The organism is Streptomyces sp. NPDC104814, assembly GCF_055583185.1.
Window position 1 is genome coordinate 56,713 of record NZ_JBVJOL010000013.1, and the last position, 55,005, is coordinate 111,717.

Sequence of the window (55,005 nt, forward strand, 5' to 3'; positions counted from 1 at the left end):
GTCCGGGAGCACCGCGAGGGAGTGCGTGGGTACGGCGGCGTACTCGGCCCAGCCGCCCTGCGGCGGATGCCCGACGACGCGGGTGCCGATGCCGGGGCCCGAGCCGTCGGCCGCCGCCTGGACGACGAGCCCCGCGATGTCCTTGCCGGGCAGCAGCCCCGGCCGTGGGTGTTCGAGCAGGAACGTCTCACCCCGGTTCGGCGCGAACGCCTCCACCTTGACCAAAGCCTCACCGGGCTCCGGAACGGGCTGGGGGACCTCGGCGAGGACGACCGGACGCGCCGCGTCCCCCGTGGGAATCAGTCTTCGCATGCCGGGAATCCAACCGCCGCGGCCGCGGCGCCCTCCAACAACGCCCGGGCACGGCCGACAACTTCCGGTTGTCGCCTAAGGTGAGGGCGATGGATCTCGACATGGCGCAGGTGCGTGCCTTTGTGCGCACCGCCGAGGAACTGCATTTCGGGCGGGCGGCGGCAACGCTCGCCATCTCCCAGCAGGCGCTGTCCAAGAGGGTCGCGCGGCTGGAAGCCCTGCTCGGTACCGAGCTGTTCCGGCGCGACGGCAGCGGGGTGCGGCTCACCGACGCCGGCCGGCGTTTCCTGTCGCCGGCCCGGCAGGCCCTGGCGGCTTCGGACGCCGCGGTCGCCGCGGCCGTGGGGCAGGACCGTCCCCTGCGGGTGGACGTCTTCGGCCATCTCTACGCGCCGATGCGGACGCTGGCCCAGGTCGCCGGGCGGGCCGGGGAAATGGTGCTGGGGCACGGGCGCGACTTGGCGTCGGTGACCGCGGCCCTGCTGGACGGCGACATCGACGCGGGCTTCGGGCGGGTCCACCCCCCGCTGCCGACGGGCCTCGCCCACCGGCTCATCCGCCTGGAGCCGGTGGACGCCGTACTCGGCGCCGACCATCCCCTCGCGGCCGAACCGGCGTTGCGCCCGCAGCAGTTGAGCGGCAGCCTGCTGTGGGCGCCCGGCCCGCTCGACCGGCTCGACTTCCTCCACCAGTTCGCCGAGCGGTTCGCCGTCCGGACCCGGGGCACGAGCATCAACCTGGGCCTCGCCCACTTCCTCGCCGAGGTGGCGGAGGACCCTCACCGCTTCTCGCTGCTGCCCGCCGACGTGCCCCTGCCGGACGTCCCCGGGGTGCGCTGCGTGCCGCTGGTCCACCCGACGCCGCTGTACGCCTGGTCGCTGCTGTGGCGCGCCGGCGACGGCCATCCCGGACTGGCCGACCTCATGGCCGCCTGTGCCGGGCAGGCGGGGAAGAGCCGGTGGCTGGAGTACGACCCGGCCCGCGACTGGCTGCCCGAACCGCCCGCGAACGCCCCCGGCACCTCGGCGGCCCCGGTCACCGGGTGATACCGGCGCCGCGGTCCGGGGCGCGGCGGGGCCGGCCAGGGAACACCGTGAAGACGACCTCCCAGGGCCGACCCCGCGACGCCGGGATGATCCAAACGACAGCCCCTAGATCACCCACACCCCGTCGCGCATGAGATGCCGCCCCGGCAGCTCGTGAACGCCTCGCCATGCCTGGACCGCGACCGGCCGTACCCGGAAGAAGGCGTACGACGCGCTGTCACGCCGGGGATCCCAGCCCGTCCGCTCCGTGAACATCCCGCCCGCCGCCGACGGCACCTCGGCCGCGCCGTAGCTCTCCACCTCCCCGTCGATGAGCACCACGTCCCGGGTGTCGCCGAACGCCAGCCGGGCGCGCCTGCCGTCGCGGAGATTGCGGCCGGTCGGATGGGTGAGCCGGGTCGACATCCACGCGGACTCGCCGTCCCAGACGAACCACAGCGCCACCAGGCACGGCAGACCCTGGGCGTCCGCCGTCGCCACCCACACGTCCCGCTCCCGGCCCAGCCGCTCCAGCACGTCCCGCTTGCGGTGCCCGGCGTCGCGGGGCTCCTCGGTGATCTTCATGTGCGGGACGGTAGTCACGGTCCTCGGGCCGGCGCCTCGGGCCGGGGTCCCGGCCGGGATACGGCCGTCGTCCTAGGTCCGCCGAGCGGGACTGGCGTCCGGGAGGTTTTACGTATAACCTCTCCCGCTAACCACCCGCACGGAAGGTTCCGATGAGACGCATCGCCCTGGTCACCCTCGTCGTCGACGACTACGACGAGGCGATCCGCTTCTACACCGAGGCCCTCGGCTTCCGTCTCGCCGAGGACGCCCCGCGCCCCGACGGCTCCCGATGGGTCGTCGTCGAGCCCGGCGACGGCAGCCACGGCACCGGCCTGCTGCTGGCCCGGGCCAAGGGCGAGGCGCAGGCGGCCCGTGTCGGCGACCAGACCGGCGGGCGTGTCGGCTTCTTCCTGCACACCGACGACTTCGCCCGCGACCACGCCCGCATGGCGGCCGCCGGAGTGACCTTCCTGGAGGAGCCGCGGCACGAGCCGTACGGCACCGTCGCCGTCTTCCAGGACCTGTACGGCAACCGCTGGGACCTGCTCCAGCCCGCCGGCTGACGTCCGTGGCCCCGCCGGCCGGACTCTGAGTCCCCGCTGACTCCCCTCCGGGGCCCCGCCGTCCGATCCAGCCCCCGCATCTTCCGAACCACCCCCGCTCGAGGAAAGATCCACCATGACCGCTACGCGCGTAGATGCCGATGTGATCCGCCGCCTCCCCAAGGCCGTCCTCCACGACCACCTGGACGGCGGTCTGCGCCCCGCCACCGTCGTGGAGCTGGCCGCCGAGGTCGGGCACACCCTGCCCACCACCGACCCCGACGAGCTGGCCGCCTGGTACTACGAGGCCGCCAACTCCGGTGACCTCGTCCGCTACATCGCCACCTTCGAGCACACCCTCGCCGTGATGCAGACCCGCGAGGGCCTGCTGCGCACCGCCGAGGAGTACGTCCTCGACCTCGCCGCGGACGGCGTCGTCTACGCCGAGGTGCGCTACGCGCCCGAGCTGAACACGCAGGGCGGTCTCGCCATGAGCGAGGTCGTGGAGACGGTCCAGGAGGGCCTCGCCGCCGGCATGGCCAAGGCGGCCGCCGCCGGCACGCCCGTCCGCGTCGGCACCCTGCTGTGCGGCATGCGCATGTTCGACCGGGTCCGCGAGGCCGCCGACCTGGCCGTCGCCTACCGTGACGCCGGCGTGGTCGGTTTCGACATCGCGGGCGCCGAGGACGGGTTCCCGCCCGCCGACCACCTCGCCGCGTTCGAGCACCTGCGCCGCGAGAGCGTGCCGTTCACCATCCACGCGGGCGAGGCGCACGGCCTGCCCAGCATCCACCAGGCTCTCCAGGTGTGCGGCGCCCAGCGCATCGGGCACGGCGTGCGGATCACCGAGGACATCGTGGACGGCAAGCTCGGCCGCCTCGCCTCCTGGATCCGTGACCGCCGTATCGCGCTGGAGATGTGCCCGACGTCGAACCTGCAGACGGGCTGCGCCACCTCCATAGCCGAGCACCCGATCACCGAACTGAAGAACCTCGGCTTCCGCGTCACCCTCAACACCGACAACCGTCTGGTGTCCGGCACGACGATGACCCGCGAGATGTCCCTGCTGGTGGAGCAGGCCGACTGGAGCGTCGAGGACCTGCGCACGGTCACGGTGAACGCCGTCAAGAGCGCGTTCATCCCGTTCGACGAGCGCAAGGCCCTCATCGAGGACGTGATCCTGCCGGGCTACGCGCTCTGAGCCCTGCCGTCCGGATCAGCCGGACAGCAGTCCGCGGACGTAGGCGGCCTGTCCGACGTGCTGGAGATCGTCGGACAGGACGCTGACCAGACGCACGCCGAGGGTGACCGGCGGGTCCCAGCGCTCGTCCACCACGCGCTCCAGGTCCTTGGCGGCGAGGGTGCGCAGGGCCGACATCGTCTGTTCGTGCACGGCGTCGTAGTAGCCGGTGAGCAGGTCGGGGGAGTCGACCCGCACCTTGGCGACCTTGGCGGAGGTGTGCCCGTACCCGGTGTCCCCGCGCGGCAGGTCCAGGCCGAACCGCTTCTCCCAGTCCTGGGTCAGCCACACCTGGTCGAGGCCGAAGGCGTCGGCGACGTGGTCGTCCTGGACCCGGGTGAGATGCCAGACCAGCCAGGCGATCGAGTTGGCGCCGGCGGAGGGGCGGGAGGCGAGCTGGTCCGCTCCCAGCCCCTCGACGGCGGCATGGACTTCTTCCTGGATACGGCCGTAGCCGTCGATGAGGATGTCCTTCGCATGCATACGACCACCATCGCGCACCGCGCGCCGGGGCGCTCCCTCATTGCGGATCCGGCTCCGGGCCGGCGCCTCACGCGCAGTCGCCGCCGCTCTCCCGGAGCGTCATCAGGGCCCGGGCCGCCGGGCTGGTGGACTGCGGGGGCGGCAGCAGGGCCACGGTCTCGTACGCCGGGTCCCGCGCGTCCTTGACCGGCAGGGCGGTCAGCGACGGCCGCTTGTGGCGGAAGTGGCGCGGCACCACGGCGATGCCGAGGTTCTCGTCGACCAGGTCCAGCAGGCTGTGCACGTCGTTCACCTCCAGGGCGACCGTGCGCCGCACACCCGCCGCGGCGAAGGCGGCGTCGGTGGCGCCGCGCGGGCCCCAGTCGGGGTGGAAGTCGACGAAGACCTCGCCGGCGAGGCCGTCGAGCGTGACGGCGGCGGCGCCGGCCTCGGCCAGCCGGTGCGTGGGATGGCACAGCACCGTCATCGGCTCACCGGCCAGCGCGACCGAGCGCAGCTGCTCGGTGTCGGCCTGGGTGCGGTAGACGAAGGCGCAGTCCAGGCGCCCGGCGGCGACCTCCTCGGCGAGCGCGCCGGAGCCGGTCTGCCGCAGCCGGATCTCGACGTCCGGATGGCGCCGCCGGAAGGCGGCGAGCAGCCCGGCCACATCGACCCCGGCGATGCACTGCTCGGTACCCAGTGACAACGTGCCGCGCAGTACGCCCTGCACGGCGGCGACCGCCTCGTGCGCCGCGCGCACCCCGGCCAGGATCCGTTCCGCCTCCCGCAGCAGGGCCCGCCCCGCCTCGGTGAGCGTGACCCGGCGGGTGGTGCGCACGAACAGCGGGGTCTGCAACTCCCGCTCCAGCGCCCGGATCGAGGCCGAAAGACCGGACTGGGAGACCATCAGCCGCTCGGCCGCCCGGGTGAAGTGCTGGTCCTCGGCGACGGCGACGAAGTGCTGGAGATGGCGCAGTTCCATGATTGTGCAGCCTAATCGCACAATCCCATCGGATTCTCCTGTTGGACCACTGCCCCCAGGTCAGGCCAGAGTGGGTACCGGTTCCACGCACCGGATCACGTGCCTTACCCCTCATGGAGTCGCGTTGTACACCGCACACCCCGACCGCTACGCGGACATGCCCTACCGGCGCACCGGACGCAGCGGCCTGAAGCTGCCGGCGCTGTCGCTCGGACTGTGGCACAACTTCGGCCCGGACCGCCCGGTCGAGACCCAGCGGGCCATCCTGCGCACCGCCTTCGACCTGGGCGTCACCCACTTCGACCTGGCCAACAACTACGGCCCGCCGCCCGGCGCCGCCGAGCTGGCCCTCGGTGAGGCGCTGAAGGACGACTTCGCCGCCTACCGCGACGAGCTGGTGATCTCCACCAAGGCGGGCTATCTGATGTGGCCCGGCCCGTACGGCGAGTGGGGCTCGCGCAAGTACCTGCTGTCCTCGCTCGACGCGAGCCTGAAGCGGATGGGCCTGGAGTACGTCGACGTCTTCTACTCGCACCGCCCGGACCCGGACACTCCGCTCGAGGAGACGATGGGCGCGCTGCACTCGGCGGTCCAGCAGGGCAAGGCGCTGTACGTCGGCGTCTCCAACTACTCCCCGGAGCAGACCCGGGAGGCGGCCCGCATCCTCGCCGACCTCGGCACCCCGCTGCTGATCCACCAGCCGCGCTACTCGATGCTGGACCGCCGGCCCGAGGAGAGCGGCCTGCTGGACACGCTGGACGAGCTGCAGGTCGGGTCCATCGCCTACTCGCCGCTGGACCAGGGCCTGCTCACCGCCCGGTACCTGGACGGCATCCCGGAGGGCTCCCGCGCGGCGAGCGACAGCCCCTTCCTGCAGCGCGACGCGGTGACCGCCGATCTGGTCGCGACGCTGCGGGAGCTGGACGGCATCGCGAAGTCCCGTGGTCAGTCCCTGGCCCAGATGGCCCTGGCCTGGGTGCTGCGCGGCGGCCGGGTCACCTCCGCGCTGGTCGGCGCGAGCAGCCCGGAGCAGCTGCGCGACAGCGTGGCGGCCATCGGCAACCTCGACTTCGACGCCGGGGAACTGGCCCGTATCGACGCGGCGATCAAAGGCTGAGCCGCGGGGGAGACGGCTGCGCGGGCGGCTGAGGCGACTGTTCAGCGGCCGAGCCGTTCGGTGAGCCGTACGGTCACCTCGTCGCCCTCCTCCTTGCCGATGGCCCGGCGGACCTCCGCCTTGACGGGGAGCTTGTGGGTGCCGTCGCCGAGCGCCATGAAGGAGCTCTCGAAGGGGTGGCCGTCGACGGTGCCGCGGACCTTGACCAGTCCGCGGGTGCCGAAGAAGCCGACGGATTCGGGCCAGACCACATAGGTCCAGCCGCCTCGGGCGGGGCTCTTGCGCAGGACGGCGGTGAACTCGGCGTCCAGCTCGGTGTGCGTGGTCATGATGTCCTCCGGCGGTCGGCGGTCCCGCTGTGCGGTCGGTGGCCCACACGCGTGGTCGGCGTTCCCCCGCGCGGTCGGCGGCCCCCGCTGTGCGGTCGGTGGTCCTGCGGTGCAGACCCCCGGCCGCCGGAGAACTCATCGCTGCTGCCGCTCAGACCCCGTCCGGCACCCGGTCCAGGAAGCCGAGCACGGTGCGGATGCGTCCCTCGCCGTCCAGCGTCACCACGTCGGAGCCGGCCACCGGGGCGGAGCCGTCCGTCTCGCTCACCAGCTCCCAGGAGAAGCGGGCCGTGTCGTGGTGCCCGTCCACGGCACCGGTGAGCCGGAAGGCGAACCCCGGGAACTGCTCGCGGGCACCGGCGATGAGCGCGGCGATCGCGTCGTGGCCGCGGACGTCGGCGAGGGGGTCGGTGTAGCTGCCGTCGGCCGTCCAGGCGGCGGCGACCGCCTTGGCGCGTGCCTCGGCGTCGGAGGCGTTCCAGGCCTCGAAGTAGCGGGCGACGGCGGCGTCGTAACGGTCGGTGGTGTGCTGGGACATGGTGAATCACCCTCCACGAGGTCGTGCGTCGATGTCTCGGACCCGGATCGGGGACCTCCGTGATCCGGTGACACCACCCTGCCCTGGCGCGCGGACCTGGTCGATTACCCGTGAGGTAAGGCGCCTGCCGCGACGGCCCGCCGGATTTCGGCCAAGAAAGGCCGTGAATATGCCAGGAGACTGGCCGGAAAGTCATGGTGACAGTGATTCAGCCGTGAACATACTCGAACACGGGCGGTAGTGCACCGCCTACGAGCCGCACCGAAAGCGAGGCCCGGCGCGCGAGCGACCGACGGGGGAGTGGGACGGTGCACGACGAATTCCTGTGCCATGTCACGGCGTACGGCGTCTGCGACGGCCGGCGCGTCGGGGTACCGCTCGGCACCTACCGGGCGCCCACGCTGGCGCTCGCCCTGTGGTGGCTGCGCGACCGGGCCTCCTGGATCGCCGAGCGGCTGGACCCGCGTCCGGAGAGCGAGGCGTTCCCGCCGAGCGCCCTGGTGCCGGTCTCCGACACCGTGCCGGACGTCCCCTCCGTGCTGCGCGCCTGGTGCGCGGACGTGACCCGGCAGGAGCAGGTGGCCGACGCGCTGTCGACCGGACGGCTGGTGCGCATCGCCGCCAGCGACGACACCACCGAGTACGAGCTGCTCGCCGAGTCGGTCGACGCGCTGCGCATGCAGCGGGCAGCTCCGGTCCTGGTCGCCCCGGTCGCCTGACCCGGCCGCCGCCAGGGCCTTCTCACTCGGACGGCGCACAAGGGGATCAATCGGTAGAATCCTGGCATGGCGGAGCGCCCTGCCGCATCGACCGCACCCGAACTCGTGCTGGAGACCGACTCGGGTACCACGGTGATGACCCCCGGCCGCGACTACCACGTCGGCCGCGACCCCCTGTGCGACATCGTCCTCGACGACGCCCGCGTCTCCTGGCACCACGCGGTGCTGCACCCCGACGCCGACCACTGGACGCTCCAGGACGACCACAGCACCAACGGCACCTGGGCCGACGGGCGGCGCGTCCATCAGTGGGGCGTCGGCCCCGGCAGCGTCATCCGGTTCGGCAACCCCGCCGACGGCCCGTGCGTCGTCCTCGTCAGCCCGCCCGGCGCCACCCCGGCGCGCCCCTCCGGGGTGTCGATGCCCGCCCTCACCGGCACCTTCCGCCGGCCCACCACCGTACGGCCGCTGCCCCTGCGCACCGTGCGCATCGGCCGCGCCGCCGACAACGACCTCGTCCTCGACGACCTGGTCGTCTCCCGCCGCCACGCCGAACTGCGCCATCTGCCGGACGGCAGCTACGAGATCGCCGACCTCGGCAGCCACAACGGCACGTTCCTCAACGGCCGCCCGATCGACGCCGCCCCGATCGGGCAGGGCGACATCGTCGGCATCGGCCACTTCGCGTTCAGCCTGGTCGGCGACCAGTTGCAGGAGTACGTCGACACCGGCGAGGTCTCCCTCGACGTGCAGGACCTCACGGTCGCCGTCGACCGGGGCCGCAAGACGCTGCTGGACCACGTCTCCTTCCCGGTCGGCCAGAAGTGCCTGCTCGCCGTCGTCGGCCCGAGCGGCGCCGGCAAGTCCACCCTGCTGGGCGCCCTGACCGGCCAACGCCCCGCCGGCCACGGCACCGTCCTCTACGACGGCCGCGACCTCTACCGCGACTACGCCGAACTGCGCCAGCGCATCGGCCTCGTGCCGCAGGACGACATCCTGCACCCCCAGCTCACCGTCCGCGCCGCCCTGTCCTACGCCGCCGAACTGCGTTTCCCGCAGGACACCGCCAAGGCCGAGCGGCGCGAGCGCGTCGAGGAGGTCATCCGTGAACTGGGCCTCGAACAGCGCGCCGGACAACCCGTGCACAGCCTCTCCGGCGGCCAGCGCAAACGGGTCAGCGTGGCGCTGGAGCTGCTGACCAAGCCGTCGCTGCTCTTCCTCGACGAGCCGACCTCGGGACTCGACCCCGGCATGGACCGCTCGGTGATGCACATGCTGCGCGGCCTCGCCGACGACGGCCGCACCGTCATCGTCGTCACCCACAGCGTGCTGAGCCTCGACGTGTGCGACCGGCTGCTCGTCCTCGCCCCCGGTGGCCGGGTCGCCTGGTACGGGCCGCCCGAGGAGGCCCTCGCGTTCTTCGGCTACGAACAGTGGCCGGAGGCGTTCGAGGCCTTCGAACGCGACCAGGACCGCGACTGGGCGGCCCAGTACCGCACCTCGCCGCAGCACCGCCGCTACGCCGACGCCGGAGCGCAGCCACGCGTGCCCCGCGACGGCCCGGTGATCATGGAGCGGCCGTCCGCGCCGCGCAGCTGGGGCGCGCAGCTCGGCACCCTGATCCGCCGCTACACGGCCGCCCTCGGTGCGGACCGGACCTTCCTCGCCATCATGATCGCGCTGCCGTTCGTCATGGGAGCGATGGCCCGCGCCCTCGCCGGCAGCCACCTGACCCGGGACACCGCGATGAACGCGCTGCTCATCCTGTGTGTCGGCGGGGTCCTGACCGGGGCGGCCAACGCCGTGCGCGAACTGGTCAAGGAACGGGTGATCTACCAGCGGGAGAGAGCCGTCGGCCTGTCCAGATCGGCGTATCTGATGTCCAAGGTCGTCGTCCTCGGCACGGTGACGATCCTCCAGGCGGTCGTGCTGACCCTGGTGGCGCTGCTCGGCGTCGACCTGAACGCCCCCGGCGGCAAGGGCGTCCTGATGCCGCCGCTGGTGGAGATCATCATCGCCGTCGCGCTGCTGGCGTTCACCGCGATGATGCTCGGGCTGCTGGTGTCGGCACTGGTGCGCAAGGAAGAGGTCACCATGCCGCTGCTGGTGCTGCTCGCCATCGTGCAGGTGGTGTTCTGCGGCGCCCTGCTCAAGCTGCACGGCGTGCCCGGTCTGGAGCAGCTGTCCTGGCTGGTGCCCTCGCGGTGGGCGCTCGGCGCGATGGCGGGCACGGTCGGGCTCGGCCGGATCGTGCCCGGCGAGCTGACCTCCGACCCGCTGTTCAAGCACGCGGCGGGCGTGTGGCTGCTCAACATCGCCATGCTGCTCGTGCTGTCGGCGCTCTTCGGCTGGGTCGTGGCCCGGCTGCTGCGCCGCCACGAACCCGTCGTGATGCGGAAGTAGGCACCCGGACGTGACCCGGACGCAGGCCCCCGAACCGTCGTGCGGAAGCAGGCGCCCATGACCGCGCCGGTACCCGGCTTCGCGCCGACCCACGTCGTCCCCCAGGGCGGCATGCCCGCCTGGGAGGCTCCCGACCCGGACCGGCCGACGGTCCCGCTGGACGCGCTGCTGCCGCTGCAGCTGGCGGAGCGGCGCGGCGACTGGGCCCACGTGCTGTGCTCCAACGGCTGGTCCGCCTGGGTCGACGGCCGTCTCCTCGTGGCCGTCCCCCAGGACCCGCCGCGATCCGGCGGACCCGCCGCCGTGACGGCCGACCCGCGCCCGCTGCTGGCCGGCGCCGAGGCGGCCCTCGCCCGCTACCGCGGCGCCGTCGAGGACCTGTCGGCCGGCACCCTGGACGGTGAGACCTTCCGCCGGCGCACGCACGGCACCCGGATCGGTGTCGTCGTCGACGGCGAGGACGTCTGGCTCTTCGACGCCGCGCACGAGCGATGGGTGTACGCCGACGGGACCCGGCTGAGCACCTACGCCGTCGAGGACGCCCCCCGGGCGGAACGCCCGCCCGCGCACGCCGGCGAGGGCGCACCCCGGCCGGACCGCACGCCCGACCACGCCCCGACCCGCGTGGTGAGACCCGATGAGCCGTGACACCAGCCTGTTCTCCGGCCGCCCCGCCGACCTGATCGGCCGCCAGGTCGCGGGCTACCGCATCGAGCAGGAGATCGGCCGCGGCGGCATGGCCGTCGTCTACCGCGCCCACGACCTGCGCCTGGATCGCACGGTCGCGTTGAAGCTGCTCGCGCCGGAGCTCGCCCGCAACGACACCTTCCGGGGGCGCTTCGTGCACGAGTCGCGGGTAGCCGCCGCGATCGACCATCCGCACATCGTGCCGGTCTTCGAGGCCGGCGAGACCGACGGCGTGCTGTACATCGCCATGCGCTACGTCGCCGGCAGCGACCTGCGCCATCTCCTGGACCGCCGGGGCCCGCTGCCGCTCGACACGGCCGTGCGCATCGCCGCCCAGGTGGCCTCCGCGCTCGACGCCGCGCACGAACACGGTCTCGTCCACCGCGACGTCAAACCCGGCAACATCCTCGTCGCCCGCGGCACCGACAGCGACCATCCCGAGCACGTGTACCTCACCGACTTCGGGCTGACGAAGAAGTCGCTGTCGCTGACCGGGTTCACCACGGTCGGCCAGTTCGTCGGCACCCTGGACTACGTCGCCCCGGAGCAGATCTCGGGCCGCCCGGTCGACGGCCGCTGCGATGTGTACGGCTTCGCCTGCGTCGTCCACGAGTCCCTCGCCGGCCGCCCGCCGTTCCGCCGGGACGACGACATGGCCCTGCTGTGGGCCCACCAGTACGACGATCCGCCTCCGCTCACCGAGGCCCGGCCCGATCTGCCGGCGGCCGTCGACGCCGTCTTCGCCCGGGCCCTGGCCAAGAGCCCCGACGAGCGCCACCCGACCTGCCTCGCCTTCGTCGCCGACCTGCGCGCGGCGGCGGCCGGAGGCGCGGCCGGCGGCCACCCGCCGACGGAGGTGGACCTCAGCGTGGTACCGCCCGGTCAGGGCGGCCCGAAGGCCCCGCCGCGCTGGGCACGGCCGGTCTTCGAGCGTTGAATTCCGAACGTCGGGGACGGGCCGTCCTCGCACCCTGCGTCGGGGCGGGCTCAGTCTTGTGGAGGTCTGCGTCAGGGGCGGGGTCCGCGTCGGCGGACCCGGACGGCGGCGAGCGCGCCGAGGAAGCCGCCCACCAGACCCCACAGCAGGGCCCAGCCCACCGCCGTCCCCACCTCGGGCGTCAGGAACAGCTTGCCGGACAGGCCCCCGCCCAGGTCGCCGATGCCCATCAAGGACAGACCGTAGTGGGCGGAGATCCGGCCGACCAGGCAGATCATCAGGACGGTGAGGGCGAGCGCGATCGCCAGGTGCACCGCGTGCTGCCACAGCCGGACCCGGGCCGGGGAGCGCACCGCCATCACGAACGCCGCCCCGAGCACCAGCACGGCGGCCGCGACCAGCAGCCACCAGGCCTTCGCGTCGCGCTCGGTCAGGGTGTGCAGGTTCAGCGTGGAGACGTCGGGCGTGCGCAGCACCTCGTCCAGCAGATGCGGCATCGGCAGTCCGAACGGCCCGTCGACCCGGCCGTGCCAGCTGGCGCCGAGGCCGAGGGTGAACGCCAGCCAGACCACGTTCGGCAGGCCCAGCAAAATCACCGCGAACGTCTCCGCCGCGTGGCCGCGGGACGCGGCGACGATCAGCCCGACGACCACGCCCGCCGCGACGCAGGTCAGCAGCAGCACGACCATCGCGTACGCCGCCGGGCGCACCGAGTCCGCGAACCGCACGACGCGCGGCGGCAGCGGCGCCCCGCGGGCGACCAGCAGCGCGAGGGCCAGCACCCCGGCCAGCCACAGCAGACCGAACAGCACGGTCAGCGGCACGTCCGTGGTGAAGCCGACCTCGGGTCTGATGCCGAAGATCTCGCCCAGATCGCTGAGCGTCTCGTTGCCGAGAGAGATCGCGAAGGTGTGCCGGGCGGCGAAGGCCAGTCCGATCAGCCCGATCAGCCACAGCAGCGCGATGCGTCCCGCCCAGCCCGCCAGCTCGGTGCCGCCCGCCACCGCGCGGTGGCGCAGCGGCCGCAGGAACCCCCAGGCCACGACGAGTGCGCCGGCCAGGGTCACCGACAGCGGCATCACGGTCACACCCGCTCCGGTGTCGGCGAGCGCGCCGGCGCTTCCGGTCACCTCCACCGAACCGCCGACGGCCGTGACGACGGTCGCCGCCACCACCCGCCAGAAGCCGCCGTCCGGCAGGTCGGCGGCACCGGCCGCCCACAGCCCGAGCGCCGCCGTCACCCCCATGACGACAAGACCGGACAGCACCGTGGCCAGGGCCTGGATCCAGCCGTGCCGTGCGACGGCAGGGGCGGATGTGGTTCGCGGGCTCACACCGACACGCTATGCAGGGCACGCCCCGCCCGCGCGCCGGGAGAGCCGTCCGCGTCCGCTCGCGGCCCCACCGCAATCCGGATCACAATGGGGACGGTGTGGAGAAAAGCGGCATGCAGCAGAGGAAATGCCGCGAAAGACCCACGCGGGAAGAGGAGCCTGTGAGCGCCGAACCACCCTCCTCGGGCCGACCGACCGGACCGCCGGGTTCCTCCGGGCGCCCCACCGGACCCCCCTCCGGCCCGCTGTCGGGGCCCGGAGGTCACGGCGGGCCGCCCTCCGGTCCTCCCTCCCCGCCCACCGGCGGCTCGTCCCGACCGCCCGAGCCGCGCCGCCCCTGGTGGAAATCCGCGCCCCGCATCGCCGTGCTCACCGCGGTGATCGTCGCAGCGGTGGTCGTGGCCGTGGTCCTCGGGCGCTCCGGCGGCTCCGGCGGCTCCGGCAGCTCGGCCGGCGGCGGCGAGGTGTTCCTGCAGGCGGCCGGGAAGACCGGCCCGGACCCGTTCACGCCCTCGACCGCCACCGACAGCTCGGCGCCGCCCGTCTCCGCCGCCCCCACCACACCGTCGGCCCCCGTGAACGCGGTCCGCGCCGTCGACGGCTCGGCGCCCGGCCTCTACGGCGGCACCCGCAAGGTCTCCAGCTGTGACGTCGAACGCCAGATCCGCTATCTGACGGCGGCGCCCGAGAAGAACCAGGCCTTCGCCGCCGTCGCCGGAGTCCGAGCCGACCAGGTGCCCGCCTACCTGCGTTCCCTCACCCCCGTCCAGCTGCGCATGGACACCCGTGTCACCAACCACGGCTACCGCGACGGCGCGGCCACCAGCTACCAGGCCGTCCTCCAGGCAGGCACCGCCGTCCTCGTCGACGGCCACGGCACACCGAGCGTGCGCTGCGCCTGCGGCAACCCGCTCACTCCGCCGGTCGCCCAGCAGGGCACCGTCACCCGCAAGGGCGACTCCTGGCCGTCGTACCGCTCCTCCGACGTGGTCGCCGTCGCCCCCAGCACCCGGGTCATCACCGTCTTCGTCCTCTACGACCCCGATCACCACACCTGGATCGCCCGGCCTCGCGGCGACACCGGCGGCCACGACCGCAAGACCCACCCGCCCGCCTCGCCGACCCCGTCGTCCAGCGTGTCCACCTCCGTCGCCCCCACCACCCACCCGGTGCCCGAGACGTCCACCGCGTCCTCGTCGGCCCCGGTGCCGCCGTCCTCCGAGCCGCCTTCCTCGCAGTCGTCCGGCTCCGAGCCGCCCAGCTCCTCGCCGCCCACCTCCGCTTCCTCCGCACCCGAGCCGCCCTCGCCCGGATCACCGTCCGGCGAGTCACCGGGGTCCTCGGGCTGAACCGCGTGTGACCGAAACCGCTCGGTGCGGCGGCCCGGGCGGGGAGTGCGCGGCGAGACTCGGGGTACGAGCACAGGTGCAGCAACGTCCGGCCGTACCGGCTTCCTAGAGAGACACGCATGACCGAGCACTTGGGCGGGGAAGTGATACCGACGGGTTTCGACGTACCCGTGGAGCCCCTGAGAAGGGCCACCCACTACACCGGCGAGCCCGGCAGCATCGCCGAGGCGCGCGGCTTCACCGCGCAGTTCGTGGAGCAGTTGCGCACCGAGTGGTGCGCAGAGATCGGCGGACGCGCCGAGGAAGCCCTGCTGCTCGTCGTCAGCGAACTGGTCACCAACGCCGAACGGCACAGCAACGGCCCGTACATCCTGGAGCTGGAGGGAACGGACGCCACGGTCACGGTGTCCGTCTACGACAGCAGCGCCGCTCTGCCGATGCGTTTCCCGCGCGATCCCGAGCGGGTCGGCCGGCACGGCCTGGAGATCGTCCACGCACTGGCGGCGCAGGTCAGCGCCGAACGGGTCCCCGTCGGCAAGCGGGTGAGCGCCCTGCTGCGCCTGCACCCGCAGTGAGCGGGCCGAGCACCCTTTGCGAAGGTGCCGCCGGCCCGCTCCCGCAGTTCTCCGCAGTGCTCAGGCGCAGCCCAGTTCGCCGAGCATGCCCTCACGCAGCCGCAGGATGATCCGCTTGATCAGGCGGGAGACGTGCATCTGCGAGCAGCCGAGCCGTTCGCCGATCTCCGCCTGCGTGGCCTCCTCGACGAACCGCATGTGCAGGATCTGCCGGTCGCGCTCACCCAGTTCGGCCATCAGCGGGGCCAGCGACTGGAAGTCCTCCACGAGCCGCAGCCCTTCCTCCTCCACGCCGATGAAGTCGGCGAGCACGGCCTCGCCGTGCTCGGGGCCGTCGCCGGTGAGGGCGGCGTCCAGCGAGGAGGAGTTGTAGCCGTTCGCGGCGATCTGCGCCTCGACCACCTCCTTCTCGGAGATGTTCATCAGCGTCGCAAGCTCGGCGACCGTCGGCTCCCGGTCGAGCCGGCTGGCCAGCTCGTCGCGGGCCTTGGCGAGTTCGACGCGCAGCTCCTGCAGCCGCCGCGGCACGTGCACGGCCCAGGTCGTGTCACGGAAGAACCGCTTGATCTCACCGACGATGTAGGGCAGCGCGAACGACGTGAACTCCACCTCGCGCGCCAGCTCGAACCGGTCGATCGCCTTGATCAGGCCGATCATGCCGGTCTGGACGATGTCCTCCATGTCGTCGCCGCGCCCGCGGAAACGGCCGGCCGCGAAGCGGACGAGGGACATGTTCATCTCGATGAGGGTGTTGCGCGCGTACTGGTATTCGTGCGTGCCCTCCTCGAGTTCCGCCAGGCGTCGGAAGAACTGGCGGGACAGCTGCCGCGCGTCCCGCGGGGCGATCGTCCGCGGGTCCTCGACTCCCGGCAGCGGGCTCTCGCCCGTGCTGGTTCCGGCAGCCTTCGCGGCGACCTGTGCCTCCGACCGGATCACGGCGGTGGACATCGGCTTTCCCTCCCACGGATGTACGGTGCGACGTGTTGCGCTGCCCCTCCGCCTACCCGGAGTCGTCCAGAGCATGCCCCCCATTTCGCGGAAGCGGCCGAAAACCGTTCCTCGCGCAGTGAGGGGGGACTTCACCCAGGGCGGAACGGCGAAGCCTTGTCCTCGCCAACACGCCTTCTAGGCTGGGCGGATGAGCACTCAGACACCGAACGAAGCCCGTGTGGACGCATCGCCCGCGAACCAGCCCCGGGTGAACGATTCCCGCGCGAACGTACCCGGGGTGGGCCAGGCGCGCATGCCGGGGGTGGGCCAAGCACGCGTACCCGGGATGGGCCGGGCGCAGGTCATCCCGCTGCGCCCCCCGGCCGCCGGTCCGCAGCGCCGCCCCGCGGCGAAGGAGCCGCTGTGGCGGGACCTGGTCGGCGATGTGCTGCGCCGTGAACGGCAGGCCCAGGAACGCACCCTCAAGGACGTCGCCGAGGCCGCCCGGATCTCCATGCCGTATCTGTCCGAGGTGGAGCGGGGCCGCAAGGAGGCCTCCTCGGAGGTCCTCGCGGCCGCCGCCCACGCCCTCGGGCTCAGCCTCGGCGACCTGCTGGCGCGCGCCCAGACGGAACTCGTCCGCGTCACCGCCCGGACCACTCACCCGAACCGCAGGGCGACCACGAACAGCGCGTCGCTCAACGGGCTGTGCCTGGCCGCCTGAGCGCGCCGCGTCTCACAGTCCCGACTGGCGCCTGGTCAGCACCCGGTCCGCCAGCCCGTAGGCGACCGCCTCGTGCGCGGTGAACACCTTGTCCCGGTCCATGTCCGCGCGGAGCGTGGCGATGTCGTGCCGGGTGTGCCGGGACAGCACCTCCTCCACCTGGGAGCGGATCCGCACCATCTCCTGGGCCTGCAGGGCCAGGTCGGACACCGTGCCCTGGCGGCCGCCGGACGCGGGCTGGCCGAGCAGCACCCGCGCGTGCTCCAGCACGAACCGCCGTCCCGCGTCCCCGCCCGCCAGCAGCACGGCCGCCGTGGAGGCCGCCTGGCCGACGCAGAACGTGGAGATGGGCGCCTGGACGAACGTCATCGTGTCGTAGATCGCCATCAGGGAAGTGAACGAGCCACCGGGGGAGTTGAGGTAGATCGCGATCTCCTGCTCGGGCGCCGCCGACTCCAGATGGAGCAGCTGCGCGATGACGACGTTGGCCACGCCGTCGTCGATCTCGGTGCCGAGGAAGATGATCCGCTCGTTCAGCAGCCGGCTGAAGACGTCGAAGGACCGCTCGCCCTGCGGGGTGCGCTCGATGACGTTCGGAATCGTGTACGTGCCCATGCTCACAGTCCCATCCGTCGCCGGGAGGCAGCCGGGCGCACGTCCGCGAAGGAATCCACGACCCGGTCGACCATGCCGTACTCCTTGGCCTCCTCGGCCGTGAACCAGCGGTCCCGGTCGCCGTCCCGGGAGATGGTCTCCGGGCTCTGGCCGGTGTGCTCGGCGGTGATCCGCTCGATGGTCCGCTTGGTGAACTCCAGGTTCTCCGCCTGGATCTCGATGTCCGCGGTGGTGCCGCCGATGCCGGCGGACGGCTGGTGCATCATGATCCGCGCGTTGGGCAGGGCGTACCGCTTGCCGGGCGCGCCGACGCTGAGCAGGAACTGGCCCATGCTCGCGGCGAATCCCATGGCCAGCGTCGAGACGTCGTTCGGGATGAGCCGCATGGTGTCGTAGATCGCCAGGCCGGCGTGCACCGAGCCGCCGGGGGAGTTGACGAACAGGCTGATGTCGGTGCGCGGGTCCTCCGCGGACAGGATCAGCAGCTGGGCGCAGACCCGGTTGGCGGAGACCTCGTCGACCTGGGTGCCGAGCAGCACGATCCGCTGCCCGAGCAGATGGGCCGCGAGCTGGTCGTCGAAGCGGGTCGGCAGGGTGTCGCCCTCCTCGGCGCGGGGCGCGAGGGCGGTGAGTGGGGTCATGGGAACTCCCGTCGGATCGGGGATCGGCTTCGACTCCACTGTCGGCCCGGGCCGGCGCTCACAGGCGGTTTCTCTGCCCGCGGCGAATTCGCCACGGGCAGAGCCCGCCCTCAGCCCTTCTCGCGCAGCTGCCGGAAGAACGCCCGCACGTCCGTGACCAGCAGGTCCGGCTCCTCCATCGCGGCGAAGTGGCCACCGCGGTCGAACTCGGTCCAGCGCACCAGGTTCTCGGTGCGCTCCGCCCGGTGCCGCAGCGGGATCTGGATCTCCTTCGGGAACAGCGCCAGCGCGGTGGGCACGGTGGACGGCTCCTGCGGGGCGGCGGCACGGCCGGTGGTGTGGGCACGTTCGTAGTAGATCCGCGCGGACGAGCCGGCCGTCCCGGTCAGCCAGTACAGCATCACGTTCGTCAGCAGCCGGTCCCGGTCCACGGCCTCCTCGGGCAGCTCCTCGGAATCCGTCCACTCCCGGAACTTCTCGATGATCCAGGCGAGTTGCCCGACCGGGGAGTCCGTCAGCGCGTAGGCCAGAGTCTGCGGCTTCGTCGCCTGCAGCGCCGCGTAACCGCTGCCGTCACGGAACCACCGGTCCCAGCTGTGCCAGGACCGCAGCGCCTCCTGCCGCTGATCGGGGCCGAGCGCCGCGAGCTCCTCTTCGGTCGGCTCGGTGAGCTGCTGGGCACCGGGCAGCAGATTGAGGTGGACGCCGATGACCCGGCCGGGATGGGCGCGGCCCAGCTCGCGGGAGATCGCCGCGCCCCAGTCGCCGCCCTGGACCCCGAACCGCTCGTAGCCGAGCCGGGTCATCAGCTCCGCCCACGCGTCGGCGACCCTGCCCGCCTCCCAGCCCGGCTCGGTGGTCGGACCCGACAGCCCGAACCCCGGGATGCCCGGTACGACGACGTGGAAGGCGTCGGCCGCCTCGCCGCCGTGCGCCACCGGGTCCGCCAGCGGTCCCACGACGTCGAGGAACTCCACGATGGAGCCGGGCCAGCCGTGCGTGAGGATCAGCGGGGTGGCGTCCGGCTCGGAGGAGCGAATGTGGGCGAAGTGCACATGCTGCCCGTCGAGGGTCGTCGTGAACTGCGGCCACCGGTTCAGCCGCGCCTCCGCCGCCCGCCAGTCGTAGGTGTGCCGCCAGTGGTGGACGAGGTCGCGCAGATAGCCGACGGGTACCCCGCACGCCCAGCCGGTGCCCGGGAGCTGGTCCGGCCAGCGGGTGCGGTCCAGGCGGTCGTGGAGGTCGTCGAGGTCGCTCTGCGGGATGTCGAGACGGAAGGGACGGATGCCGGTGTCCGCGGCGGATGACGTCATGGCCCGGATGCTAGGGCCTGTCGTTCGGTTCATCCCGGCGTCGCGCGAGATGCACCGAAGCTCCCGGCCGGCCTGATCCGAACGACAGACCCCAGGTGACCCGGGTGAAGAGGCCGTACGGATCAATGGCTGCCCGTGGCCGATGAGTTTCGCCGCCCCGTCCGGTCGACACTGGTGACCGCGTTCCGCGCCGCTCGGCGCCTTCAGGAGGTGTCCCATGACCACCGACGGATTCACCACGTGTCTCTGGTTCGACGGCCAGGCAGAGGAAGCCGCGCACTACTACGTGTCGGTCTTCAAGAACGCCGCCATCGGACGGATCGGCCGCTACACCGAGGCCGGGCCGGGCCCCGCCGGTTCCGTGATCGCCGTCGACTTCACGGCCAACGGCCAGAAGTTCGTCGCCCTCAACGGCGGCCCGCAGTTCACCTTCAACGAGGCGATCTCCTTCCAGATCTACTGCGACAGCCAGGAGGAGGTCGACCACTACTGGGCCAAGCTCACCGAGGACGGCGGCGAGCCGGGACCCTGCGGCTGGCTGAAGGACAAGTACGGGGTGTCCTGGCAGGTCATCCCGGACGGGCTGATCGACATGATCAGCGACCCGGACCAGGAGAAGGCGGCCCGGACGATGAGGGCCATGATGGCCATGGGCAAGCTCGACAAGGCCGCGCTGGAGAAGGCCTACGCCGGGCAGGAGTGAGGCCGCGGAGCACCCGCTGTCCGCGGCCACCGACCCCGCCCCGGCCCGTCCGTGCCGGGGGCCGGCCGTTCGACGCGCGTCGCGGGCGGGGGATGGCTAGCGTGAGGAACCGTGACAATCCCCACCGAACGGGAAGAGGGCTGCGATCATGGCCGTACCACCTGAGGGAACCCCCTGCTGGGCCGACGCGATGTTCTCCGACGTGGAGGCAGCCAAGAGCTTCTACGGCGACGTCCTCGGCTGGACCTTCGGCGAGGCGTCGTCGGAGTACGGCAACTACACGCAGGCCTACGCCGACGGCAAGGCCGTCGCCGCGGTCGTCCCGCCGATGCCGGGCCAGGAGGGCACGTCCGCGTGGTGTCTGTACTTCGCCTCGCCGGACGCCGCGGCGACCGCCGCAAAGGTCCGCGAGCACGGCGGCGAGGTGCTGATGGAGCCGATGCAGGTCGGCGACTTCGGCACCATGGTCCTCGCGCGCGACCCCGCCGGCGCCGTGTTCGGCGTGTGGCAGGGCGGCACGCACGAGGGCTTCGAGGCGTCGCCGCAGCAGCCCGGCGCCTACTGCTGGGCGGAGGTGTTCACCCGGGACCCGGACAAGACCGACGCGTTCCTGACGGCGGTCTTCCCCTACAGGGCCAAGCAGTTGCAGGACGACGCGGTCGACTACCGGATGTTCGACGTCGGCGAGGACACCGTCGTCGGCCGGATGCGGATGGGTGAGGAGTTCCCGCCCGAGATCCCCTCCTACATCAACGTCTACTTCACGGTGAGCAACTGCGACGAGGCCGTCGAGAAGGCCACCAAGCGCGGCGCCGTCCTGCGCTTCGGCCCGATGGACAGCCCCTTCGGACGCTTCGCCGCGCTGAGCGACCCGCAAGGAGCCGCCTTCTCGGTGATCGACATCACCACCACGGCAGGAGAGATGCCGCAGACCGCGGACGTCTCCTAGGGGGTTCCTGGCCACGGCCAGAGGGCCGGCCGGCGCATGGCATGATCGGGCGCATGCGTGAACGAGTGGTGGCGGCCTGCGACGGGGCGTCGAAGGGGAACCCCGGACCGGCGGCCTGGGCCTGGGTGGTGGCCGACGACGCGGAGGTCCCGGCCCGCTGGGAGGCGGGGCCGCTCGGGCGGGCCACCAACAACGTGGCCGAACTGACCGCGCTGGAACGGCTGCTGGCCGCCACCGACCCGGGTGTGCCACTGGAGGTCCGCATGGACTCCCAGTACGCCATGAAGGCCGTCACCACCTGGCTGCCCGGCTGGAAGCGCAACGGCTGGAAGACCTCGGCCGGCAAGCCCGTCGCCAACCAGGAACTGGTCGTGCGCATCGACGAGCTGCTGACCGGCCGCGAGGTCGAATTCCGCTACGTGCCCGCCCACCAGGTCGACGGCGACCCGCTCAACGACTTCGCCGACCGGGCGGCGAGCCAGGCGGCGAGCATCCAGGAGGCCGCGGGCAGCGCCCTCGGCTCGCCGGAGCCGCCGGCTGCCCCGGACATGCCGTCCGCCGGCGGCCCGCGCCGGCGCACCGGCGCGGGCAAGCCCGCACGGGCGGGCAGGAGTGCGTCGTCGGCGCGCACCATCAAGGCCAAGTTCCCCGGCCGCTGCGTCTGCGGCCGCGCCTACGCGGCCGGCGAGCAGATCGCGAAGAACGCCCAGGGCTGGGGCCACCCCGAGTGCCGGGAGGCCGCCGCGGGCTGAGGCGCGGCGGCCGAGCGGGCGCCGCCTCAGGCCCACCGGACGGGCGGGACGGCGTAAAACGGACCTTCGTGACTGCTACCCTGCGCTGTCGAACGACTGCGTCGGGTAATTCAAGAGGTGCGCGTGAAGGTCGCCTGCATCGGCGGCGGGCCCGCCGGGCTGTATCTGTCGATCCTGCTCAAGCGGCAGGACCCCGCCCATGAGATCACCGTCCACGAGCGCAACCCGGAGGGTTCCACCTACGGCTGGGGCGTGACCTACTGGCGCGGACTGCTCGACCAGCTGCACGCGCACGACCCCGAGTCGGCGCGCGCCGTCGAGGCCGCATCCGTGCGCTGGAACGAGGGCGTCGCCCATGTCCGCGACCGGCTGACCAGGCAGCCCGGCGACGAGGGCCACGGCATCGGCCGCCACCGGTTCCTGCACCTCCTCGCCGACCGCGCCCGCGACCTCGGTGTGCGACTGGAGTTCGAGTCCGAGGTCCGAGCCGACGACCTCCCCGAGGCCGACCTCGTCGTGGCGGCCGACGGCGTCCACAGCGCCCTGCGCACCCGCCACGCCGGCCACTTCGGGTCACAGCTCATGCCCGGCCGCAACCGTTACGTCTGGCTCGGCACCACCCGCGTCTTCGACTCCTTCACCTTCGCCTTCGTCGAGACCGCGCACGGCTGGATCTGGTGCTACGGCTACCCCTACGGCCCCGGCCACAGCACGTGCGTCATCGAGTGCGCCCCCGAGACCTTCACCGGCCTCGGCCTCGACCGGTGCGGCGAACCCGAGCGGCTCGCCCTGCTGGAGAAGCTCTTCGCGCGGATCCTGGACGGCCACCGACTCGTCGGACGCCCCGCGAGCGAGGGCGGCAGCCCCTGGACGACGTTCCGCACCCTCACCAACCGCACCTGGCACCGCGGCAACCTCGTCCTGCTCGGCGACGCCGCGCACACCACCCACTACTCCATCGGCGCCGGCACCACCCTCGCCCTGGAGGACGCCATCGCCCTCGCCGGCGCCCTGCGCGAGCACGCGGCACTGCCGCAGGCGCTCGCCGCCTACGAACGCGCCCGCAAGAGCGCCCTGCTGTCCGCGCAGAGCGCGGCCCGCTACAGCGCCCGCTGGTACGAGGAACTGCCCCGCTATCTCCAGCTGCCGCCGGAGCAGATGTTCGCCCTCCTCGGCCAGCGTCACTCGCCGCTGCTGCCGTACGTCCCGCCCCAGCTCTACTACCGCCTCGACCGGGCGGCCGGGCAGCTCGACGCGCTGCGCCGCCTCAAGCGCTGGCTCGGCCCGCGACTCGCCCGGAGCGTGCACGCGCGCGAGCTGGCGGCACGCGGCACGGGGGAGTGACGAACGACCCGGACAGCACGGACAGCACCGCCGGGATGGGAAAGCCTCGGAAAAGAACAGGGGTGAATTCCCATTCACCCGTTATGGTGAATGGGAATTCACCCCCTTGGTTTCCTGGCCCGTCCCGGCCGCTGGAGTGCTCATGGCGTCGCCCGTACCGATATCCCGGCCGAACGGTCTGCGAGACCGGCTCACCATCCCCGTGCTCGCCTTCGGCGGCATCCTCATGGCCGTCATGCAGACCGTGGTCGTGCCGCTGCTGCCCGACCTGCCCCGGCTGACCGGCGCCTCGGCCGGCGCGGTGTCCTGGACGGTGACGGCGACCCTGCTGTCCGGCGCGGTCCTCACCCCGGTGCTCGGGCGGGCCGGCGACATGTACGGCAAGCGGCGCGTGCTGACGGCGGCGCTCGCCCTGATGACCGTCGGCTCGGTGATGTGCGCGCTGTCCTCCGACATCGCCGTGCTGATCACCGCCCGCGCCTTCCAGGGCGCCGCCGCCTCCGTCGTACCGCTGTCGATCAGCATCCTGCGCGACGAACTGCCGCCCGAGCGCCGCGGCTCCGCGGTCGCGCTGATGAGCTCCACCGTCGGCATCGGGGCCGCGCTCGGACTCCCGCTCGCCGCGCTCGTCATCCAGTACGCCGACTGGCACACCATGTTCTGGCTGACCAGCGCCCTCGGCGCGGCGGGCGTCGCCGCGGTGTGGTGGGCGGTGAAGGAGTCACCGGTGCGGGAGCCGGGCCGCTTCGACGCCCTCGGGGCGCTCGGGCTGGCCGCCGGCCTGGTCTGCCTGCTGCTCGGCGTGTCCCAGGGCGGCCAGTGGGGCTGGGGCAGCCCGCGGATCACCGGGCTGTTCGCCGGGGCCCTCGTCGTCCTGGCGCTGTGGTGGTGGCACCAGCTGCGCAGCGCGCGACCGCTGGTCGACCTGCGGCTCGCCGTGCGCCCGCGGGTGGGCCTGTCCCACGTGGCCGCCCTGCTGACGGGCTTCGCCTTCTACGCCAACTCCCTGGTGACCGCCCAGCTGGTGCAGGCGCCGAAGGCCACCGGGTACGGGCTGCAGCTGTCGATCGTCGCCACCGGCCTGTGCCTGCTGCCCGGCGGTGTGACCATGCTGCTGCTGTCGCCCGTCTCGGCCCGCATCTCCGCCGCCCGCGGCCCCCGCATCACGCTCGCCCTCGGCGCCGCGGTGATCGCCTGCGGCTACGCGGTCCGCATCGCCGACAGCCACGACCTGTGGATGATCATCCTGGGCGCCACGGTCGTCGCGACGGGCACCACGCTCGCCTACTCGGCGCTGCCGACGCTGATCCTGCGCGCCGTGCCGGCCGGGCAGACCGCGTCCGCCAACGGCGTCAACGTCCTGATGCGCACGATCGGCCAGGCCGTCTCCAGCGCCGCCGTGGCCGCGGTCCTCGTCCACCACAGCAGCCCGGTCGGCGGGGCGCCGGTGCCCACCCTGCACGGCTACCTGCTGGCCTTCGCCATGGCCGGCGCCGTCGCCCTCGTGGCCTGCGCGGCGGCCCTGTCCATTCCGGGCGAGGCGGCGGCCGGCGGCACCCGCCGCGCCCGAGGCGTCACCCCGGCGGACCGGGACCAGACACCGGCGGGAACATGAGGGGTGTGAGCACCTCCTCCCGCGCGACGGCGCCGGACCCCGCCGCCGCCCCGTCCGCCCCGGCCCGGCCGGGGACCGCCGCCCGTCGCGATGCCGAAGCGACCAGAGCGGCCATTCTGAAGGCCGCCCGCCATCTGCTGGCCCGGCACGCGCACGCCGACATCACCCTGAAGGCCGTCGCGGAGCGCGCAGGCGTGAGCCCCCCGCTGATCCTGAAGTACTTCGGGAACAAGGACGCCCTCTTCGCCCGCGTGATGTCCTTCGCCGACGACGCCGAGGCGCTGCTGGACGCCCCGCTGGACGACCTCGGCCGGCACATGGTGCGGCACGTCGTCGCCAGCCAGCGGGACCAGGGCGCCGACCCGATCCTGCGCATCGTCTTCGCCCCGCTGCACGGCGAGCACGGCGAAGTGCTGCGGGCGAACTTCCGCGGCCAGGTCACCGCCCGGCTCGCCGCCAGGCTGAACGGCCCCGACGCCGCCCTGCGCGCCGAACTCGCCGTGGCCGCACTGCTCGGCCTGGGCGTGATGGCCGGCATCGCCCGCGGCGACGAGGTACGCGCCCTGCCGGTCGAGGACCTGGCCGCCCGGTACGGCCCGACCATCCAGGCCCACCTCACGCCGTGACGGCGCGGCGGCTCCGGGCGTCGGGCCACGGCGTCCCGGCACCGTCCAGGGCACCGCTGCGGTGTCCCGGGCGGCCCCTTCCGGCGTCGTGCGCCGGCCGGTGACACACTGGCGCCATGGAAGAGCGCGAATTCCCCAGGTCCGGTCAGCACGCGTCCGTCATCGGTCTCGGCACCTGGCAACTGGGCGCCGACTGGGGCGACGTCGACGACAAGGAAGCCCTGACGGTGCTGGAGGCCGCCGCCGAGTCCGGTGTGACCTTCTTCGACACCGCCGACGTCTACGGCGACGGCCGCAGCGAGTCCACCATCGCCACGTTCCTCAGCAGCCGCCCCGACCTGCACGTGGAGGTCGCCACCAAGATGGGCCGCCGCGTCGAGCAGATCCCGCAGAACTACGTCCTGGACAACTTCCGCGCCTGGAACGACCGTTCCCGCCGCAACCTCGGCGTCGACCGCATCGACCTGGTGCAGTTGCACTGCCCGCCCACGCCCGTCTACTCCTCCGACGAGGTCTTCGACGCCCTGGACACCCTGGTCGAGGAGGAGCGGATCGCGGCGTACGGCGTCAGCGTGGAGACCTGCGCGGAGGCGCTGACGGCGATCGCCCGGCCGAACGTGGCCAGCGTGCAGATCATCCTGAACCCGTTCCGGATGAAACCCCTGCGCGAGGTGCTCCCGGCGGCCCGGGAGGCAGGCGTCGGCATCATCGCCCGGGTGCCGCTCGCCTCCGGTCTGCTGTCGGGCAAGTACACCAAGGACACCGTCTTCCCGGCCGACGACCACCGCACGTTCAACCGGCACGGCGAGTCCTTCGACCAGGGCGAGACCTTCTCCGGCGTCGACTACGCGACCGGTGTGGAGGCCGCCGCCGAGTTCGCCGCCCTCGCCCCCGAGGGGTACACCCCGGCCCAGCTCGCCCTGCGCTGGATCGTGCAGCAGCCGGGCGTCACCACGGTGATCCCGGGCGCCCGTTCGCCCGAGCAGGCCCGCGCCAACGCGGCCGCCGCCCGGCTGCCGGAGCTGTCGCCGCAGACCCTCGAGGCCGTACGCGACCTGTACGACCGGCGCATCCGGGAGCAGGTCGAGCACCGCTGGTAGGTCCCGGTCCGGGCCGGACCGGGCAGGAACACCGCTTTCCGGGGTACTCGCGTCGCAGACGACGTTCGGGTTCTCAGCGGGAGGAATGGTGGCGGTCGCCGAAGAGGGGCCGGTCCGGCGCCGGGGGCGCAACGAGACCGAGGAGGAGCGGGCCGACCGGATGTGGGTCGAGCTGATCCAGGAGGTGCGGGTCGCTCAGACCGGTGTGCAGATCCTCTTCGGTTTCCTGCTGACCGTGGTGTTCACGCCGAAGTACGCGCAGCTGGAAGCCGCCGACCAGGCCATCTACATCGTCACGGTGGTCCTGGGCGCCTGCGCGACGGGTGCGCTCATAGGCCCGGTCTCCCTGCATCGCCTGGTCGCGGGCCGCCGGGTCAAACCGCAGGCGGTGCGCTGGGCGTCGCGGCTGACGTTCGTCGGTCTCCTCCTGCTGCTCGCCGCCATGACGTCCTCCCTGCTGCTGATCCTTCGCGTGGCGACCCACGACAGCTACGTCCCGTATCTGGTCTCGGCCGTGGTCGCCTGGTACGTGCTGTGCTGGTTCGTGCTGCCGCTGTGGACCCGCCGCCGCTACACCTCACGCTGAACGGTCTGAGCGGTCGGGGGCGAGCCGGCGGGGCCTCCCGCCCGGGCGGTGCGGACCGCCGGCGCCGAGGCCTCCAGCGCCGCCGGCTGCCGGTCGGACACCGTCGTGCGGCGCCCGCCCGGGCGCCAGGAGTCCCGCGGCCACCACGGCGGCGAGCAGCACCGCCACGAAATCCAGTCCGGGTCACTCAGGTCCGGGCCGTCACGGCCCCACCGAGAGCTGGGCCAGGAAGTCGTCGACGCGGACCTCCTCCCGGCCGGGCGGCACCAGCTGCCACGTTCTGCGCAGGAAAGAGGAGACGGCCGGCGCCCAGGCGAAGACGACCGCGTGGTGGCGTCCCCCGTCCGGGTGGGCGTCGCCGAGGAACTCCATGCGCAGTTCGTCGAAGAGCCCGCCGCCCGACGGGCGCAGCCGCACGTCCCCGACGCCGACGGGCCGCCGCAGCCCCTCGCCGAGCATCTCCCGGTCCAGCTGCCAGCGGGCCAGCACCCGGCCCCGGTGGCTGAACACGGCGGTGACGACGAACGGGTCCGCGGCGTCGTAGCTCAGGTGGGCGAGCACGGCGAAGCGTTCCGTGTCGCCCGCCTGCAACTCCACCACCAGCGTCGTGTGAGCGAAGGGGTTCACCAGGACAGGCCTTCCGAGAGGAACGGACGTGAGCCAACCCCTGGTACCCCCTTCACGCCAAAGATGCTCAGCCGGCCGGGTGATTCCCGCGACTGGCACGCAGTGCCGCCAGACACGAGCCGATCGCCTGCTGCAGCTCCTCCAGCCGCTGCACCATGTCGTCCTCGTAGAAGTCCTCGGCGTCGTCGAAGGTCAGCTCCTCGAACACCCGGGTGGCCTTGTGCAGGCTGCTGTAGAACTTCTGCCGCCGTTCCGTGACGCGCAGGTCCGGATCGGCCTCCACCGTCTCGGCGACCAGACCCCTCATCGTGTCGTACGCCTCGGTCGCCCACTCGGCGCTGTCCTCGCCGTCGTCGAGCTCGTCGATCAGGGACAGGTGCCGCTCGGCCTCCCGGCGCACGTCGACGGGCGCCTCGACGGTCTGCCCGGCCGGCGTCCTGATCTGCCCGGACTCGGCGATCTGCCGTACGTAGCCGATGCGGTCGGCCGAGCGGCTCTCGGACGCCACGGCCTTCTTCAGGTCGTCGGTGCGCACCACGTCACGGGCCAGCGCGGCCTGCAGTTCCGGGTCCTCGCGCACCCGGTCCAGCAGCGCCTGTTGCGCCGCGCGGGCCGTGGAGGGGTCGGCCAGGATCGCCGCGCGCAGCGCGCTGGGGTTCTCCGCCACCTCCAGCGCCTTGGTCGGCCGGATGCCCTCCGCCGCGGCCACTTCGGCGATGGCCGTGCCCCGCTCGGAGGCGGCGCTGCTGCGCGAGACGTAGTAGCCCGCCCACACGTCGGCGTCCGGCAGCTCCACCTCCTGCCCCGGCCGCAGCGCCTCGAAGTGCGGCACCAGGCCGTCGTCGGCGGCGCGGTCCCAGGCCTTGTAGTGGCGCAGCACCCGCTCCGCCGAGCAGCCCGCCAGCTCGGCGAAGTCCTTCGCGCTCACCTTCGGTGTCTCCTCGGCAGCCTGCCCGCCCGGGCGCACACTGCGCGCCACCATCAGCGCGAACGCCCACCCACCGGTGCGCGCGTACGCCCCGAACTCGCGTGCGTCACGGGCGACGAGATCGTCCACGGAGTCCGGGGCGGACGAAGGCGCGGACGGGGGCTCGGGTGTGGACTCCGACGCCGAGGGGGGCGCGGGCTCGGACGCGGGCGCCGGGACCGACGCGGGTGCGGGCACGGCGAAAGGCTCGGACGGGGCGATCGCTCGGGTCACCGGGACACTCCAGAGGGGGCAGGGCCGACGGGTGTGCAGAGCGGCAGCCTATATCCACCCATTGGCCGTGCTTGTACGCACGTGTGCCTGCCGCTGTGCCACGGCCTTGCGCGCCGACACGGGTGCCCGCCGCTGTGCGACGGCGGTGCCGGCTCAGGCGAACGCGTCCCGCAGTGCGGGCAGCAGCGTCTTCTCCGACCAGTCCAGGAACGGCACCTGCGCGTCGCCGCCGATCTGCACGAGCGCGATCTCGGTGAACCCGGCCTCGGCATAGGGCCGCACGGCCTCCACGAAGGCCTCCGGGTCGTCGCCGCACGGGATCGACTCGGCCACGTCGTCCGGCGTGACGAACTGCGTCGCCGCCTCGAACGAGTCCGGGTGCGGCAGTTCGGCGTTCACCTTCCAGCCGCTGCCGAACCAGCGGAACTGCGCGTGCGCCCGCTTGATCGCGGTGTCCCGGTCGGTGTCGTAGCACACCGGCAGCTGCCCGACCCGCGGCTTGCCCTGCCCGCCGTGCCGGTCGAAGGCCTCCAGCAGACCCGCCTTGGGTTCGGTCGCGATGACCAGGTCACCGAGGCGGCCCGCGAGCCGGCAGGACCGCTCACCCGACACCGCGATGCCGATCGCGGGCGGCTCCTCGGGAAGGTCCCACAGGCGTGCCGACTCCACGTCGAAGTGCGTGCCGCGGTGGTTGACGTGCCCGCCCTCGAACAGTGCGCGGATGATCTCCACGGCCTCCTCGAACATCTCGTGCCGCACGTCCACGGACGGCCAGCCGCCGCCCACGACGTGCTCGTTGAGGTTCTCCCCGGAGCCGAGCCCGAGCCGGAACCGGCCCTGGGAGAGCAACTGCAGGGTGGCGGCCTTCTGCGCCACGACCGCCGGGTGGTACCGGAAGGTCGGGCACGTCACGTACGTCATGAGCGGGATGCGCTCGGTCGCCTGCGCGGCGGCGCCGAGCACGCTCCACGCGTACGGAGAGTGCCCCTGCGAACGCAGCCACGGGAAGTAGTGGTCGGACGTCACGGAGAAGTCGAAGCCCGCCTCCTCGGCGCGCACCACGTGGTCGACCAGCTCACGGGGGCCGGCCTGCTCGGTCATCATCGTGTATCCGATTTGCACCATGCGCCACGAGTCCCCGTGGGACGCGGGGTGAAAACGGGACACCCGGCGCGGGAAGGCCCTCTCGACCGTTCGGCGTATCCGGAGGCAGGATGCCTCTCATGATCGCGCGCCCGCTGCCCACGTCCGCTCCCGCCGCCCAGGGCGTCGACGCCGCCGGTGTCGAGGCCTTCCTCGACGCCCTCGACGCAGCCCCCGGCATCACACCGCACAGCCTGCTGATCCTGCGCCACGGCCGCCTCGTCGCCTCCGGCTCGTGGGCGCCGTACACCCAGGACCGCCGGCACCTGCTGTACTCCCTCAGCAAGAGCTTCACCGGTACGGCCGCCGCCCTCGCCGCCGCCGAAGGGCTGCTGCGGCTGGACGACCCGGTGCTCGCGTACTTCCCCGAGTTCGCGGACGAGGTCACCGATCCCCGCGTACGGGGCATGCTGGTGCGGCACGTGGCGTCGATGGCCAGCGGGCATGTCGCCGAGACCCTGGACCGGGCACGCGCCCTGGACCCGGACGACCTGCTGCACGGCTTTCTGCTGGTGCCGCCGGAACGCGACCCGGGCACGGTGTTCGCCTACAATCAGCCGGCCACCTACACGCTCGCCGCCGTCGTGCAGCGGGTGACGGGCCAGTCGCTCACCGGCTATCTGCGCCCTCGGCTGTTCGACCCGCTCGGCATCGGCGACGTGTCCTGGCAGCGTGACCGGGGCGGACGCGAGGTGGGTTTCAGCGGACTGCACGCCACCTGCGACGCCGTCGCCCGCCTCGGGCAGCTGTATCTGGACCGCGGCCGGTGGGAGGGCAGGCAGCTGCTGTCCGAGGCGTGGGTCGCCGAGGCCACCCGCCCGCACGTCGCGACCGCCGGCGCCCTGCCCGGCGGCGACTGGGACCTCGGCTACGGCCTGCAGTTCTGGATGTCCCGGCACGGCTACCGCGGGGACGGCGCGTACGGGCAGTTCTGCCTGGTGCTGCCCGAGCAGGACGCCGTGGTCGCGCTGACGTCGGAGAGCACGGCCATGCAGGCGGTGCTCGACCTGGTGTGGACCCATCTGCTGCCGGCGTTCCGCCCCGGACCACTGGCGGGCCGGGAGGGCGCCGACGCGGCCCTGCACGAGCGGCTCGCACGCCTGACGCTGCCCGCCGCAGCCGGCAAACCCGCGCCGCCGGAGCGGGTGGACGCCTGGGCGGGCGCGGTGTTCGACCCGGAGGGCGGCCGCTGCGCGGACCAGCCGGGCCTGACGTCCGTGTCGGTGAGCGCCGAGGCGGACGGCTGGACGCTCACGCTCACCGAGGACGGCAAGGGACTGCCGCTGCGCCTCGGGGACGGCGGATGGGCGGTCGCGGAGGAGCCGCTGCCGACCGCCGTCAGCGGCGGCTGGACGGACGCCGGCACCCTGGCCGTGGACGTGGCCTTCCTGGAGACCCCGCACTCGCTGCGCGTCACCTGCTCGCTCCCGGACGGGACGTTCACCGCCCGCTGGCACACCGTGCCGCTGGTGCCCGGGGTGCCGCTGCGCAAGCTGCGCGCACCCGGCGGGTCATCCTGAGGCGGGCCGGAACGTGCGCAGGACGATCTCCTGCGCCTGACGCCGTCCGGTGTCGTCCCAGTCCGCCGCGGGGGCCGTCAGGCGCAGCGAGAAACCCCGGCCGCCGCCCAACAGGAAACCCCGGCCGAAGGTGCGCACCGGCGTCGCGTCGGCCGCCGTCACCAGCCATTCCATGTCGGCGGCGCGGCGGCCCTGGTACGTCGTCGCGTGGATCGGCCCGATCCGCCGGTAGCCGCCCGCGGTGCGCAGCCCCGGCTCCACGTCGTCCCGCCAGACGGCGACCGGGTCGGCGCCGACGCGCTCGCTGTAGGTCACGGCGAGCGTGCGCGGATCGCCGGTCGCACCGAACACGACCCGGTACGCCCGGCCCTGCCCCGGCAAGGTGCGCAGCCGCCGCCACGCGTCCGGCAACGCCACCGAGAACCCCTCCGGCGCCCGGTACAGCCGGTAGCCGGACGGCAGCCCCGGCGTCGGCGCCCCGGACGGCCGGGGAGCCGCGACCGTGGCGCTCGCCGTGGGGGAGGGCAGGGGCGACCGTGCGGCGTCCGTGGAGCCCGGTCCCTGCCGCAGGGCGAAGGCCACGGCGGCCAAGGCGGCCAGGGCGACGGCCGCCACCGCGGCTGCCACCGCCACGTGGCGCCGCCACGACGCCGGACCGGCGGGCCAGGCGGCACAGGCGCGGCGCAGCCGGGGCGCGTCCACGGCCGGCGCCACCGCGTCCGGGTCCTCGTGCAGCACGCGGGTGAGCACCTCGCGGACGACGGCACGCGGCAGCCGCTCCCGGGAGTTCTTGCGCAGCAGCCCCTGCACCACCCGCGCCAGTGGCCCGCACCGCACGGGGGTGCGCAGCGGCAGCCGGTCCACGGCCCGCAGCGTGGCCTCCGGCCGTTCGCGCTCCCGGAACGGCGGCCGGCCCTCCACCATCGTGTAGAGCAGCGCACCGAGCGCCCACAGATCGGCGGCCGGTGAGATCCGCTCGTCGCGCGCCTGCTCCGGCGAGGCGTACGAGGGTGCCGCGACGCGCGGGGCCAGGGTCGCGCCGGCCAGCCCGAACCCGGTGACCGCGACGGGCCCGTGCGCGCGCACCAGGACCTGGCCGGGGCTCAGCTCCCCGTGGGTGATGCCCTCCCCGTGCGCCCTCTCCAGCACATCCAGCAGCTCCAGGCCGATGCGGGCGGCCCGCACCGGGTGCAACGGGCCTTCCAGCGCGAGGAGTTCGCCGAGCGGTGTGCCCTCGGTCCACTCCGTCACCGTCCACAGGTCACCCGCCTCGTACACGGCGTCGACGACCGCCGGGACCCGGCCGGGGCACAGCCGGTTCATGGTCTCGGCCATGCGCAGGACCCGCCCGGTGGTGCGGCGGGCCTGCTGCCGCTCCCCGGTGTCCGTCCCGGTGTCCGGCAATGCGGTCCGGGTGAGCAGGCGCGGCTGTCCGGCGGCCACGTCCTCGCCGTACCAGCACACGCGGTTGGTCTCCTCGTGGACGACGTCGAGGAGCCGGTACCGTCCGGCGACCAACGCCTGCGTGGAGCCGTCCGCTGTGCCCATGGCCATCCCTCGCTGCACCCCGGTTCACCCTTTGCCTGAGGTACGGCGAACGGGACGAGGTCCGTTCAACGCGGCCCGCATTCCTGTCCTTCGGTCAAAGGACATGCTGCGGACAAGCCGCTCCGGTGCGTCCGCGAGGCTCCGGTGCGTCCGCGAGGCTCCGGTGCGTCCGCGAGGCTCCGGTGCGCCGGGGACGCAGGCGCCGAGAGGCGCGGGAGGCAGAGGTCCGCCCCGGCCCAGGGGGGAGTGGGCCGGGGCGGCGGATGGTGCTGCCGTGCAAGACGCCGGATCACCCACGGGGGTTGCTCCGCACGGCGAAGGGAGGCGGCTTCCGCCTCAGCGGCGGGCGGCCGGACCCGCGGCGTCCTCCGGCGCCTCCGTCGCCGCGCCCGAGCGGCGGCTCTTCGCCGGGGCACCGCAGAAGGCGGACTCCAGGGTGCGCAGCATCGTCGTGTGCACGGCCGCGTTGTTGGAGGTGTCGGCCAGCGCGGCGAGACTGCGCCGCCCGTCCGCGGAGGTGAACGCATAGCTGTAGTAGCCCTGGACGGCCCCCGTGTGCCCGTACACCGACACCCCGCACGACAGGTCGCGGCGGCGCAGCCCGAGGCCGTACGCCTGCCCGGTGCCGGCCGGCACCCAGCTGCGCATCTGCCGCAGCTGCGCCGCCGAGGTCAGCTTGGAGCGCAGCAGGGCCGAGTAGAAGGTGTTGAGGTCCCGGGTGGTGGAGATGATCGCGCCCGCGCTCTGCGCCCAGGAGACGGTCTGCCGGGTGGCGTCGACCAGTGCGGCGCCCGGGGTGTCGGGGGTGAGGTAGCCGCGGGCGTAACGGCCGGGCAGCGCGGTGTCGGGGTGCACGTAGAAGGTGTCGCGCAGCTTCAGCGGTGTGAAGATGCGGTCCTGGTAGGCGGTGGCAACCGGGCGGCCGGTGAGCTTCTCCACCAGCATGCCGGCCACCACGAAGTTGGTGTTGGAGTACGCGTAGGCGCCCCCGGGCCTGCCGGTCGGGGCGTGCCGCAGTGAGCGCTCCACCAGCTCGCGGTAGGTGAACACCTTGGTGCGGACCGCCTCGAAGCCGGGGACCGTCCGCGCGAACATGTCGTTGGTGTAGTCGTACAGCCCGCTGCGGTGGCTGAGGACGTGCCGGACGGTGATCCGGCGGTCGGGCAGCAGCCCGGGCAGGTAGTGGTCGACGGACGCGTCCAGGTTCAGCTTGCCCTCGTCGGCGAGCTGCAGCAGGACCACGGCCGTGAAGGTCTTGGTGATGCTGCCGACGCGGAAGCGGTCGGTGTCCGAAAGGGCCCGTTTGGTGGCCCGGTCGGCCACGCCCACGGACGCGGTCAGCACCGAGCCGCCGTCGTCGATCCGGGCCATCGCGCCCGGAGCGCCCTGCCGCCCCGCGGTGCGCAGGACCTCGCGCAGTCCGGCGAGGTCGGGGCGCGGCAGTGCGGCCGCCGGTGCTGCGGGATGCGCGGGGCGCGCGGTGGCGGCGTGTGCCGGGACCGTCAGCAGGGACAGCACGACCGCCCCCAGTGCCGTACCTCTGCGCAGTGCTGCTGGGATCATCCGAGGCCTCTCGTTTCCGTCACGTCGCTGTGCTGGGGCCACATCTGACCGTCCGTCGGAAGGACGGGGACGGTGTGGCCGCGCACAGTATCGCGGCGAAAATCAAGAAAAGCGACAATCCGGACACATGTCCGCGGTGGCACCGGCGGGTCATGGAGGTGACGACGGCGCCCGGGTCCATTCGACAGGCCCCTGAGGGGGCGTCAGCACGACAGGTCGCCGAGGAGCGTCAGCGCGACAGGCCCCTGAGGAGCGTCACGATGTGCTCGGCTCGGACGTCAGCAGACCGTCGCGGTAGGCGATCGCCACGGCCTCCGTACGGCTCGTCGCGCCCAGCTTGGCCAGGATGTTGGAGACGTGCACGCTCGCCGTCTTGCCGGTGATGAACAGCTCCTCACCGATCCGGCGGTTGCTGCGGCCGAGCGCGAGCAGCCGCAGCACCTCCCGCTCACGCGCCGTCAGCGGCGACAGGGCGGACGGCCCTTCGGCCGACGGCGTGGAGCCCAGCCGGCCGCGCCGGATCAGCGTCTCCACCCGCTTCAGCAGCGGCGCGGCCGCCAGCCCCGCGGCCGTCTCCCGCACCTCGCCGGCCTGCACCGCGGCCTCGGCGCGCCGGTCCTCGGACAGCAGCGCCTCGGCCCACCGCAGCCGGCACCGCGCCTGCTCGTACACCTCGCCGTAGCCGAACGCGGCCACCGCCTTCTCCCAGGCCGCCGCGTCCGGGCCGACGACCGCCCGGGTCCACTCGGCCTCGGCCCGCGCCAGCCACGCCTGCCCCTCCGGGCCCTGGGGCGGCCCCGCCTCGCTGTGCCCGGCCGCCCGCCGCGCCGGTTCCATCAGCTCGCTCGCCACATCGGCCCAGCGCCGCGCGCCCGCCGTGTCACCGGCCGAGCGCAGCGCGGCCGCCTGGTCGGCGACGGCGGACAGCGCCAGCGCGAGCAGCCGCACCGCGACGTCCGGCACGGTGCCCGCCTCGTCGGAGAGCGCCGCCACCGTGGCGCGCGCCTGCTCCACCGCCGCCTCGGCATCGCCCCGCCACGCGGCCTCGTCGGTCAGCACGATCCCCGCGACCAGCGTGGCCATCCAGTCGAACGGCCCCGCGAGCAGCGCCCGCGCCCGCCCCGCGGCCCCCGCGTCACCGCGCGCCAGCGCCACGTACAGCGCCGGGCCCGCCGTGTAACCGCCCGCCGCCGGCACCGCCTCGGCCTCCACCGCCGCCCGCAGGCACTCGTCCCACCGGCCCAGCGTGTACAGCACCAGCTGCTGCAGATAGCGCATCTCCAGCGGATACGGCGACGACAGCAGCCCGGCGTCGCGGGCGCGCTCCAGCCCCTCCGCCGCCCAGGGCACACTCTCCTCGAAGGCGCCCGCCTCGAAGCAGCCGACGGCGAGATGGAACAACGCCCGCATCTCCACCGGCGCGTTGCCCGCGCGCCGGGCCAGCTCCCGGGCCCGCACCAGCCGTTCGCGCCCCTCGGCCGTACGCCGCGCACCGCCCTCGAGACCCACCAGCGAGATCAGCAGATCGGCCTGTGCGTCCGCCACCCCCAGCTGTTCCGCCGCGGCCAGTGCCCGCCGGGCCACCCGCAGCGCGGCCTTCATCTCCCCGATCTGCCGGGCCGCCATCACATGGGTGGCCGCCGCCCACACCCACGTACGCGTCGGCGGCTCCTCGGGGATCAGCGCGAGCGCCTCGCTGCTGTAGGCGAAGGCGGCGGTGAGGTTGTCGACGGTCAGCAGGTTCCCGGCGAGCGTGTAGCGCACCCGGGCGGCCAGCTCCGAGTCCGCGTCCTGCCCGATCCCGGCGAGCGCCGCCCGGGTCAGCGCGACCGCGCGGTGCGCCTCGCCCGCGTGCACGGCCGCCGCCGAGGCGCGCAGCGTCAGCGTGATCCGGTCGCTGCCCTCACCGGCCGGCCGGGCCGCGCCGTCCACCGCGGCCCACAGATCGAGGGCCGTCTCCAGATGGTGCAGCTCCTCCGCCGGCGCGCCGACGCGCCGGGCGTGGTCGGCTGCCTCCAGCGAGGCGGCGAGCGCCTCGGGCAGATGATGGCTCTCGCGCCAGTGGTGGGCGCGCTCCGCCGCGCTCTCGCCCGCCTCGCCGCGCCCGGCGAGCAGCCGCGCGAACGTGCCGTGCAGCCGCGCCCGCTCACCGGGCAGCAGGTCGGCGTAGACGGCCTCGCGGGTCAGCGCGTGCCGGAAGGTGTACGTCTCGCCGTCGCCCGGCACCAGCAGCTGGCGGCCGACGGCCTCGCGCAGCGCCGCCTCCAGCGTGTCCTCGGACAGCCCGACCGCCTCCCGCAGCAGGTCGTGCTCGACCCGGCGCCCGGCGACGGCGGCGGTCCGCAGCACCTGCTGAGCGGTCTCCGGCAGCTGCTCCACCCGGATCAGCAGGACGTCGGCGAGGGCGCTCGGCACGCCCTGCGCCCGCGTACCGGTGGCGGCGAGCAGCTCCTGTGCGTAGAAGGCGTTGCCCTCGGCGCGCTCCACGATCGTGCGCACGGTGCCGTCCGGCAGGGCTTCGCCACGCAGTGTCCGCAGCAGCCGGGTCATCTCGGTGTCCGGCATGGGCCGCAGCTCCAGCCGCTCCACCGCCGGCAGCCGCACCAGCTCGGCCAGCAGGGGCCGCAGCGGGTGGCGCCGGTGCAGATCGTCGGCGCGGTAGGAGGCGAGGACCGCGAGCCGGGGCCCCGATGCGCCCAGCGCGCCGCGGGTCAGCAGGAACCGCAGCAGGTCCCGGGAGGACTGGTCGGCCCAGTGCAGATCCTCCAGCACGACCAGCAGCGGGGCGTCCTCGGCGAGCCGGGCGAGCAGGGCAGCCATGCCCTCGAAGAGCCGCAGCCGCGCGTCCGCGTCCCGCGCCGGGTCGCCCCCGCGTACCTCGCCGCCGCCGCGCAGCCGCTCCACCGCGGCGTGCGCGGCCAGGTGCGGGGCCAGCCGCTCGTCCTCGGCGATCCGGCCGAGGATCTCCGTGAACGGCAGATACGGCAGGCCGACGTCGCCGAGGTCCACGCAGTGGCCGGTGAGCACGCGCATGCCCTGTCCGGCCGCGTGCCCGGCGACCTCGTCCAGCAGCCGGGTCTTGCCCACCCCGGCGTCCCCGGCCACCACCACGGCCCGCGCCTCACCGGCGCGGGCGCGCTCCAAGGCGCCGAGGAGCCGGGACAGTTCCCGGTCCCGGCCGACGAGCGGGGAGGTGAAATCGGTCTGCGACACGGATCAATCCTGGCACGCACCACCGACAACGCGGACACCACCGACCGGACCGACGCCCAGCGCGGGCTCCGTGCGGGGGTTACCGGCCCGGGCCGACGCTGCGGGCGCCGTTCACGCGGGCCCGCCACGTCACGGGCCGGGTCCGGCGCCCGGGGCGGGGACCGCGTCTGGCTTGCCGCGATTACCGCGCCGGGTCGGTGCTGCCGACGGCGTCCACCTGAGTCTGTAGGGGTCATCGGGGGGGATCTGCGCCCGGCGTAGGGGCTGCGTCAGGTTCGCCGTGATCGCCGTGCCGGGTCGGTGGTGCCGGCGGCGCCGGGCTCCGTCTGCCGAAGTGACCGGTCGGGATCTGCGCTCAGCGCAGGGGGCGCCCGGGCCTGCCGCGATCACCGGCCCGGGTCGGCGCTGCGGGCCTGCCCACGGCCGGCCCGCCGAGCCACCGGCCGGCGCCGACGCTCAGCGCACGCCGCGCGCAGCCCGGACCCGGACCCGGACCCGGCGCACGCCGCGCGCAGCCCGGACCCGGACCCGGCGCTCAGCGCACACCGCGCGCAGCCCGGACCCGGCGCTCAGCGCAGCGTCCCGACCCGGCCCGCCGGACGCGCGTTCAGCGCGACGTCCGCGCCCGCTCCGTCCCGCTCGTGTTCAGCGCAGCGTGCGGGCCCAGTCCGCCGGTACGCGGCCCGCCGGGCCCGGTGCGGGCTGGTCCTCGGGGTGGCTGTGCGGTGGCGCGAGGACGGGGCCGCTGTCGTACAGCTCGTCGGTGGCGTAGTTCCAGAACCACTCCTCGCCCGGCTCGTAGCTCTGCACCACCGGGTGCCCGGTCGCGCGGAAGTGCGCGGTGGCGTGCTGGGCGGGGGAGGAGTCGCAGCAGCCGATGTGCCCGCACCGCGCGCACCGGCGCAGGTGGAACCACCAGCCGCCGGCCGCCTCGCACTCCAGGCAGCCGGCGCCGCTCGGCACCGCGCTCTGGTCGATGCCCTCGCCCTGGGTCATGCCGTCTCCTCGGATGGGGTGTCGGGTTCCGCCGCGGTCAGCGGCAGCAGCACGCGGAAGCGGGTGTCGCCGGGCTCGGAGTCGACCTCGATGCCGCCGTGGTGCTTGTTGACCACGATCCGCCAGGAGATGTCCAGGCCGAGCCCGGTGCCCTCGCCGACCGGCTTGGTGGTGAAGAACGGGTCGAAGATGCGGTCCCGGATCTCCCGCGGCACGCCCGGGCCGGTGTCACGGAACTCCACCAGCAGCCGGTCGTTCTCCCGTGCCGTCCGCACGGTCAGCGTCCCCTCGGCGCCGGTGTCGCGGATCGCGGCGACGGCGTTGTCGATCAGGTTCGTCCACACCTGGTTCAGCTCCGCCGGGTACGCCGGGATCCTCGGCAGCGTGCGGTCGTAGTCCTTGACGACCTTGATCCCGTCGCCGATCTTGCCGGACAGCATCAGCAGCGTGCTGTCCAGCAGCTCGTGCACGTCGGCGACCTGGTAGGGCGCACGGTCCAGCTGGGAGTACTGCTTGGCCGCGTCGACCAGGTGCGAGATGCGGGTGGTCGAGTCCTCGATCTCGTCCATCAGCAGCTCGGTCTCGACGGTGTAGTTCAGCCAGCCGATCGCGCCGGGCAGGACGTCCGGCTCGACGGCGGCCGCGACCTGCTCCAGCCAGTCGACGTCGAGCCCGGCCTGCACGAAGGTCGGCGCGACGCGCCAGCCGTCCGGGATGTCGTGGTCGTCGAGCCAGTCGCTGAGCGCGTCCTCCCGGTCGGCGGCCTCCAGCGGGCTCAGCGCGGGCGCCTTGCCGACGCGTTCGGCGGTGCGCTCCTGGATCTCGATGAGACCGGCGAGGACTTCGCGCGGATAGGGCCCCGAGGAGATCACGGCGAGCTTGTGCCGCATCTTCGCGACCCGCTCGCGCAGCGTCGCGGTGGCCCGTACCGCGGCGGCGGCCGGGTTGTTCAGCTCATGGGTGAGCCCCGCGGACAGCGAGCCGAGCGCCAGCAGCCGCTCGCGCTGCCCGATGGTCCGCTGGGTGGCCTTCGAACCGAAGAACAGGCCCTCCAGGAGGTGGACCGCCATCGGGAACCACTCCTGCATGACGCTCGCGAACGTGTCGGCCGGCAGCACGAAGAACCGCGTCGGCTCGGTCACCCGCATGGAGTTGTTGTAGACCTGCCGCACCCGGTCCCCGAGGTAGGCCTGCATGGCGCCCGCGTACACCCCGGGCTGGGAGGTCCGCGTCACCTCGACGTCCTCGGCGCCGACCCGCCGCGAGAGCACCACCGTGCCCTCCACCATCACGAAGAAGCAGGTCGCCGGATCACCCTCGGCGTACACCGGACCGGGGTCGAACAGCTCCACCCGGCCCTCGCTGCACAGCCGCCCGAGCTGGTCGTCGGAGAGCTTCTCGAACAGGAACAGCGAGCCGATCTCCGCCGGGCTGCACGGCACCGGCCGCCCGCTCACGACTGCTCCAGATAGCGGTGGACGAGCATCACGGCCATGGCTCCCTCTCCGACGGCGGACGCGACCCGCTTCGCGGACTCCGCGCGCGCGTCGCCCGCGACGAACACGCCCGGCACATTGGTCTCCAGGTGGTACGGCGGCCGGTCCAGCTCCCAGCCCGCCGGCGGCCGCCCGTCGGGCGTGAGGTCGGGCCCGGCCAGGATGAACCCGCGCTCGTCGCGCAGCACCGTCCCGTCCAGCCAGTCGGTCAGCGGGGCGGCGCCGATGAACACGAACAGCCAGCCCGCGTCGACTTCCTCCTGCTCGCCGGTGTCGACGTCCCGCAGGGTGAGCCGCTCCAGCCGGTCATCGCCCTGCGCGGCCTCGACGACCGTGCGGGGGCGGACCGCGATGTTGGGCGACTCCTCGATCTGCTGGATCAGGTAGTGCGACATCGACGCCGACAGCGACGGGCCGCGCACCAGCAGCGTCACCGACTTCGCGCCCCGCGACAGGTACATCGCGGCCTGCCCGGCGGAGTTGGCGCCGCCGACGATGTACACGTCGTGGCCCTGGCAGGAGGACGCCTCGGTCAGTGCCGAGCCGTAGAAGACGCCGCAGCCGGTGAGGTCGTCGGCGCCGGGCGCCGGCAGCTGCCGGTACTGCACGCCGGTCGCGAGGATCACGCTGTGCGCGGCCACCGCCGATCCGTCCGCGAACCGCACGATCCGCGCCGCGCCGCTGACCTCGAGACCCGTGACCTCCCGCGCGGTGAGGATCTCCGCGCCGAACTTGGCGGCCTGCCGCCGGGCCCGGTCGGTCAGCTGTGCGCCGGAGACGCCGTCGGGGAAGCCCAGGTAGTTCTCGATCCGGGAGCTCTGCCCGGCCTGCCCCCCGGTCGCCGACCGTTCCACGAGCACCGTGCGCAGTCCCTCGGAGGCCCCGTACACGGCGGCACCGAGCCCGGCGGGGCCACCGCCGATCACGACGAGGTCGTAGAAGTCGGCCGTGGGTGTCGTGGCGAGGCCGACGCGGGCCGCCAGCTCGGGCGGGTCGGGCTCGATGAGCGGCTCCCCGTCCGGTGTGACGACCAGCGGCAGCCGCCGTCCGTCGGCGCCGGCCGCGGCGAGCAGCCGCCGGCCCTCGGGCTCGTCGGCGGAGTACCAGCGGTAGGGCACCTGGTTGCGGGCCAGGAACTCGCGCACCTCGGAGGAGTGCGCCGAGAAGCGGTGCCCGACCACCTTGGTGCTGGGCACCGGCTTGAAGTCGCTGCTCTTCCACGCCTGGAGCAGGTCGTCCAGGACCGGGTAGAGCTTCTCCTCGGGCGGGTCCCACGGCTTGAGCAGGTAGTGGTCGAGGTCGACGACGTTGATCGCGTCGATCGCCGCGTTGGTGTCCGCGTACGCCGTCAGCAGCACTCGCCGGGCGCCCGGGTAGACGTCCATGGCCCGTTCGAGGAACTCGATGCCGTTCATCTGCGGCATGCGGAAGTCGGCCAGGAGCACCGCGACCAGGTCACCGCGCAGCTTCAGCTCGCGCAGCGCCTCCAGCGCGGACTCCCCGGACTCCGCCCGCACGATCCGGTACGACTCGCCGTAGCGCCGCCGCAGATCACGGGCGACGGCGCGGGAGACCCCCGGGTCGTCGTCCACGGTCAGGATGACGGTCCGCGCAGCATCGGCGGCCTGTGCCATACGACTCCCACCCCGAGGTCGGTCACCGGCCCGGCCCGTCCTGGTGACGTGCCAGTCCGTGGCCCATCGTATGTTCGATCCGCCGTGCCCGCTCGGGTATACGCCCCGGGCTCAGGCGCGGCGCTCACCGAGGACGCAGAACTCGTTGCCCTCCGGGTCGGTCAGCACCACCCACGGCTGCTCGCCCTGCCCGACGTCGGCGCGGCGCGCGCCCAGCGCGAGCAGGCGCTGCACCTCCGCGCGCTGGTCGTCGGGGCGGAAGTCGAGATGGAGCCGGTTCTTGACGGTCTTGGCCTCCGGCACGGGCACGAACAGCAGCCCCGGCACACGGTCGGGCGCCGGACGGATCTCGAACTCCTCCGGGTCGTCGTTGACGACCGTCCACCCGAGGGCCTCGGCCCACCAGCGGCCCAGGGCCGCGGCATCGGCCGCGTCCACGATCACCTGCTCCCATTCCAAGGTCATGCCGGCAGCGTAGTGAGGAAGACTGGGGGAGACACAAGGGGATTCCGACACGAGGAGGCGGCCGGATGACGGGCCCGATCACGGCAGGGGTCGACGGGACGGACGAGAGCCGCTCCGCGCTGGACTGGGCGGCCCGGGAGGCCGTACGCCGTTCACTGCCGCTGCGTGTGGTGCACGCCTGGGAGTTCCAGCCCTCCGTGCCGTCCGAGGTGGCGGGCTACGAGGCGCAGCGGGGCTGGGCGGTGCAGGCGCTCGAGGGCGCGGTCCGCGCGGTCACCGAGCGCCACCCGGACCTCGCGGTGACCAGCGACGTGCTGGAGGGCCCGGCGGTGGAGACGCTGCTGGAGGCGGCCGCCGCCGCCGAGCTGCTGGTGCTGGGCTCGCGCGGCCACGGCCGGGTGATGGGCTTCCTGCTGGGCTCGGTCGGCCAGCAGGTGATCGCCGAGACCACACGGCCCGTGGTGCTGGTGCGCGCCGGCGACGAGGCGAGCGCCGAGGCGGCGGGGCGGGACATCGTCGTCGGCCAGCACGGCGCGCCGGAGGACAGCGCCGATGTGCTGCGGTACGCCTTCGAGACGGCTGCCGCCCGCAGCGCTACCGTGCGCGCGGTACGGGCGTGGACGCTGCCGCCGGTGTTCGCCTACAGCCCCGGCTCGATGAAGCTGGCGGACGACGCCGGTGGTCTGGAGCCGTTCGAGCGCAAGGCCCTCGGCGATGCGCTGGAGCCCTGGCGGGAGCGCTTCCCGGACGTGCCGGTGGTCGAGCACGTGGAGATCGGCAGCGCGGGCCAGGTGCTGCTGTCGGTGGCGGCCGACCACGCGCAGCTGCTGGTGGTCGGGCGGCGCGCCCATCGCACGGCGGTCGGCGCCCGCATCGGCTCCGTCGCCCACGGGGTGCTGCACCACGCCGGCTGCCCGGTGGCCGTGGTCCCGCACGCGTGAGGCGTCACTCGGGGAGCGTGGGCTCCAGGGTCTCGCGCGCCTTGGGCAGGATGTTCTCGATGTAGTCCTGGACGGCGGTGTCCAGACCGATGTCGTGCTGGGCCCGCTCGGACAGGAACCAGCGGTGCTCCAGCAGCTCGTGATAGATCTCCGCCGGGTCCATGGTGCCGCGCAGCTCCGGCGGTACGGCCCGCACGGTGGGCCGGAACACCTCCCTCACCCAGCGGTGCGCGAGCACCTCCGGGCGGGTGGAGAGGGGGTCGCCCGGGGCGTGGTCGTCCTGGGTGGCCATCCAGCTCTCCAGGTCGTTCAGCAGCCGCCGCGCCTGGTTCTCCTCGGCGTCCAGCCCGGTCAGCCGCAGCAACTGCCGCTGGTGGTGGCCCGCGTCGACGACCTTCGGCACGAACGTGACCGAGTCGCCGTGGGAGTTGTGCTCGATCTGCATCTCGGCCACGTCGAAACCGAGGTCGTTGAGCCGGCGAATGCGGCGCTCGATGTAGTGGTACTTGCCCGCCGGATAGACCGAGGTGCGGGTCAGCTCCTGCCACAGCTCCCCGTAGCGGGCGCAGATCTCGGTGCCGAACGCGACCGGGTCCACGGAGGGGTGCAGCGCCCCGGACGCCTCCAGGTCGAGCAGTTCGCCGCTGATGTTGACCCTGGCCAGGTCGAGGTCGTAGTCACGCTGGCCGGGGCTCAGCCGCGGGTGCAGCTCACCGGTCTCGGCGTCCACCAGGTAGGCGGCGTACGCGCCCGCGTCCCGGCGGAAGAGCGTGTTGGACAGCGAGCAGTCGCCCCACGCGAACCCGGCCAGGTGCAGCCGCACCAGCAGCACCGCGAGCGCGTCCATGAGGCGGTGCATGGTCGCCGGCCGCATCGTCGTCTCGAACATCGACCGGTACGGCAGGGAGCCGCGCAGATGGCGCGTGATCAGCACCGGTTCCAGCGGGGCGCCGCCGGCGTGGGTGCGCCCGGTGACCACGCCGAGCGCGTCCACGGCGGGGATGGCGAGCCGGTCCAGGTCGCGCAGCAGCTCGTACTCGCGCAGCGCGGGCCGCTCGGCCAGCTCCTTGACGGCGATGACCTCGTCGCCGGCGCGGGCGTAACGGACGACGTGGCGGGAGATGCCGCGGGGGAGCGGCACGAGGAATTCCTCGGGCCACTCCTCCAGGGGCAGCTGCCACGGCAGTTCGAGCAGGAGCGCGGGGTGCTCGGGGTTGGTGGCGCTGATCTGCAAAGCCATGGGCAGAGCCTAAGCGGATGCGCACGGTGTGCGGACGGCCCGGGCCGCCCGCGCCCGTACCGGCCGGGCGGCCGGGGCCGTTCCGCCCGGCGTCGCGCCGCGCCCTGAACCGCGCGGGGCGGCTCGACGGGCGTCGTGAGTCAGAGGCCGCAGGAACCCCGGTCGGGCTCGGACAACCTCGTACAGGCCCTAGGCGGCCCGCTCCCACGCCTGCTGGGCGGCCGCCGCCATGCCGCCCCGGTGCACCGGCCCGTGGCCCGGCAGCAGGACGTCGGCCTCCAGGCCCTTGATGATCTCCAGGGAGGCCACGGCGCGGGCCCGCTCGTGATGGAACATGTCCGGCAGCAGCTGCGGTCCCGTCGTGCGCGACGTGGGGTGGCCGCTGACCAGCGCGTCCCCGGAGATCAGGACGCCGGTGTCGGGCAGGTGGAAGACGCAGTGCCCGTCCGTGTGACCCGGCGTGTGCACGGGCACCGGGCGGCCGGGCAGGTCCAGCGCACCGGTGCCGGGGAAGGCCGCGGGAGCGGTGACGGGGTGCTGCTCGGTGCCGCCCGAGCGCAGCGCGTGCACCATCCACGGCAGCACACCGGGCCGCCAGGCGTTGCGCAGCACCTCGCCCACGGTGACCTGCTGGAGGAACTCCCGGCGGGCGTGCGGTACTTCGGCCTCGTGCAGATGGACCGGCGTGCCGTGGGTGGCCCGCAGATACTCGGCCGAACCCAGGTGGTCGTTGTGCGCGTGCGTGATCAGGACCGCCGCCACGGCCTCCGGTGAACTGCCCACCTGCGCCAGGGAGTCCAGCACCAGCTGCCGGTCCCCGGGGTATCCCGTGTCGACGAGTGTCGCGGCGTCGCCGTCCGTGAGGATCACCCAGTTGGTGTTGGAGCCGTGCACCAGGTAGGTGCCGTCGGCGACTTGGCGTACGTCCGCTCGCATGTGTCGTCCCCCGTCCGGGTCGCTGGCCGTCGGCGCACAGCAAAGCAGATCATGGGGGCGGCGGGGAGACCGGCCCGCCTCAGCGCACTCCCTGCGGCCGGAACTGGATGCTGATACGCGGTCCCGTGGCCCGGGTGGACTTCGGGATGCAGTGCTCCCAGGTCCGCTGGCAGGAGCCGCCCATCACGATCAGATCGCCGTGGCCCAGGGGCCGGCGGACCGCGGCGCCGCCGCCGTGCACCGGGCGCAGCAGCAGGTCGCGGGGGGCGCCCACGGACAGGATCGCGACCATGGTGTCCTCCCGTGAGCCCCGGCCGATCCGGTCCCCGTGCCAGGCGACGCTGTCGCGGCCGTCGCGGTAGAAGCACAGCCCGGCGGTCGTGAACGGCTCGCCCAGCTCCTCGGCGTAGTGCGCGGACAGCAGGTCGCGGGCCTCGGTGAGCACCGGGTGGGGCAGCGGGTCGTCCGCGCCGTAGAACGACAGCAGCCGGGGGACGTCGACGACGTGGTCGTACATCGTGCGGCGCTCCGCGCGCCAGGGCACCTCCGCGGCGAGCTGTTCGAACAGGGCGTCCGCGCCGGTCAGCCAGCCCGGCAGCACGTCGATCCATGCGCCGGCGCCCAGCTCGGTCCGGCGGATCCCGCCGAGGGAGCCGAGGCGCAGCTCGTCGGTCTGGTCGAACAGGGAGCCCTGGAGGTGCGTGGCCATGGCTCCAGCGTACCCCTGAATCGAAAATATGTTCCATGCGAGCGCCGCGCCCGCGCCAGTCCCTTTCGATACATCGATGTATCCGATACATTCGCGTATCGAACGGCGGGCGCGCAGCGAACGGAGGTGGCGATGGCGACGCACGACACGGCCCCGCGGGTCACGCGGCGGCGGGTGCGCACGCGGGCCAACCTGCTGGACGCGGCGTTCGCCGTGTTCGCCGGCAAGGGCTTCGGGCGGGTCTCCATCGAGGAGGTCTGCGAGGCCGCCGGCTACAGCCGCGGCGCCTTCTACTCCAACTTCTCCAGCCTGGACGAGCTGTTCTTCGCGCTGTACGAGCAGCGCGCCGAGCTGATCGCCGAACAGGTCGCGGACGCCCTCGCCCAGGACGGCACCGACCTCGACGTGCCCGCCTCCGTCGACCGGGTCACCGAGGTGCTCCTGCTCGACGTGGACTGGCTGCTGGTCAAGACCGACTTCCTGGTGCACGCCGCCCGCGATCCGCAGGTCGCCCGCACCCTGCTCGAACACCGCGCCCGGCTGCGCCGGGCCATCGCCGGCCGGCTCGCCCGCGCCACCGCGCACACCCCGCTGCCCGCCGTCCTCGGCGACGCCGACGGCGCCGCACACGCCGTGGTCGCCGCCTACGACGGTGTCACCACCCAACTGCTGCTGGACAAGGACGTCGAGCACGCCCGCGCCTGGCTCAAACAACTCCTCACCGCGCTGCTCACCCACGGCAGCGCGACCCCCCGACCCTGAAGGGAACGCGGATGGACGCGGACGTCATCGTCGTCGGAGCCGGACTCGCCGGCCTGGTCGCGGCGCGCGAACTGACCAGCAGGGGCAGGCGCGTCGCCCTCGTCGACCAGGAGAACGCGGCCAACCTCGGCGGACAGGCGTTCTGGTCCCTCGGCGGACTCTTCCTCGTCGACACCCCGCAGCAGCGGCGCCTCGGCGTCAAGGACTCCTTCGACCTCGCCTGGAACGACTGGCAGGGCAGCGCGGCCTTCGACCGGCTCGCCGACGAGGACTCCTGGGCGGTGCGCTGGGCCCGCGCCTACGTCGAGTGGGCGGCGGGGGAGAAGCGGTCCTGGCTCACCGGGCACGGCATCGACCTGCTGCCGACCGTCGGCTGGGCCGAGCGCGGCGACCTGCGCGCCGACGGCCACGGCAACTCCGTGCCCCGCTTCCACATCGCCTGGGGCACCGGCACCGGCGTCGTCGAGCCGTTCGCCGACCACGCGAAGCAGGCCGCGCGGGACGGGCTGCTCACCTTCCACCACCGCCACCGCGTCGACGAACTCGTCCTCCAGGGCGGCGCGGCCCGCGGCGTGCGCGGCAAGCTGCTCGCCGCCGACGACTCACCCCGCGGTGTCGCCTCCAACCGCGACGAGACGGGCGACTTCGAGCTCACCGCCCAGGCCGTGATCGTCACCACCGGCGGCATCGGCGCCAACCACGACATCGTCCGCCGCTACTGGCCCGAACGGCTCGGCACCCCGCCCGCCGAGATGGTCACCGGCGTGCCCGCCTACGTCGACGGCCGCATGCTCGACATCAGCGCCGAGGCCGGCGTGCGGCTGGTCAACCGCGACCGCATGTGGCACTACACCGAGGGCCTGCGGAACTGGAGCCCGATCTGGCCCGGCCACGGCATCCGCATCCTGCCCGGCCCGTCCTCGCTGTGGTTCGACGCCCTCGGCCGCCGTCTGCCCGACCCCTGCCTGCCCGGCTACGACACCCTCGGCACCCTCAGGCACCTGCGCACCACCGAGGACATCGCCGGATACGACCATTCCTGGTTCATCCTCACCCGGAAGATCGTCGAGAAGGAGTTCGCGCTGTCGGGCTCCGAGCAGAACCCCGACATCACCGCCAAGGACAAGGGGGCCGTGCTGCGCGACCGCCTGCTCGGCAAGGGCGCGCCCGGCCCGGTCGCCGACTTCCTGCGGCACGGCGCGGACTTCGTCGTCGCCGACACGCTGGAGGCGCTGGTGGAGAAGATGAACGCCTCCACCGACAAGCCGCTGCTCGACGCCGCCGCGATCCGCCGCCAGATCGAGGCCCGCGACCTGCAGATCGCCAACCCCTACAGCAAGGACGCCCAGGTGCAGGGCATCCGCAACGCCCGCCGCTACATCGGCGACCGCCTCGGCCGTGTCGCCACCCCGCACCGTCTGCTGGACCCGGCGGCCGGCCCGCTCATCGGCGTCAAGCTGCACATCCTGACCCGCAAGACCCTCGGCGGCATTCAGACCGACCTCGACTCGCGCGCCCTCGGCCTGGACGGCACGCCGATCGACGGACTGTACGCGGCCGGTGAGGTGGCCGGCTTCGGCGGCGGAGGCGTGCACGGCTACAACGCGCTGGAGGGCACGTTCCTCGGCGGCTGCCTGTTCTCGGGGCGCGCGGCGGGGCGGGCGGCGGCCGCGCAGACCGCGTGACGGCACGCGGATGACGGGGCCGGGCCCTACCGCTTTCCCTTCAGCAGGCCGAGCAACACCGCCGCGTGGGACTCGCCGGGCGCCTTCGAGGCGGTCAGCAGCGTGACCCGGCCCCGGCGGGCCGACGCCCGGAGGTGGCCGAGGAGTTCGGCCGCCTCCGGCTCCGCGAGCTCCGCCTCGTAACGCTGCCGGAACTCCTCGTAGGAGCCCTCGCCGGCGTGGTACCAGCGGCGCAGTTCCGTCGACGGGGTCAGCCCCTTGGGCCACTCGTCGATGCGCGCGGCGTCCTTGGCCAGGCCACGCGGCCACAGCCGGTCGACCAGGACACGGACGCCGTCGTCCGGCTCCGGGGGGTCGTACACGCGACGCACGCGGACGCTCATCGGCGGGCCTTTCTGCGGGGGGCGGTCGCTGCGAGCGTATGCGGGCCGCCCGGACGACGCCGTACGACGTGGCCTGAACGAGGGGCGACCGGGCGGCCCGCGGCTCCTACGCTGAGGGCCGGTTGATCACCCGGCACCCCACAAGGAGCGCATGTGAGCCGATCCCGGCAGCCCGCCAGACGCCCCGCCTTCCTCGGCCGATCCCGGCAGCAGCGCGCCGGACGCGCCGCATCCGCGCGCCGCACCGCCTTCCTCGCCACCGTCCCCGTCGCCCTCGCCGCCCTGCTGGCCACCGCCACGCCCGCGGCGGCCGGCACGACGGGAAGCGCGGGCGTCGGCGACCCCTACTTCCCGCTCGCCGGAAACGGTGGCTACCACGTGAGCCACTACGACCTGACGCTGCGTTACGACATCCGCAGCCGCCACCTCGACGGCCGCGCGGTCCTCAGCGCACGCGCCGGTCAGCCCCTCACGCGCTTCGATCTCGACCTGAGCGGCCTGAAGGTCACCGGCGTCACCGTGGACCACACCCGGGCCGCCTACCGGCGCGACGGCCAGGAACTCGTCGTCACACCACGCCACGCCCTGCGCGCCGGGCAGCGGTTCCGCGTCACCGTCACCTACAACGGCGTACCGAAGCCGGTCACCGACCCCGACGGGTCCCCCGACGGCTGGATCCCCACGGACGACGGGGCGTTCGTCGCCGGGGAACCGCAGGGCGCCATGACGTGGTTCCCGGCGAACAACCACCCTCTGGACAAGGCGTCGTACGACTTCACCCTCACCGTCCCTGAGGGGCGCACCGCCGTCGCCAACGGTGTTCTGCTCGGCACCCGCACCGCCCGCGGCACCACCACCTTCCGCTGGCACCAGGCCGAGCCCATGGCCGCCTACCTGGCCACCGCGACCGTCGGCGCGTTCAAGGTCCGGCAGTACACCACCCGCGACGGCATCCGCGTCTACGACGCCGTCGACCCGCGGGAGGCCGGCGCCGCCGGGCCCGTGCTCGCGCAGCTGCCCGCGGTCCTCGCCTGGGAGCGCGGCGTCTTCGGGCCGTACCCCTTCCGGGCGGCGGGCTCGATCGTCGATCACGCGCCGGACGTCGGCTACGCGCTGGAGACACAGACCCGGCCCGTGTACGACTCCGCGCCCGACGTCGACACCCTCGTGCACGAGACGGCCCACCAGTGGTTCGGCGACTCCGTCTCGCTCACCGGCTGGAAGGACATCTGGCTCAACGAGGGCTTCGCGACCTACGCGTCCTGGCTCTACGACGAGCAGCACGGCGGCCCGAGCGCCCAGCGGGCGTTCGAGGAGCTCTACGCCCGCCCGGCGAGCGACGCGCTGTGGGCGTACCCGCCCGCCGACCCCGGCAGCGGCGCCCGGATCTTCGGCACCCCCGTCTACGCCCGCGGCGCCATGGCCCTGCAGGTTCTGCGCCGGGCCGTCGGCGACCGTGCCTTCCTGCGCATCCTGCGCACCTGGGCGGACGAGCACCGGTACGGCCACGGCACCACCGCCGGCTTCCTCGCCCTCACCCAGCGTCTGACCGGCACAAACGCGGACGCCCTGCTCCGCACCTGGCTGTACGCCCCCGGCAAGCCGGCCCGGTTCTAGGGGGTGTCTCGTCGATCAGGCCGGATCAGGGAGCGGCGTCTGGTGCCGTGCATCGCAAGGCGGAGGAGGGAGTCGATGCGGAGCATTGGGGGTCCCCCCTGCTCGTAGAGCTTGGGGGAGAGTGACGACAACGCGGCGAGGTGCGGTGCCAGACGCCGCGAGCCCGGCGTGATCGGCGAGACACCCCCTAGCGGCGCGGGGCCTCCCTGATTTCCGGTCCGTCCCACGGGTACTCCGTCGGCCTGAACGAGACACAGGGAGGTCCTGCCATGCACGAAGGGGACGACCTGCCGGTCGTGCGCTCGCTCGCCGAACTCACCGACCTGGTGGACGGCAGCCGGCAGCTGTACGTGCGCTGGTCCAAGGGGCCGGAGACCGACCTCGGCAAGGCCTCCAGCACCGACGAGCTCACAGGCGTCCCCATGCCGGGCCTGTCCGCCAACCCGCTCGACGTCGAGGCGTGGTGGGAGGGCCGCCCGCTCAGGCTCTGGGTGGCGCGCCGGCTGTACGACTACGCGCACCTGCCGCACGAGAAGGGGCCCGGCATCCGGCCCTGGGTGCTGCAGGGGCGGGAGACGGGACGGGGCCCGGACAACGAGCCGCTGGTCGTCGAGGTCCACCCGAGGTGCTGGATCGACCCCGCCGTGATCGACGAGGCCCGCGGCGAGGTCGACAGGCAACGCCACGACTGGGGCCCGATGGACCGCACCGGCCGCGGCCGGGGCCCCCGCTGAGGTGCCCGCGGCCGCGGCCGGAGAACCTGATCGTCGTCGGACGGCCGCCGCTCGTTGCGGGCCCTATCCGGACCTGCGGCTGCCCGCCCGGCGCCGCAGCCGGCGGCGTTCCGTCTCGCTGGTGCCGCCCCACACCCCGGTCATCTGGTCGCTGTCCAGCGCGAACCGCAGGCACGGCTCCTGGACCGGGCAGCCCCGGCACACCGCCTTCGCCTGCTCGGTCTGGACCAGCGAGGGCCCGGTCGTGCCGATCGGGAAGAAGAGGTCGGGGTCCTCGTGGCGGCATGCGGCGTGCTCTCGCCAGTTGTGCATCAGAAGTCACCTTCGGTTGCATCGATGGGTCGCGTGGGCTTGCGGTTGATTCACTCGCCTTCGGGTCACCTGTCGATGCTCGGGTGAAACACCCCATTGTTCCTTGCCCGTTGGGACGGCTACCCGGGCGGGGTACCGCCGGTCAGCCGCGGAGCGCGTCGGCGGCGGCCTCCGCCACCGCGTCCGCGACCGCGGCCAGGGCGGGGGAGTCCAGCCGCCACTGCTGCCAGTACAGCGGGACGTCCACCGCCCGCCGCGGCGCCAGCTCCACCAGACGACCGGCGCGCAGCAGCGGCTCGGCCTGCGCCTCGGGCACCATGCCCCAGCCGAGCCCGGCGGCGACCGACTCGGCGAACCCCTCCGACGTGGGCACGTGGTGCCGCAGCGCGCTCGCAGCGCCACGCCCGCCGCGCAACTGCCGTACGAATCCGTCCTGGAAGTCGTCGCGCCGGTCGAAGACGATCACCGGCGCCTCTCCGAGGACGTCGGGCAGGGGACCGTGCGACAGATGGCGTGCGGCGAACTCGGGGGCCGCCACCGGGAGATAGCGCATCCGGCCGAGGAAGAGCACCGAGCAGCCGGGCACGGCGTCGGGGGAGGACGTCACCGCCGCCATCACCAGGCCCTCGCGCAGCAGGGCCGCCGTGTGGTCCTCGTCCTCGCGGCGCAGCTCGAAGCAGAGCCGCAGTTCTCCGGGCACCCGGGTGAGCGCCCCCAGGAACCAGGTGGCGAGCGAGTCCGCGTTCACCGCCACCGGTACCCGCACCGGCTCCCCGGCGTCGCTGAGTCCCAGCTCGGCGTGGGCGTCCCGCTCCAGCCGGGCCACCTGCCGGGCGAGCCGCACGAGCACCGCTCCGGACTCGGTGGGTCGCACCGGCTTGGTGCGCAGCAGCAGGACACGCCCGGTGCGCTGTTCGAGCGCTTTGACCCGCTGGCTGACCGCCGAGGGCGTCACGTGCAGGGCGGCCGCCGCCGCGTCGAACGTGCCCTCGTCGACCACGGCGAGCAGTGTGCGCACCTGGTCGAGAGGAAGCTCCGCGGTCATCGCACCATCACAGGAGCTAATGATACGTAAGAATCCTTAGCTGTACGCGGAGTGATCGCTTCCGTAGCGTCGAGGACATGCCCAGCTCGCTCACCGCCGCTGCCGCCGGTTTCGGCACCGGCCTGTCGCTCATCGTCGCCATCGGCGCCCAGAACGCCTTCGTCCTGCGCCAGGGGATCCGCCGGGACGCGGTCCTCGCCGTCGTCGGCATCTGCGCCCTGTCGGACGCCCTGCTCATCGCCCTCGGGGTGGGCGGTGTGGGCGCAGTGGTGGTGGCCTGGCCGGGTGCGGTGAAGGCGGTCGGCTGGATCGGCGGCGCCTTCCTGCTGTGCTACGGCGTCCTCGCCGCCCGGCGCGTGCTGAAGCCGGGGGCGCTGCGGGCGGAGGGGGAGGCGGCGGGCTCACGCCGGCGCGCGGTGCTCACCTGTCTGGCGATGACCTGGCTCAACCCGCACGTCTACCTCGACACCGTCTTCCTGCTCGGTTCCATCGCCGCCGACCGTGGCCCGCTGCGCTGGACGTTCGGCCTCGGCGCCGCGCTCGCCAGCCTGTGCTGGTTCACCGCCCTCGGCTTCGGCGCCCGCCTCCTCAGCCGGTACCTCGCCCGCCCCGCGGCCTGGCGCGTCCTGGACGCCCTGGTCGCCGCGACGATGCTGACGCTGGGAGTGTCCCTGATCGCCGGCAGCTGAGCAGGCCTGCGGACGCCCGGCGCCGCCGCCGGTGGGTGCTGCGATAGTGAACCCTGGCAACACAAGATGTAGCGACCATCCAGGGAACCCGTGGACACCAGCGACAGCACCACCGAAGAGAAGGAAGAGCCGCGCGCGTCGGCCCTCGAGCCGGGGGTGCGCACGGGCTGGCGCCGATGGGCCATGGACACCCGCCCGCTGCGCCGCCCGGCCTACCGTCGGCTGTGGTCCTCGACCATCGTCACCGCCGTCGGCAGCCAGCTCACCGCCGTCGCCGTGCCCAAGCAGATCTACGACATCACCGGCTCCTCGGCGTGGGTCGGCTACGCGAGCCTCGCGGGTCTGGTGCCGATGGTGGTGTTCGCGCTGTGGGGCGGGGCGGTCGCCGACACCATGGACCGGCGACGGCTGCTGCTGATCACCAACACCGGCATCGCCGTCACCTCGGTGCTGTTCTGGCTGCAGGCCGCCGCCGGACTGGACTCCGTGGGCCTGCTCATGGTGCTGCTCGCGGCCCAGCAGGCGTTCTTCGGCCTCAACTCGCCCGCCCGCAACGCCTCCATCGCCCGGCTGGTCCCGGCCGAGGAACTGCCCGCCGCCAACGCGCTCGGCTCCACCGTCATGCAGACCGGCCTGGTCGCAGGGCCGCTGCTCGCGGGCGCGCTGATCCCCGTCATCGGCCTGCCCGAGCTGTACCTGCTCGACGCCCTCGCGCTGTGCGTCACGCTGTGGGCGGTGTTCCGGCTGCCGGCGCTGCCGCCCCTCGGCCCGGCCGCGGCCCGCCGCGCGGGCGTGCGGCAGATAGCGGAGGGCTTCCGCTACATCTCCGGCCACAAGGTGCTGCTGCTGTCCTTCCTCGCCGACATCGTCGCGATGGTCCTCGGCATGCCCCGCGCCCTGTTCCCGCAGCTCGCCGCCCAGACCTACGCCTCCTACGGCGAGGGGCTCGCCCTCGGCCTGCTGTTCGCCGCGATCCCGGTGGGCGCGGTGCTCGGCGGGCTGTTCTCCGGCACGTTCTCCCGCGCACGCCGGCACGGCTGGATGGTGATCGGCGCGGTGATCGCCTGGGGTGCGGCCATCACCGGGTTCGGGCTGAGCGGCAACCTGTGGCTCGCGGTGCTGTTCCTGGCGGTGGCGGGGCTCGCCGACATGATCTCCATGGTCTTCCGCGGGGCGATCCTGCTCTCCGCGGCCACGGACGAGATGCGCGGCCGGATGCAGGGCGTCTTCACGGTCGTGGTCGCGGGCGGGCCCCGCCTGGCCGACGTCCTGCACGGCACCGCGGGCTCGGCCTTCGGCCCCCGCACGGCGGTGGCGGGCGGCGGCCTGCTCGTCGTCACGACCATGCTCCTGCTGGCCACGGCGATGCCGGCCCTGCGGCGTTACCGCATCTGACCCCGGGCCGTGCCGACACGACACGGCCCCGGCTGCGGCGGAACGGCGGACGGTGTCGCTCACGTTGCGGGACGCGGCGCAGCACGGGCACGTGGCCGGCCCGGCGCACGGCACATCCTGCGCCCCGCCGAAAGC

Annotated in this window: 54 protein-coding genes (1 of these 54 only partly in view); 27 read left to right on the top strand and 27 right to left on the bottom strand. The window is 73.5% G+C overall.

Annotated features, from left to right (window positions below):
- Window positions 1-312, bottom strand: partial view of a zinc-binding dehydrogenase gene (locus tag ACZ64A_RS32625; protein WP_469815538.1) — the beginning only. Its footprint begins 609 nt before the window's first position; 312 of the gene's 921 nt are visible here — the first part of the coding sequence; its start codon is at window positions 310-312; the stop codon falls past the left edge of the window.
- Window positions 313-401: 89 nt separating this feature from the next.
- On the opposite strand from ACZ64A_RS32625, the gene ACZ64A_RS32630 reads away from it, so the two are divergent.
- Window positions 402-1,358, top strand: coding sequence for a LysR family transcriptional regulator (locus ACZ64A_RS32630; protein ID WP_469815539.1), 957 nt, complete (start codon window positions 402-404; stop codon window positions 1,356-1,358).
- A 105-nt stretch (window positions 1,359-1,463) separates the two neighbouring features.
- Here the strand turns inward: ACZ64A_RS32630 and ACZ64A_RS32635 are convergent, their stop codons facing one another.
- A complete protein-coding gene (locus ACZ64A_RS32635; RefSeq protein WP_469815540.1) occupies window positions 1,464-1,922 on the bottom strand; it encodes a pyridoxamine 5'-phosphate oxidase family protein in 459 nt (152 codons plus the stop codon).
- Window positions 1,923-2,074: 152 nt separating this feature from the next.
- Here ACZ64A_RS32635 and ACZ64A_RS32640 point away from each other — a divergent pair, with 152 nt between their 5' ends.
- Together ACZ64A_RS32640 and ACZ64A_RS32645 are read left to right on the top strand one after the other, a co-directional pair.
- A complete protein-coding gene (locus tag ACZ64A_RS32640; protein WP_469815541.1) occupies window positions 2,075-2,467 on the top strand; it encodes a VOC family protein in 393 nt (130 codons plus the stop codon).
- A gap of 115 nt (window positions 2,468-2,582) precedes the next feature.
- The gene (locus ACZ64A_RS32645) at window positions 2,583-3,647 is read left to right on the top strand and encodes an adenosine deaminase (protein WP_469815542.1); all 1,065 of its coding nucleotides are present in this window, start codon (window positions 2,583-2,585) and stop codon (window positions 3,645-3,647) included.
- A 15-nt stretch (window positions 3,648-3,662) separates the two neighbouring features.
- Here the strand turns inward: ACZ64A_RS32645 and ACZ64A_RS32650 are convergent, their stop codons facing one another.
- Window positions 3,663-4,169 (bottom strand): mycothiol transferase, encoded by a 507-nt coding sequence (locus ACZ64A_RS32650; protein WP_469815543.1) that lies wholly within the window; start codon window positions 4,167-4,169, stop codon window positions 3,663-3,665.
- 67 nt (window positions 4,170-4,236) lie between these two features.
- Window positions 4,237-5,130: a LysR family transcriptional regulator gene (locus ACZ64A_RS32655; RefSeq protein WP_469815544.1), complete on the bottom strand. Its 894-nt coding sequence runs from the start codon at window positions 5,128-5,130 to the stop codon at window positions 4,237-4,239.
- Window positions 5,131-5,254: 124 nt separating this feature from the next.
- Between ACZ64A_RS32655 and mgrA the strand changes: the two genes are divergently transcribed.
- Window positions 5,255-6,247: an L-glyceraldehyde 3-phosphate reductase gene (gene mgrA / locus ACZ64A_RS32660; RefSeq protein WP_469815545.1), complete on the top strand. Its 993-nt coding sequence runs from the start codon at window positions 5,255-5,257 to the stop codon at window positions 6,245-6,247.
- A gap of 41 nt (window positions 6,248-6,288) precedes the next feature.
- Here mgrA and ACZ64A_RS32665 read toward each other — a convergent pair whose 3' ends face one another.
- Both ACZ64A_RS32665 and ACZ64A_RS32670 read right to left on the bottom strand, forming a co-directional pair.
- A complete protein-coding gene (locus ACZ64A_RS32665; RefSeq protein ID WP_469815546.1) occupies window positions 6,289-6,576 on the bottom strand; it encodes a DUF1905 domain-containing protein in 288 nt (95 codons plus the stop codon).
- Window positions 6,577-6,727: 151 nt separating this feature from the next.
- Window positions 6,728-7,114, bottom strand: a complete 387-nt coding sequence (locus tag ACZ64A_RS32670) for a nuclear transport factor 2 family protein (protein WP_469815547.1) — start codon at window positions 7,112-7,114, stop codon at window positions 6,728-6,730.
- Between the two features lie 308 nt (window positions 7,115-7,422).
- Between ACZ64A_RS32670 and ACZ64A_RS32675 the strand changes: the two genes are divergently transcribed.
- The 4 genes from ACZ64A_RS32675 to ACZ64A_RS32690 all read left to right on the top strand — a co-directional run bounded on the left by ACZ64A_RS32675 (window position 7,423) and on the right by ACZ64A_RS32690 (window position 11,860).
- Window positions 7,423-7,833: a hypothetical protein gene (locus ACZ64A_RS32675; protein WP_469815548.1), complete on the top strand. Its 411-nt coding sequence runs from the start codon at window positions 7,423-7,425 to the stop codon at window positions 7,831-7,833.
- A gap of 66 nt (window positions 7,834-7,899) precedes the next feature.
- Entirely contained in the window at window positions 7,900-10,236 is a 2,337-nt protein-coding gene (locus ACZ64A_RS32680) for an ABC transporter ATP-binding protein/permease (RefSeq protein WP_469815549.1), read from the top strand.
- 57 nt (window positions 10,237-10,293) lie between these two features.
- Window positions 10,294-10,884: an SH3 domain-containing protein gene (locus ACZ64A_RS32685; protein ID WP_469815550.1), complete on the top strand. Its 591-nt coding sequence runs from the start codon at window positions 10,294-10,296 to the stop codon at window positions 10,882-10,884.
- Window positions 10,874-11,860 carry a serine/threonine-protein kinase gene (locus tag ACZ64A_RS32690; RefSeq protein WP_469815551.1) on the top strand — a complete coding sequence of 329 codons (987 nt, stop codon included), beginning with the start codon at window positions 10,874-10,876 and terminating at the stop codon, window positions 11,858-11,860. The genes ACZ64A_RS32685 and ACZ64A_RS32690 overlap by 11 nt, the downstream gene beginning before the upstream one ends.
- A 71-nt stretch (window positions 11,861-11,931) precedes the next feature.
- Here the strand turns inward: ACZ64A_RS32690 and ACZ64A_RS32695 are convergent, their stop codons facing one another.
- Window positions 11,932-13,194, bottom strand: a complete 1,263-nt coding sequence (locus ACZ64A_RS32695) for a streptophobe family protein (protein WP_469815552.1) — start codon at window positions 13,192-13,194, stop codon at window positions 11,932-11,934.
- Window positions 13,195-13,355: 161 nt separating this feature from the next.
- Between ACZ64A_RS32695 and ACZ64A_RS32700 the strand changes: the two genes are divergently transcribed.
- Together ACZ64A_RS32700 and ACZ64A_RS32705 are read left to right on the top strand one after the other, a co-directional pair.
- Complete coding sequence (locus tag ACZ64A_RS32700) at window positions 13,356-14,543, top strand: DUF6777 domain-containing protein (protein WP_469815553.1); 1,188 nt, start codon at window positions 13,356-13,358, stop codon at window positions 14,541-14,543.
- Window positions 14,544-14,662: 119 nt separating this feature from the next.
- Complete coding sequence (locus ACZ64A_RS32705; protein WP_469815554.1) at window positions 14,663-15,118, top strand: ATP-binding protein; 456 nt, start codon at window positions 14,663-14,665, stop codon at window positions 15,116-15,118.
- 60 nt (window positions 15,119-15,178) lie between these two features.
- Here ACZ64A_RS32705 and ACZ64A_RS32710 read toward each other — a convergent pair whose 3' ends face one another.
- The gene (locus ACZ64A_RS32710) at window positions 15,179-16,066 is read right to left on the bottom strand and encodes an RNA polymerase sigma factor SigF (protein WP_361638661.1); all 888 of its coding nucleotides are present in this window, start codon (window positions 16,064-16,066) and stop codon (window positions 15,179-15,181) included.
- Window positions 16,067-16,394: 328 nt separating this feature from the next.
- Here ACZ64A_RS32710 and ACZ64A_RS32715 point away from each other — a divergent pair, with 328 nt between their 5' ends.
- Entirely contained in the window at window positions 16,395-16,772 is a 378-nt protein-coding gene (locus ACZ64A_RS32715; protein WP_469815656.1) for a helix-turn-helix domain-containing protein, read from the top strand.
- A 12-nt stretch (window positions 16,773-16,784) separates the two neighbouring features.
- On the opposite strand, the gene ACZ64A_RS32720 is transcribed toward ACZ64A_RS32715, so the two are convergent.
- The 3 genes from ACZ64A_RS32720 to ACZ64A_RS32730 all read right to left on the bottom strand — a co-directional run bounded on the left by ACZ64A_RS32720 (window position 16,785) and on the right by ACZ64A_RS32730 (window position 19,341).
- On the bottom strand, window positions 16,785-17,387 hold the full coding sequence (locus tag ACZ64A_RS32720) for a ClpP family protease (protein WP_469815657.1): 603 nt from the start codon (window positions 17,385-17,387) through the stop codon (window positions 16,785-16,787).
- A gap of 2 nt (window positions 17,388-17,389) precedes the next feature.
- Window positions 17,390-18,028 (bottom strand): ATP-dependent Clp protease proteolytic subunit, encoded by a 639-nt coding sequence (locus ACZ64A_RS32725; RefSeq protein ID WP_469815555.1) that lies wholly within the window; start codon window positions 18,026-18,028, stop codon window positions 17,390-17,392.
- Between the two features lie 110 nt (window positions 18,029-18,138).
- On the bottom strand, window positions 18,139-19,341 hold the full coding sequence (locus tag ACZ64A_RS32730) for an epoxide hydrolase family protein (protein WP_469815556.1): 1,203 nt from the start codon (window positions 19,339-19,341) through the stop codon (window positions 18,139-18,141).
- A 217-nt stretch (window positions 19,342-19,558) separates the two neighbouring features.
- On the opposite strand from ACZ64A_RS32730, the gene ACZ64A_RS32735 reads away from it, so the two are divergent.
- The 8 genes from ACZ64A_RS32735 (at window position 19,559) to ACZ64A_RS32770 (ending at window position 27,016) form a co-directional block, all read left to right on the top strand.
- Entirely contained in the window at window positions 19,559-20,044 is a 486-nt protein-coding gene (locus ACZ64A_RS32735; RefSeq protein WP_469815557.1) for a VOC family protein, read from the top strand.
- Between the two features lie 148 nt (window positions 20,045-20,192).
- Entirely contained in the window at window positions 20,193-20,993 is an 801-nt protein-coding gene (locus tag ACZ64A_RS32740) for a VOC family protein (protein ID WP_469815558.1), read from the top strand.
- 41 nt (window positions 20,994-21,034) lie between these two features.
- Complete coding sequence (locus ACZ64A_RS32745; RefSeq protein WP_469815559.1) at window positions 21,035-21,745, top strand: ribonuclease H family protein; 711 nt, start codon at window positions 21,035-21,037, stop codon at window positions 21,743-21,745.
- A 117-nt stretch (window positions 21,746-21,862) separates the two neighbouring features.
- A complete protein-coding gene (locus ACZ64A_RS32750; protein ID WP_469815560.1) occupies window positions 21,863-23,089 on the top strand; it encodes an FAD-dependent monooxygenase in 1,227 nt (408 codons plus the stop codon).
- A gap of 142 nt (window positions 23,090-23,231) precedes the next feature.
- Entirely contained in the window at window positions 23,232-24,704 is a 1,473-nt protein-coding gene (locus ACZ64A_RS32755; protein WP_469815561.1) for an MFS transporter, read from the top strand.
- A complete protein-coding gene (locus tag ACZ64A_RS32760; RefSeq protein ID WP_469815562.1) occupies window positions 24,701-25,330 on the top strand; it encodes a TetR/AcrR family transcriptional regulator in 630 nt (209 codons plus the stop codon). The genes ACZ64A_RS32755 and ACZ64A_RS32760 overlap by 4 nt, the downstream gene beginning before the upstream one ends.
- A 116-nt stretch (window positions 25,331-25,446) precedes the next feature.
- Window positions 25,447-26,430 (top strand): aldo/keto reductase, encoded by a 984-nt coding sequence (locus ACZ64A_RS32765; protein ID WP_469815563.1) that lies wholly within the window; start codon window positions 25,447-25,449, stop codon window positions 26,428-26,430.
- A gap of 85 nt (window positions 26,431-26,515) precedes the next feature.
- Window positions 26,516-27,016 (top strand): DUF6328 family protein, encoded by a 501-nt coding sequence (locus ACZ64A_RS32770; protein ID WP_469815564.1) that lies wholly within the window; start codon window positions 26,516-26,518, stop codon window positions 27,014-27,016.
- A gap of 201 nt (window positions 27,017-27,217) precedes the next feature.
- On the opposite strand, the gene ACZ64A_RS32775 is transcribed toward ACZ64A_RS32770, so the two are convergent.
- From ACZ64A_RS32775 to ACZ64A_RS32785, 3 genes are all read right to left on the bottom strand, one after another.
- Complete coding sequence (locus ACZ64A_RS32775) at window positions 27,218-27,643, bottom strand: SsgA family sporulation/cell division regulator (protein WP_469815565.1); 426 nt, start codon at window positions 27,641-27,643, stop codon at window positions 27,218-27,220.
- A gap of 67 nt (window positions 27,644-27,710) precedes the next feature.
- Window positions 27,711-28,700: a hypothetical protein gene (locus tag ACZ64A_RS32780; RefSeq protein WP_469815658.1), complete on the bottom strand. Its 990-nt coding sequence runs from the start codon at window positions 28,698-28,700 to the stop codon at window positions 27,711-27,713.
- Window positions 28,701-28,997: 297 nt separating this feature from the next.
- Entirely contained in the window at window positions 28,998-29,969 is a 972-nt protein-coding gene (locus tag ACZ64A_RS32785) for an LLM class F420-dependent oxidoreductase (RefSeq protein ID WP_469815566.1), read from the bottom strand.
- Between the two features lie 98 nt (window positions 29,970-30,067).
- Between ACZ64A_RS32785 and ACZ64A_RS32790 the strand changes: the two genes are divergently transcribed.
- Window positions 30,068-31,507, top strand: coding sequence for a serine hydrolase domain-containing protein (locus ACZ64A_RS32790; RefSeq protein WP_469815567.1), 1,440 nt, complete (start codon window positions 30,068-30,070; stop codon window positions 31,505-31,507).
- Here the strand turns inward: ACZ64A_RS32790 and ACZ64A_RS32795 are convergent.
- The 7 genes from ACZ64A_RS32795 to ACZ64A_RS32825 form a co-directional block, all read right to left on the bottom strand.
- Entirely contained in the window at window positions 31,499-33,061 is a 1,563-nt protein-coding gene (locus ACZ64A_RS32795; RefSeq protein WP_469815568.1) for a protein kinase domain-containing protein, read from the bottom strand. The genes ACZ64A_RS32790 and ACZ64A_RS32795 overlap by 9 nt on opposite strands.
- Before the next feature lie 330 nt (window positions 33,062-33,391).
- Window positions 33,392-34,618, bottom strand: coding sequence for a serine hydrolase domain-containing protein (locus tag ACZ64A_RS32800; RefSeq protein ID WP_469815569.1), 1,227 nt, complete (start codon window positions 34,616-34,618; stop codon window positions 33,392-33,394).
- A 255-nt stretch (window positions 34,619-34,873) separates the two neighbouring features.
- Entirely contained in the window at window positions 34,874-37,831 is a 2,958-nt protein-coding gene (locus ACZ64A_RS32805) for a helix-turn-helix transcriptional regulator (RefSeq protein ID WP_469815570.1), read from the bottom strand.
- Between the two features lie 645 nt (window positions 37,832-38,476).
- The gene (locus ACZ64A_RS32810; RefSeq protein ID WP_469815571.1) at window positions 38,477-38,827 is read right to left on the bottom strand and encodes a UBP-type zinc finger domain-containing protein; all 351 of its coding nucleotides are present in this window, start codon (window positions 38,825-38,827) and stop codon (window positions 38,477-38,479) included.
- Window positions 38,824-40,284: an ATP-binding protein gene (locus ACZ64A_RS32815; protein ID WP_469815572.1), complete on the bottom strand. Its 1,461-nt coding sequence runs from the start codon at window positions 40,282-40,284 to the stop codon at window positions 38,824-38,826. Before ACZ64A_RS32815 ends, ACZ64A_RS32810 begins: the two co-directional genes overlap by 4 nt.
- Window positions 40,281-41,957 carry an NAD(P)/FAD-dependent oxidoreductase gene (locus tag ACZ64A_RS32820; RefSeq protein ID WP_469815573.1) on the bottom strand — a complete coding sequence of 559 codons (1,677 nt, stop codon included), beginning with the start codon at window positions 41,955-41,957 and terminating at the stop codon, window positions 40,281-40,283. The genes ACZ64A_RS32815 and ACZ64A_RS32820 overlap by 4 nt, the downstream gene beginning before the upstream one ends.
- A gap of 111 nt (window positions 41,958-42,068) precedes the next feature.
- Window positions 42,069-42,422: a VOC family protein gene (locus ACZ64A_RS32825; RefSeq protein ID WP_469815574.1), complete on the bottom strand. Its 354-nt coding sequence runs from the start codon at window positions 42,420-42,422 to the stop codon at window positions 42,069-42,071.
- A gap of 65 nt (window positions 42,423-42,487) precedes the next feature.
- Between ACZ64A_RS32825 and ACZ64A_RS32830 the strand changes: the two genes are divergently transcribed.
- A complete protein-coding gene (locus ACZ64A_RS32830; protein ID WP_469815575.1) occupies window positions 42,488-43,363 on the top strand; it encodes a universal stress protein in 876 nt (291 codons plus the stop codon).
- Window positions 43,364-43,367: 4 nt separating this feature from the next.
- Here ACZ64A_RS32830 and ACZ64A_RS32835 read toward each other — a convergent pair whose 3' ends face one another.
- The 3 genes from ACZ64A_RS32835 to ACZ64A_RS32845 all read right to left on the bottom strand — a co-directional run bounded on the left by ACZ64A_RS32835 (window position 43,368) and on the right by ACZ64A_RS32845 (window position 46,248).
- A complete protein-coding gene (locus ACZ64A_RS32835; RefSeq protein ID WP_469815576.1) occupies window positions 43,368-44,603 on the bottom strand; it encodes a DUF4032 domain-containing protein in 1,236 nt (411 codons plus the stop codon).
- 189 nt (window positions 44,604-44,792) lie between these two features.
- Complete coding sequence (locus ACZ64A_RS32840) at window positions 44,793-45,539, bottom strand: MBL fold metallo-hydrolase (RefSeq protein ID WP_469815577.1); 747 nt, start codon at window positions 45,537-45,539, stop codon at window positions 44,793-44,795.
- Window positions 45,540-45,618: 79 nt separating this feature from the next.
- The gene (locus ACZ64A_RS32845) at window positions 45,619-46,248 is read right to left on the bottom strand and encodes an alpha-ketoglutarate-dependent dioxygenase AlkB (RefSeq protein ID WP_469815578.1); all 630 of its coding nucleotides are present in this window, start codon (window positions 46,246-46,248) and stop codon (window positions 45,619-45,621) included.
- 132 nt (window positions 46,249-46,380) lie between these two features.
- On the opposite strand from ACZ64A_RS32845, the gene ACZ64A_RS32850 reads away from it, so the two are divergent.
- Both ACZ64A_RS32850 and ACZ64A_RS32855 read left to right on the top strand, forming a co-directional pair.
- Complete coding sequence (locus tag ACZ64A_RS32850; RefSeq protein ID WP_469815579.1) at window positions 46,381-47,010, top strand: TetR/AcrR family transcriptional regulator; 630 nt, start codon at window positions 46,381-46,383, stop codon at window positions 47,008-47,010.
- Window positions 47,011-47,021: 11 nt separating this feature from the next.
- Entirely contained in the window at window positions 47,022-48,695 is a 1,674-nt protein-coding gene (locus ACZ64A_RS32855; RefSeq protein WP_469815580.1) for an FAD-binding dehydrogenase, read from the top strand.
- 26 nt (window positions 48,696-48,721) lie between these two features.
- On the opposite strand, the gene ACZ64A_RS32860 is transcribed toward ACZ64A_RS32855, so the two are convergent.
- Window positions 48,722-49,078, bottom strand: a complete 357-nt coding sequence (locus ACZ64A_RS32860; RefSeq protein WP_469815581.1) for a DUF488 domain-containing protein — start codon at window positions 49,076-49,078, stop codon at window positions 48,722-48,724.
- Window positions 49,079-49,360: 282 nt separating this feature from the next.
- Between ACZ64A_RS32860 and ACZ64A_RS32865 the strand changes: the two genes are divergently transcribed.
- Entirely contained in the window at window positions 49,361-50,695 is a 1,335-nt protein-coding gene (locus tag ACZ64A_RS32865; RefSeq protein WP_469815659.1) for a M1 family metallopeptidase, read from the top strand.
- 269 nt (window positions 50,696-50,964) lie between these two features.
- Complete coding sequence (locus ACZ64A_RS32870; protein WP_469815582.1) at window positions 50,965-51,429, top strand: DUF6098 family protein; 465 nt, start codon at window positions 50,965-50,967, stop codon at window positions 51,427-51,429.
- 63 nt (window positions 51,430-51,492) lie between these two features.
- Here ACZ64A_RS32870 and ACZ64A_RS32875 read toward each other — a convergent pair whose 3' ends face one another.
- Together ACZ64A_RS32875 and ACZ64A_RS32880 are read right to left on the bottom strand one after the other, a co-directional pair.
- Entirely contained in the window at window positions 51,493-51,741 is a 249-nt protein-coding gene (locus ACZ64A_RS32875) for a WhiB family transcriptional regulator (protein ID WP_469815583.1), read from the bottom strand.
- Window positions 51,742-51,883: 142 nt separating this feature from the next.
- Complete coding sequence (locus ACZ64A_RS32880) at window positions 51,884-52,786, bottom strand: LysR family transcriptional regulator ArgP (RefSeq protein WP_469815584.1); 903 nt, start codon at window positions 52,784-52,786, stop codon at window positions 51,884-51,886.
- 77 nt (window positions 52,787-52,863) lie between these two features.
- Here ACZ64A_RS32880 and ACZ64A_RS32885 point away from each other — a divergent pair, with 77 nt between their 5' ends.
- Window positions 52,864-53,475: a LysE/ArgO family amino acid transporter gene (locus ACZ64A_RS32885; RefSeq protein ID WP_469815585.1), complete on the top strand. Its 612-nt coding sequence runs from the start codon at window positions 52,864-52,866 to the stop codon at window positions 53,473-53,475.
- Window positions 53,476-53,565: 90 nt separating this feature from the next.
- A complete protein-coding gene (locus tag ACZ64A_RS32890; protein WP_469815586.1) occupies window positions 53,566-54,870 on the top strand; it encodes an MFS transporter in 1,305 nt (434 codons plus the stop codon).
- Window positions 54,871-55,005 lie beyond the last annotated feature (135 nt).

Coding starts and splice junctions, on each gene's coding strand:
- ACZ64A_RS32630 (WP_469815539.1), top strand. CDS start 402: ATGGATCTCGACATGGCGCAGGTGCGTGCCTTTGTGCGCACCGCCGAG.
- ACZ64A_RS32635 (WP_469815540.1), bottom strand. CDS start 1,922: ATGAAGATCACCGAGGAGCCCCGCGACGCCGGGCACCGCAAGCGGGAC.
- ACZ64A_RS32640 (WP_469815541.1), top strand. CDS start 2,075: ATGAGACGCATCGCCCTGGTCACCCTCGTCGTCGACGACTACGACGAG.
- ACZ64A_RS32645 (WP_469815542.1), top strand. CDS start 2,583: ATGACCGCTACGCGCGTAGATGCCGATGTGATCCGCCGCCTCCCCAAG.
- ACZ64A_RS32650 (WP_469815543.1), bottom strand. CDS start 4,169: ATGCATGCGAAGGACATCCTCATCGACGGCTACGGCCGTATCCAGGAA.
- ACZ64A_RS32655 (WP_469815544.1), bottom strand. CDS start 5,130: ATGGAACTGCGCCATCTCCAGCACTTCGTCGCCGTCGCCGAGGACCAG.
- ACZ64A_RS32665 (WP_469815546.1), bottom strand. CDS start 6,576: ATGACCACGCACACCGAGCTGGACGCCGAGTTCACCGCCGTCCTGCGC.
- ACZ64A_RS32670 (WP_469815547.1), bottom strand. CDS start 7,114: ATGTCCCAGCACACCACCGACCGTTACGACGCCGCCGTCGCCCGCTAC.
- ACZ64A_RS32680 (WP_469815549.1), top strand. CDS start 7,900: ATGGCGGAGCGCCCTGCCGCATCGACCGCACCCGAACTCGTGCTGGAG.
- ACZ64A_RS32685 (WP_469815550.1), top strand. CDS start 10,294: ATGACCGCGCCGGTACCCGGCTTCGCGCCGACCCACGTCGTCCCCCAG.
- ACZ64A_RS32690 (WP_469815551.1), top strand. CDS start 10,874: ATGAGCCGTGACACCAGCCTGTTCTCCGGCCGCCCCGCCGACCTGATC.
- ACZ64A_RS32705 (WP_469815554.1), top strand. CDS start 14,663: ATGACCGAGCACTTGGGCGGGGAAGTGATACCGACGGGTTTCGACGTA.
- ACZ64A_RS32710 (WP_361638661.1), bottom strand. CDS start 16,066: ATGTCCACCGCCGTGATCCGGTCGGAGGCACAGGTCGCCGCGAAGGCT.
- ACZ64A_RS32715 (WP_469815656.1), top strand. CDS start 16,395: ATGGGCCGGGCGCAGGTCATCCCGCTGCGCCCCCCGGCCGCCGGTCCG.
- ACZ64A_RS32720 (WP_469815657.1), bottom strand. CDS start 17,387: ATGGGCACGTACACGATTCCGAACGTCATCGAGCGCACCCCGCAGGGC.
- ACZ64A_RS32725 (WP_469815555.1), bottom strand. CDS start 18,028: ATGACCCCACTCACCGCCCTCGCGCCCCGCGCCGAGGAGGGCGACACC.
- ACZ64A_RS32730 (WP_469815556.1), bottom strand. CDS start 19,341: ATGACGTCATCCGCCGCGGACACCGGCATCCGTCCCTTCCGTCTCGAC.
- ACZ64A_RS32735 (WP_469815557.1), top strand. CDS start 19,559: ATGACCACCGACGGATTCACCACGTGTCTCTGGTTCGACGGCCAGGCA.
- ACZ64A_RS32740 (WP_469815558.1), top strand. CDS start 20,193: ATGGCCGTACCACCTGAGGGAACCCCCTGCTGGGCCGACGCGATGTTC.
- ACZ64A_RS32745 (WP_469815559.1), top strand. CDS start 21,035: ATGATCGGGCGCATGCGTGAACGAGTGGTGGCGGCCTGCGACGGGGCG.
- ACZ64A_RS32755 (WP_469815561.1), top strand. CDS start 23,232: ATGGCGTCGCCCGTACCGATATCCCGGCCGAACGGTCTGCGAGACCGG.
- ACZ64A_RS32760 (WP_469815562.1), top strand. CDS start 24,701: ATGAGGGGTGTGAGCACCTCCTCCCGCGCGACGGCGCCGGACCCCGCC.
- ACZ64A_RS32765 (WP_469815563.1), top strand. CDS start 25,447: ATGGAAGAGCGCGAATTCCCCAGGTCCGGTCAGCACGCGTCCGTCATC.
- ACZ64A_RS32770 (WP_469815564.1), top strand. CDS start 26,516: ATGGTGGCGGTCGCCGAAGAGGGGCCGGTCCGGCGCCGGGGGCGCAAC.
- ACZ64A_RS32785 (WP_469815566.1), bottom strand. CDS start 29,969: ATGGTGCAAATCGGATACACGATGATGACCGAGCAGGCCGGCCCCCGT.
- ACZ64A_RS32790 (WP_469815567.1), top strand. CDS start 30,068: ATGATCGCGCGCCCGCTGCCCACGTCCGCTCCCGCCGCCCAGGGCGTC.
- ACZ64A_RS32795 (WP_469815568.1), bottom strand. CDS start 33,061: ATGGCCATGGGCACAGCGGACGGCTCCACGCAGGCGTTGGTCGCCGGA.
- ACZ64A_RS32800 (WP_469815569.1), bottom strand. CDS start 34,618: ATGATCCCAGCAGCACTGCGCAGAGGTACGGCACTGGGGGCGGTCGTG.
- ACZ64A_RS32810 (WP_469815571.1), bottom strand. CDS start 38,827: ATGACCCAGGGCGAGGGCATCGACCAGAGCGCGGTGCCGAGCGGCGCC.
- ACZ64A_RS32820 (WP_469815573.1), bottom strand. CDS start 41,957: ATGGCACAGGCCGCCGATGCTGCGCGGACCGTCATCCTGACCGTGGAC.
- ACZ64A_RS32825 (WP_469815574.1), bottom strand. CDS start 42,422: ATGACCTTGGAATGGGAGCAGGTGATCGTGGACGCGGCCGATGCCGCG.
- ACZ64A_RS32830 (WP_469815575.1), top strand. CDS start 42,488: ATGACGGGCCCGATCACGGCAGGGGTCGACGGGACGGACGAGAGCCGC.
- ACZ64A_RS32835 (WP_469815576.1), bottom strand. CDS start 44,603: ATGGCTTTGCAGATCAGCGCCACCAACCCCGAGCACCCCGCGCTCCTG.
- ACZ64A_RS32840 (WP_469815577.1), bottom strand. CDS start 45,539: ATGCGAGCGGACGTACGCCAAGTCGCCGACGGCACCTACCTGGTGCAC.
- ACZ64A_RS32845 (WP_469815578.1), bottom strand. CDS start 46,248: ATGGCCACGCACCTCCAGGGCTCCCTGTTCGACCAGACCGACGAGCTG.
- ACZ64A_RS32850 (WP_469815579.1), top strand. CDS start 46,381: ATGGCGACGCACGACACGGCCCCGCGGGTCACGCGGCGGCGGGTGCGC.
- ACZ64A_RS32855 (WP_469815580.1), top strand. CDS start 47,022: ATGGACGCGGACGTCATCGTCGTCGGAGCCGGACTCGCCGGCCTGGTC.
- ACZ64A_RS32860 (WP_469815581.1), bottom strand. CDS start 49,078: ATGAGCGTCCGCGTGCGTCGCGTGTACGACCCCCCGGAGCCGGACGAC.
- ACZ64A_RS32870 (WP_469815582.1), top strand. CDS start 50,965: ATGCACGAAGGGGACGACCTGCCGGTCGTGCGCTCGCTCGCCGAACTC.
- ACZ64A_RS32875 (WP_469815583.1), bottom strand. CDS start 51,741: ATGCACAACTGGCGAGAGCACGCCGCATGCCGCCACGAGGACCCCGAC.
- ACZ64A_RS32880 (WP_469815584.1), bottom strand. CDS start 52,786: ATGACCGCGGAGCTTCCTCTCGACCAGGTGCGCACACTGCTCGCCGTG.
- ACZ64A_RS32885 (WP_469815585.1), top strand. CDS start 52,864: ATGCCCAGCTCGCTCACCGCCGCTGCCGCCGGTTTCGGCACCGGCCTG.